Origin of the sequence: Lysinibacillus fusiformis (assembly GCF_003049525.1) — a bacterium.
In the GTDB taxonomy this organism is placed as follows: Bacteria; Bacillota; Bacilli; order Bacillales_A; family Planococcaceae; genus Lysinibacillus; species Lysinibacillus fusiformis.
The window spans coordinates 57,672-115,342 of sequence record NZ_PYWL01000007.1 but is presented as its reverse complement, the minus strand read 5'-3'; the positions used below and the strand labels follow the sequence as shown (position 1 = coordinate 115,342).

Below are 57,671 nucleotides of genomic sequence, written 5' to 3'. Positions count from 1 at the left end.
AGACCAATCATAATTAGCTGACTCGCCTCTGAACGGGTCATCTCATACATATTGATTCCATAGGGGACAGCCCACGAACTGATAAAGCCTACATATCCCCCAACGACCCCGAAATGGCAAAAAAATAAAGCCCAAGCTTGTCGATTTGAAAATATTCTCCGTAATAAAACAGATGTTTTTTCACGTTGCACTACCTCAGCTTCAACTATCGCTTTTGCCGAAAAGATACGTTTCGTATTTTTAACAAGTACAAAATAAAGAAGAACACCACATACACATAATAAGAGTCCCGTTGAAAAAAATGAAATTCTCCAACCAAATAAAAGAATCAAAGTAGCAAAGGGAACCGTCGCCAATAAGAAACCTAGACTCCCAGTCATCCCTGCAAAGCCAATTAAACGCACAAATTCCTTCTTCTGAAACCATTGTGCCAAAATAAGCACCATATTCACCCAAATGGTTGCATCCCCTACACCAGTAAGTATTCTAGAAAAAAATAGGACGAATTCATGTGTCCCTAAACTATAAAGAATCGTACCTAGTCCTGTTAGGATAGCACCCATAATAAGAAAAAAGTTTGGCCCAAATCGATCAGCTAAAACCCCCATCGGAATTTGTAAACTCGTATACACAAAAAACTGGATACTCGTCAATAGCCCAATCGTCGATGCCGTCACCCCAAAATCCCTCATCAATTGGTCTGTAATTAACCCCGGAGCAGTTCGTTGACTGGCCATTACCAAATACGTAAACAATACAGCAACAAACACAACCCATCTATACCTGTGATGTTGTTTGTCCAATAATCACTACTCCTATTAGTTTTTTCTTTATGTATATGAATTGCTGGATGGGAGAAAGACCTGTTTCTTGTCGTAGTGTATACGCTGATGTAAAGGATACAGAAAACGCACCCCTCTACTTTTGTCTCGACTGGGTGCGTTCATGCTCATCTATACTGCTGGCTGAGGCTGTGTTGTACTTACATGTACAGCAGGTTTACGACCTTTCCAAGGTATGGCTTCTTCTAATTGTCTACCGAGCTGTAATAATGTTAATTCATCTGCAAATTTACCTGTCATTTGTAGACCAATTGGTAAACCTGATTGACTTTCTGCCAAAGGCAATGATAATGAAGGCTGCCCTGTAGCATTAAATAAATTGGTAAATGGCGCATAGGTGAAAATTTGCTCCGTCCATTCAACTGCTGAAATGTTAGGATTATTCGCATTTAATTCGCCAATTTTAGCAGGCAGTGTGCCAATTGTTGGGCTCAATAAAATATCGTAGTCTTCAAAAAAGCCTGCTACTTGACGTGAAACAAGTGCATTGATATTAATGGCATCTAATAATTCGGATGCTTTTAAATTACCACCATATTCATAGCATTTCCAAATGGCCGCTTCAATATTATCCGGAGAAACTGCTTTACCTGCCCCCTCTGCCGCACCCTTAATCATTTTATAAATATTGGCTGTCCAAATATCAACCGTAGCCTTTGTAAATGTCGCTTGCTCATATTTCGGACGTGCTTCCACTACTTCATGCCCTAAGTCCTTTAAAACTTGGACTGTTTTATGAACAGCTTCTATACATTCTGGATCTACAAATGCGCCAGAATTCGTTTCAGTGGTCCATGCAATTTTTAAAGGGCGGACATTTTCATGAATTAATTGTCCGTACGGAGCATGGGTTACTTCTAATTTTGAATAGCTCCCTACATCTGGGCCAGCTACTTGATCCAGTAAAACCGCCGCATCACGAATCGTACGGGTCACAGCAAATTCAATGGCAATCCCATTTAAAGGCTCGCTATTGAAGGGGCCCGTAGGAACTCGTCCACGCGTCGGCTTTAATCCAACTAACCCACTACAGGATGCGGGAATACGAATGGAACCGCCACCATCATTCGCATGAGCAATTGGTACAATACCACTTGCCACAGCGGCTGCTGACCCTCCACTCGAACCACCAGGACTATGATCTAAATTCCAAGGATTCCGTGTAGCACCATAAATAACTGCTTCAGTCGCTGCATTATAACCAAACTCAGGCGTTGTCGTAGTCCCCGCTAAAATGAAGCCAGCTTTTCTAAAACGCGCCATTAGCTCACTATCAACAGGTATTACTGTATTTTCGCCTATACGGCTCCCCATACTATGCGGGACGCCCTCAGCATGTAAGACAAGCTCTTTAATTAAAAACGGAACACCTGCAAATGGGGCATTTTTATCCACCTTTTCAATGGCTTTGTCTGCTTGCTCCTCTAACACACTGACTACTGAATTAATAGATGGATTTACTTTTTTGATTCCCTCTAGCGCAAGATTTTTGAGCTCTTGTGGTGTTACCTCTTTTGATTTTACTAGTTCTGCTAAGCCTATTCCGTCATATGAAGCATACTCATGTAAATTCATATCATCACCTCATGTAGAATTAATCTTACAACCACAATGTACTGAATATTCTAAAATATTTATATTACCCAAAAGGATAATTGTTCTCAAAATAGAATATAAGTGCTTAATAGAGAAATGAGGTGTTTTCATGTTTTATGAAGCTGATGTAGAAAAAATTCTTAAGGCTAGTTATCATATTTCCAACTTGAATGTGAAACAAAGTAATGAGAGCTTTAAACATGAATTGTTACATACATTAAACCAACATCTCGGTTATCATCATATGTTATTTTGGGAAATGTCAAATAACGAATTAAAGACACCTGTACTTTTTAACATCGAGGTTCATACGATTAATGAATATTTACACCTATATAAAAATTTTGATCCACTACATCCTCAAAATATAGATACACAGCATGCCATTCAATTGCTCAATAACAATAAAGCCATGTGCCTTCAAAAACAATCACATTATAAAGACGTATTTTTAAGAGAGAACAGTTATGAAGATGAAATGGCATTGTACTTAAAAGTAGATGATAGACATGTTGCTGTTATCGGTTTTTTAAGAAAAATTGGCGAGAAATTATTTAATGAAAAAGATGTTTTAATGTTAGTTTATTTAAAAAGAAATATAGAAAATATGTACGCCTTACATTTACATTCACAGCCCTCTATCCTGTTTGAAATGACAGCACGAGAAAGAGAAGTGCTAAATTTTGTTTCCAAGGGTCTGAAAAATGTAGAAATTGCCCAGCAATTAATCGTCAGTGAAAATACAATTAAAAAACATCTCCAAAACCTCTATCGAAAATTTCAAGTAACGAATCGCACCCAGCTACTAGCTAAATGTTTGAACTATATGTACCATATTTAATGTCGAGTATATGGAACTCAAAAACACCCAAAGTCCTAAACCGTATGTAGAATTTTAATGGATGGTGAAAAATCTACTAAACTGGATGGTCTAAAAACTATGAAACGCTTTAATATAAGTCATGTGGGTAGCTGAACATCCCCACAGAGCTTTTTAGTAGGGAAACATATTTTGAAGCCGGAGATGATATACTTATGGACTATGCAAAATTAATAGACCACACCTTACTTTCACCTAATACGACAGAAAAAGAAATCATTCAATTATGCCAAGAAGCAAGACAATACGGCTTCGCATCTGTATGCGTGAATCCTACATGGGTAAGCTTATCTGCAGAACTATTACGTGAATCGGATGTGAATATATGCACAGTAATAGGATTTCCATTAGGTGCAAACACGACTGAAGTAAAAGTTTTTGAGACTTTAAATGCAATTGATAATGGGGCTACAGAAATCGATGTAGTATTAAATATTGCAGAATTAAAAAATAACAAAAACAATATGCTAGTGGAAAAAGAGATTGCAATGGTGGTAAACGCTGCAAAAGGAAAAGCGCTAGTCAAAGTGATTATAGAAGCCTGTCTATTAACGGATGAAGAAAAAATTCGTGCATGCGAATTATCCGTAAAAGCTGGTGCCGACTACCTTAAAACCTCCACAGGCTTTTCACTGCACGGCGCAACTGCTAAAGACGTTGCGATTATGAGACAAGCAGTCGGACCAAATGTTGGCGTAAAAGCATCCGGCGGTGTAAGTAACTTGGAAGATATTCAATTAATGATAGATGCGGGAGCCTCAAGAATAGGCACTAGCTCGGCTGTAAAAATTTTTAGTTAAAAAGTGAAAAAACCGTCCAAATGGGCGGTTTTTCATCACTTAGCTGACTCGTCTCATTTTCAGATGAACTCACCATTCATCTGACCTCTTTCATAAATTTTCTTAAGCCTTCAACGATTTCTTTTGCCTTAGTACGATATAAATAATGATCCCCATCAAATGTCACCACTTGCCCATAGACAGAATCTTTTATTTGCTTATGATGCTCGGGTACCCACCTGTCAGTGACTGGATGATCCGCTTGAATAAAGAATATAACAGGTAGATTTTTGGGAAATGACAAACTTTCAGCTGCTTTAAAATTTTCATACATCATTTCAGCCTCATTTAACTGAGTGGAATTATACATGTTCTTATGCTTAAGCATTCTCAATTGTTCCTTTGTTTTTTTATCATACGATAGGTCAGCATATGGGTCATCACCCAGCTTCACCTGCAATCGAGCTAAACCTGATTGTTTAAGAAACTTTATAGTTCTAATGATGGAAGAACCAATTTTTTTCTCACTGATTGATGGAACACTGCTATCAAGCCCAACAAATGCACTCACTTCATTTGGATAGGTATTCACATAATCCAGTCCATAAAGACCCGAAATTGAGTGACCCATTACAATATACTGTTCAATATGAAGCTGCTGTAATGCTTCATGCACTTCACTAACTATATTTTCGGTACTCCGTTCCTTGTCAGTCGAATCACTTAATCCATAACCAAAGGGCTCCACGACAACAACCTTGTAAAACGGAGAAAGTTCATCTACTAATGGCTGAAAATCAAGTCCCGGTGCCGCCGTTCCATAACCAGGTAAAAGCACGACCGTTTCCTCGCCCTCCCCCTGAATGAAAACATTCATATTTTTCCCATCTACTGTTACAGACTGACCATACGATTCTATTTTTCCTTGCTCCATTTTGTTGCAAACAATATTAATTACAAACACAATCAATAAAAAGAGTACTAGCGCTATCACTAAACCCGCTATGATTTTACCTATAATAGTTATCGTTTTTTTCATTCTATTTGCACGAGATTATAACTGCCAGTGCAGACCGCTTTAATAGCTCGTGCCACTCCTCCCTTTCATCACTAACTTCTTATCCGGCCACTTCCGCAAACCGTTTAGGATAGCTTACAAAATGAAGATGTCCTCCCTATGACAACAATATGAACGGAGTATGAACAAATTAAAAATGCTAGGGCGTGTGAAATCAATTAACGAGGAATAGATACCTGAAAAATAAACTCTACGATTAATTGAAAAAAACATAGGGAGATTTTAACCTCCCTATGTTTTCATTCATATTATTGATCTGCTTGTTCTTGCTTCTTTTTCAAATACTCTGCTCGTATTTTCTCAAGTTGCTGCTTTTTATCAAATTGGGCAGGCTTGTGTTTCTCATGATACTTCGCCACAGCCGCCTTACCTTTAGTATCCAATTGATATTTCCCCACTTTGGTTCACCTACTTTTCCTGTCTTAAAGAAAATCTATTCAACAAATATAATATACCTTATTTTGCTGATGTATACATTTTTACTTTATTGGTGTGCCGCCTAACCTTACATATATAACCTTCATTCGCAATAGCAAATGTATTCCCGCTACAGCCTATTTTCCTTAAAGATAAAACTAACCAGTGAGAATCATCTATATAGTATCGAACGCTTAACAATACTCTAGTTTGAATTAGAAAACGGCATTTCTTTCAACAGTATATTAATATGTAATCACATCATTTTCACACTAAAAATGTCAATCTATAAAAGATTGATGAATGAATAGTCATTTGCAGGACAATTAGCCTCATATAAAAAATAATTTCGATACCATTGAATTATGAAGATTACTGTCGAAATATACCTATATATAGTTGTGGGAGGAAGCAAATGATGAAGAAAAATTTACGGTTACGAAGCATCTCAGGGAAGTTAATGCTACTAATCACAATTATTATACTTGTAACAGTTGTGATTATCGGCTCAACAAGCTATTTTGTTGCTAAAGATCAGCTCTTAGAATCAGGTCAACGAGAACTCCAAAGCATTGTCAAAGGGGCCTATACTTCAATAGAATTGATTAATGAAGAAGTGGAAAGTGGCAAAATAACGCTAGAAGAAGGAAAAGAACAAGCGAGAATTATTCTAAATGGACCCGTAAATGAAATTGGAGAGTACGATTATCAAAAATCCAATTTTACTTACAAAGAAAATGGATATATATTAGCTTTTGACGAGGATTTAGTGTTACAACTCCATCCTTCTAAAATAGGTGGAGCTCCTGCCGATGACCTTAACAGAAGTAATCGCGAAATGATCATTGCAGGCGGCAAGTCCAAAAATGAATCAGATCGCTATGTCGTTTACTCTGATAAACAGCCAGATGGTTCTTTTAAAGATAAAACAGCCTATACTGAATATTTTGAGCCTTGGGGTTGGACTATTGGAATTGCTGTCTTTCAAGATGAATTTTATGAAGGGTTAAACATTTTACAATATATTATTTTTGGTGCAACAGTCGTACTTATTATTTTAAGCTCACTGGTGTTTTATTTAGGTATTCGGAAGAAATTAAATACTTTACAAGAAGTAGCTGAAGCCGCAACAAAAATTTCTAATGGTCATATAATGGTTACCCATCTACCTGAATCAAATGACGAAATTGGACAACTTGCGACCGCTTTTAATGAAATGTCACAGCAATTACGCACGCTCGTCGAAAAGACTAAAAATACAAGTGAACATTTATTGGATTCAGCGACTAACTTATCAGCCGTTTCAGAAGAAACATCTGCTAGTAGTGACGAAGTTGGTAGAGCAATTACTGAAATTGCTACTGGTACACAAGAACAAGCCAATGATTTGGACAACATAAACCAAACAGTAGAGCTATTATCAAATTCTATAGAAACTACGGAAAAACAAAGTAAAGTTATGTATGACATTACAAAACATGCAGAAAAAATATCATCCGAGGGAATTGAAATAGTACAACAATTACAAAAGTCCAATACTATTTCACTAGCAGCCTCACAAGAAGTCAGTGATGAAATTAAAAAATTAAATGATCAAATAAATCAAATCACACAGGTGATGGAAACCATTGAAACAATCGCAGAGCAGACCAATCTACTAGCTTTAAATGCGAGTATTGAAGCTGCAAGAGCAGGTGAGTATGGTAGAGGATTCTCAGTGGTTGCCGATGAAATAAGAAAACTAGCAGAACAATCGAAAATGGCCACCCACCAAGTACAAGGCGTGGTTTCATCCATTGTTTCAGAAACGACTAAAACAGTTGAAACTGTAGAAGGAACAATGGAAACTGCTAAAAAGTTAAATGATGATGTAGTCCTAACACAAGGTAAATTCAATCAGATGTCTGCTTCTGTAAAACAAATTGTAGAATCCATATTAGCCGTTAATAAAGAAATGGACGTGATGACATCTTATAATAAGTTGATGAGTGAAGGAATCGAAAGTGCATCCAGCGTATCAGAACAGACAGCCGCTTCCGTACAGGAAATTGCTTCTTCCATCGATGAGCACATTAAAGCAATTACTGATGTTGCTCATGCTGCCGAAAAACTAACGGAATTAAATCGTGAATTAAATTCTTTAATGGAGCGATATACAATATAAAAGCTAGCAAGCATTTGCATTATTGCCCTTGATGATTAGCATTAATTTTCTAAAAAAGAGAGAAAGACAACTTAACGTCTTTCCCTCTAGGGCATGAGGATTGGAGTTGAAATACCATATATGTATTTCACGATAGAAAGCGGCATTCTGGAAGTGAATTTTACACTGTTAGGAATTTACACTAACGCATTTTTATACTCTTTTATCATCCCTCTAATATTTCAACATCATCTTGTATCATACTTAATCAGTTTCGCTAATTATGTATTTGCAATTTCCATCAATAGCCTTTCAAAGTACCCTCTCCCTTTATTAATTACTTCGAATATACAAAAGTAGATTCCATTAAGTTGATTAGGACTTAATCTTTATCATGTATAACATTCCAAATGGTTGTAGTTTAAATCTATTTACTTATCAACAAAATCTAATTTGCCTTCAAACTATTTACATAATATGATAAGCATGGAAGGTGTTTCTCTTACACTATGCTTCTATAAGCAATGCATTATAGAATTGTCAGTTGCACTTATAATGCCAGCGACGATGTGTGCTGGAGGAGAAAACAAATCTTGGTTATATTTTAACGCATAATTCGGAGGTTATTGACAATGGAAAAGAATAACGTTTACAAAGTAATAATTGCAATTTTAACATCTATTATAGTGATGGGTATTATAGTTATAAGTTATCTCGTATCAAACGATATTTATCTTACAAAGACCAAACAAAAAAGTTTGAGCGCTGAAGGTGAAAATACAGAGGTTGTAGAAACCGAAGAGGTAGAAGCAGTTGAGGTGATCCACAAGCCCGATACTGATAAATCCTGTCTGTCACCTGAAAACGCAATAGCTTTAGACGAAATGTATTCGAATTACCTAGCTTTTAAACGTGTAGCACTTAATGAAGATGGATTACTAAATTTTGATAACGCAATTGGCGCTTACAACGGCATCACACAGAACTTAGCTACTTCGGTCCTTATGGCCCATACAACGCCTTATGACAAAGAGGTATACAAAGTGGTAAACGAATGGGCTGAGGATGCTTCTAACGTCTCAGATGACATGCTAGGATTCATTCAGGGCACAGTGGAGGTGAATGACTATAATTTAAATATCTTCAGAGCTTCGTTTGATGATCTCGATAACTTCTACGGAAATAAACAAAAGTGGGAGAATTGTCAATGATTCTGTAGGCCATGGAGAGAGTAACTTCATTATATGTCGGGATGGGGTCGGAGAATTATTCCCTGTTTACGGTGAAAAGTATGGTAACGCAGTAGCTGTATTGTAGGAAAGTAGCATGCTAACATCTGAGATCCACACTGGCAAACACAAGAGATACTTATTCTTTCAGCCGTTTCAACCATAACGTGCATAATCATATTTGTTGATGTCCATTACATACTTTTGAAATTTGATTAACTCAGTACAATTAATCATTGTTTCCTCCGATTGATTCCTTTAAGAAAACAATTAACAATAGCTTCATTCACTATCGGAAGGTCATTGTCTAGTGGATGAAGCTTTTTCACATATGCACCTTTAGCTGACATATCTTAGACAGCCTTAAACATTTAAAGTCATTAATACCCTACAACAGAAAAAGAAGCCGTTCTCGACATGGAAAACGACTTCAAGCCTGCTCAATTTATTGAATTTGATGCTAAAGAAAAGTGAATGGTTACCGCAATTATTATCACTCTTTTCAAAAGCCTTGATACATCTGTATTTTGAGCAACTAGATGGGGACGGGGGGAGTCGAACCAATGTCTCTTAAAAAGCTTTTAACCAATATCTATAAAGGTTTTTAGCACTTTTCCATAATTACTAAATGCCAAATTAAATGCCATTTCACTAAATTAGTGTTGCGGGGGCAAATTTTTTTCTGTGTAAATACTCTATTTTCATGCCATGGTCGGGAGCTAAAAGCTTATGGATGCTTTATTTGAGGAAATTCTTTATTGGCCTTTTTCTATTAGGATGTTGTTAAAATACAAAAACATAGTTAATCTATAATATTATGTGGCGCTATATTAACAGCAGAATAGCGAGTAGATTTATAAGACAGGATTTTGAAGTACTGGGAATAGCAATTATGTAAATAGTGAAAAGAAAGATTATATTCACTTATTAGTACTACGCCCACTAAGTTTGGAACAAAGAAAAATTATGTACTACCTAAAAGGAAGGTCATCAAACATTCATGTCAAAACTTAACTGCTTTAGCAAGTGGTCGTTTAAGAAAAAATTGTTCTATTTTGAAAAGAGGATAACAAATGAAACCTATTGTAAAAAGCGAAATAGTTGCTTTTGAAAAGAATTACAAAAAATCAAAAAAAGGAAGGGAGATTGAATTTCTTAAAGCTGGATATAAATTAGATCCTGAAAAGTTCCACAAATTATTTCTACACAGCGGAATTTCTATGGGACTAGATCAAACGAAATTAAAAGAATTATTAAGCGAGTTACATTCAAAAAAATATTTAGATACAGTTAAAGATCTTGAGTTTATTATCTATTTAAAAGAAAAGATGGATATCCATGATAATACGATCAGAAATATCTTTCTTGAATGCCAAAAGAAAATAGAAGTAGAAGATTTATTTAATTACCTAGAATATATTAAATATAAGATGATTAAAGAAGGATTAAGTCTAGATAATAAGGAATATCCAAAAAAAATATTGAATTCACAGCTTAATCATGTTTTGGATAGTTTTCCTGAAATTTTAAATACAATAAGAATAAATAATTTGAAATTATCGATGAAAGAACCAAGTGATGTTAAACAAGAGTCTAAAGAGATATTTGAAGCCGTAGGCTTTAAATCAATAATAAGGTCCTTTTTTCTTCAATTTTCAGCAGAGCATATTAAAGCTATTAAAGAAGAAAATTATAAATTACCTGGAGATACGACTTCCAGAACGGTATTTTTTACTGAGCAAAATTTAGCTTATTGGACGAAGTTAGAAAAATATAGAGATCTTAACTATTACTCTCAAAGTGAAAATAATATAGATACTAAAGAAAAAAAAAATTTAATGATAAAAAAACAATTTATGTCTTCATATGCTGATGGGAAAATTCTAAAATTTGACTTTGATAAAGGAAATGAGTGGATTTCTGAATACAATACTAGCTCTTCTTATAGTTTTCTAATTCAGATATACGGGGATAAAAGAAGAACCTTTAGACTTAATGAGAGTAGTGTAGAATACTTAATAGAAGATTTGTTAACAGTTTATTCGTCTATATATCAGTTAGCGAAAGAAACCGAGGAAAATTCATATTATTATCAAAATAAAAAAAGTTATATAAAAATATATGGTGAAAAAAAATTAGTAAGACATATAGGAGTAGAATTGGAAAAAATCGCTTTGTTACAACTCCTATCTTATGACTTAAATGATAAAGAGATTGGAACACATATAATAAACTATAAACCATTGATAAGAATTGGAAAAATATATTACATATTACCAAGTTGGATAATGTCTTTAACACCCGAAGCAGTTATAAATAAAATCTTATCCAGTGATAGCATTAAGCTTCAATCAGTTGATAAAACGAATAAAGGGCATTTCTTTGAAAATACTATAGAAACGTTCTTTAAAAATGAAAATATACAATTTAGTAAGCTGGATAGAGATGAAGATAATAATTTACCAGAAATTGATGGGATGTTTGTTATAGAAGATCACCTTTTCCTTTTTGATGCAAAAGCTAATATAAAGCCTGGGAATTTTATGGAGTCATACAATTATTTACAAGACGAATTATATACAGCATTTAAACAATTGGAATTAAGAACTGAAAAAATTTTATATAATAAAAAGGCCCAAAAACTTATTAAACAAAAAACTGGCATTGATGTTTCTAAAAAGATAATTGCTCCTTTTATTCTATTAAACCATAATGTTTTTAACGGTTATCAAGAATTTAAATTTACATTGGAAGATAAAAAATATCAGATTCCAATTATAGATTTTTATACACTCAAAGATATAATTAAATCAAAAAGTGTACCTATATGGAAATACAATGAATATGAGAATGCCTATTCTAAACTAGAAGGATATTTCAAAAACTTCGGTACGGAACTTTATTTCTATTTATTAAATCAAGTTTATATTGGTATATTAAATGAAGAAAAACCAACTTTTCAGTGCTTAGAAGACGGAATAATATACAAAGTAGTTAAACCTATTAAAGTTAAATAATATTTTGCCAATAGAATTAGACAATCTTCTGTTTCACTAAAAAGCTTTAATGGATCACATGGAATTAACTATTGATAGATACGTGTCAAGCGAGCTGTCCCATCATAAGAATAGCAAACCACCATTCCAATTTTCCGGAATGGTAGTTTCTTTATGGACGCCAAGATCCTCAAAAATATATGGTTACCTGCTATAGAGTATCAATTATTAAATTCCATGTTTGGAGACGATGGGAGTCGAGGCAGCTGTTTTAAAATATTATTGCATCTATTATTGCGGGACAAGTGAATTTTTTACTACGTTTTTGACTACGTAATATAAAAAATAACATTCTTGTAGCAGATTTAATTTTTATACCTCATCGGATTTTGAGTTTCCTTTATATTTTAAATATCTTCGTTTTAAAATACTCTTTGCAAAATTATTTGATTGATTACTATTAAAAGTAGCTTCAAATTTCTTAAATAAATCTTCATTCGTTAATTTTTTTCGATCTTTATTGGTCTTTTTTAACAAATATTTAGAATATAGTTTAGACATAATTTCACAATCCATCGAAGGGAGTATCAACCTGTTAAGTCTAAAATGTTGAGGTTCCTTATAATTTTTTAAAGCTCTATAATCATTTTTATTAACATAGAAAGGGAAATCTTCCTCATTTCCAAAAAATCCACTTCCTAATAATTCTCTACCTAAACCTATCCCTCTATCTGTATACGTCGCATTATAGTATAAAATTAAAAGTACTTCTTCAGACATTTGAGCCCTTAAAATACCTATGAATTGAGAATATTTTATATCATCTAAAGGTTCCGTGTTTAATATTTTTATTATTCTATGGGTATTTCTAAATAAATGCCCTAACTCTCCATAATATTTATTAAAAACACTATTGCAAGATATCACCATTTCTTTGTATGACACAGGAGCACTTAATACTCTTTTATCAAATTTATATTTGTACTCCATTTCAGAATAAAAGCTAGTGTGTTCCATTAAAATTTTAGTAAATGGATCCTTAAATACATTCTCTTTATTTTTTGGACTAAGTTCAACTTTATAATCCTCTATTGATTCATTTAAAGTAAACCAAAGTTTATGTACTTCTCTTCTTGGCCTTTTTTTTATAATATCAATATATTGCTTTCTAAACCCTGCAATTTGATTTAAATTTCCATTATCATACTTTGAAATATCTATAGATTCTAATTCTCTAATTAGAATTTCTCCATGTTCATCAAAATATTCATTGATAAATTTGGCGCCCCTATTCAACATAAAGGTATATTTAAAAAACTCTTCTTTAATATCATTTAAAACCTCGGAAAACAGTTTCTCGTCAACCTCTTTAAGAATGTCATTATTTAATTTAATCATATTCATAAATGTAGTTTCTGCTCTTGTATCTCTAGTAATTTCTGAGTTTTTTTTAGTAGTATTGGCAGTTAATATTAAAGAGGCTGTAGTAACAATAAGTGCCCCCAAAGGAACTACAGTTCTGTAATATTCATAGTCAGTACTAAAGTTGAAATCTGCAATAAAAAACCAACAAATCAATACCCCTATCAAAAATGACGCCAAAGAAGTTAACAATACCCAAATCTTTTTCTTATATAAATAAATTAGCAGAACTATTATTGCTAATATAAATACTCCTGTTACTACTTTCATATAATCTCCTTCAGCATAATAACCTTCATCTTACTATGACTCTTATAACTTTGAAAGTTATAAGAGTGTTTTCTTTGATTTAGTACTCATTTTACGTTCACTTTTACCTATACCTTAACTACGTTTGCTATTCTTACGTCATACCAACTAAATTAATATCTAAGTTTATACGTAAATTAAAAATATCCTCGTACTTAATACTACCAATATCCGTACTATATTCATTTTCTACGTTGCGTACAAATACTAAACGGCCAGCTAAATGACTTCGATCTCCAAAAGTACTAACAAGTTCAAACACCGGATTCAATGTTTTTTTAAAACCTCGATCATCTACTAGGATAGTAATTTCATCACTATAATCGTAAAAATCATAACCCTCTGCCTGTAACACTTTTTGTAGCTCCTGATCAAGTACTTCAGCTGTTTCATTACGTAACTGTAAGACTTCTGCTTGGATTTTCATAAATTCAATATTAAAATATAATAAATAAATTTGTAACATTGGACACCTCATCATTATTTTAATAGAGTTTCTTTAATTTTAAACTTTTTAGCAGCATTTCACTCAAAAAAGTAGTAAGATAGATTATAGCATATATATATGCAAGAACTTGTGTTCTTTTTATACATCAGTTCTTTAAGTAGGAGATGAAAAAAGTGATTTTTAAAAAAGGCGAATTATTTAACGGCCCAGGTGGTCTTAGTTTAGCAGCTAAGAACACAGTCGTTATCCATCCAGAAACACAAGAAGAATTCCGTATTGAACATACTTGGTCAAATGACTTCGATCAAAATGCTTGCCGCACATATGCACTTAATATCTGTGGTGATGAAAATGATCCTAGTGTTATTTGTGGCCCAGTAGAGAAATTAAAAATAAGTGAATTACCAGAAATCCAGTGCTTTGCATTTGGTTTTCCCTGCAATGATTACAGTCAAGTAGGTGAAAAAAAAGGATTAGGAGGCTCATTTGGACCTCTTTATAGCTACGGTGTAAAAGTTTTAAACACCCACAAACCAAAATTCTTTGTAGCTGAAAATGTTGGCGGCCTACAAAGTGCAAACGAAGGCCGTGCCTTTATTAAGATTTTAAAAGAGTTAGAAGCTCCCGGTGACGTTGAATATGTGGTAACACCCCACTTATATAAATTTGAAGAATATGGCGTTCCTCAAGCTCGCCACCGTATCATTATCGTAGGAATTCGTAAAGATCTTGCTGATGAAGGCATTGAATTTAAAGTACCTGCACCAACAACACCAAATTCAGCTGATTACAAAACTTGTAAAGAAGCGATCGAACATCCATCAATTCCTGAAAATGCACCAAATCATGATATGCCTCGCCATACAGCGAAAGTTCAAGAAATGTTAAGCTATATTCCTCCAGGTGAAAATGCTTGGTACTTTGGCATACCCGAAGAATTACAGTTAAATGTTAAAGGGGCACGTTTAAGCTCAATCTATAAACGCCTCGATCCAACACGTCCAGCTTATACCGTAACAGGTAGTGGTGGTGGTGGTACACATATGTATCATTGGGAAAAAGCACGCGCTTTAACAAACCGCGAACGTGCGCGCTTACAAACATTCCCTGACGATTTCATCTTCACAGGAAGCAAAGAAGCTGCACGTAAGCAAATAGGTATGGCCGTCCCACCAGCAGGCGCTCAAATTGTTTTTGAAGCGATTTTAAAATCATTTGCAAAAATCCCATATGAATTTGTGGAACCAACAAAGAAATTCCAATTAGAATTCCTCCAAAAAGAGAAAGCTAAAAAAGTAGCTAAAAATGATATTAATGCTGAAAAACAACAACTATTTTTCAATAATATCTAATCTTTAATGAAGAATATTGAATGAACATGTTCATCCTTGTAAATTGTAAAAGAAATTAAACAACGTAAGTGATAAACTGCTTCTGAATAAGTATAAATACTTTGGATATTATGGTTGGATTCCACTTATACACGAGTAAGTAATATTAAGCCTAAATCAGCTTGTAGCAAACAGGAGCGATTAGATCTACATAATGGTCTTAAAGCTTCCTGAAATTCAGATGCAATTTTTCAAAGGGACCAGATTCAATTGAAATTAAGTGTAATCGAATAAATGAAAAATTATTTAAACTATCATAGAATCAACATCTCAATAGATACTTTTTTTGCATATTATGTATTTCACTTGTAAAATTAGATTTGGAGGTGACGTTCTCATGTTTATTACTCAAAATTTCGAACAACATATTATTAAGGATATATATAATTCCGGATATAGAGACCTTAAAATTTTATCTGGTTATGTTAGCCCTATTCTAGTTACAAAAATATTAGATGAATTTCCTGAATTAAATTTAAAAATTTTTGTTGGAATGGTTTCTCAAGATGGAATTTCAGAGTTTACACATCTAGCATTCCAACACTTAGTAAGGAGATATGGTAATCGATTAGATGTATACTATCAAATCGCTAAGCCTGGACAACACGGCAATGTGTATTATTGGGAAAATCCATTGATTTTAGGATTAGATCAAAAAATATTTGTAGGTTCTGCAACTTTTACTTTAAATGGTTTCTACCATAGAAATGAGATACTGGTAGAGCATGATGGGAATGTAGAACACCTGTTTAATCATTTAAATTTGATCAATTGCACAAGCACAAACGTTTCTGACAAGGTTGTAATTCACCACGACAAAGAAAATGAATTAGAAGTTTCATTCGAAGATGAACATTTAGATTTTTTTAGATTAACTGAAAATGATGAGTTAGAAAGCTATTATGAATCTATTAATATTCCTCTAACAATTAGGGGAGGTGAAACACCACCTAAATCAGGAATTAACTGGGGACACAATGGTCGAAATGGTTTGAGACAACCAACACGTACAGGGAACGAAGCCTATCTATCTATTTCTAAGCAAGTACATCGTGAACGCCCTCATTTTCTTCCTCAAAGGCGTGAAAAATTGCTTGTTATAACCGACGATCGTGAAATGTTTGTATGTAAAGTCGCACAAGAAGAAAGAAAAGCTATTGAAACTTGCGATAACAATAGCATTTTAGGTTCCTATATTAGGAAAAGAATAGGTGTAACCTCGGGAGCCTTTGTAGAAACTAGGGATTTAATAAGATACGGTAGAGATTCTGTACGATTAACAAAAATTCATGAAGGACTGTATTTACTAGATTTCGCCGCAGACTTAACTTTATCTAATTGCGAAGACCATCTTTGGGATATTGATGATAGAGGTACTAAGATCCTACAAGAAAATGAGAACATGCAAATACTAATTGAATCAGTATTTGTAAGAATTCCTGATCTTAATATTGATGTGTATGGGGGATTAATTTGTACTTGGGATGAAAATTCAAATGAATATTTAACAGATTCAGACTTAATTATAATTAAAACATTGGGGACAGATGATGTCGTTTACGATGAAGCCGGTAGTTCACTGATTGTTGCAGTCTCTAACTATTGCTATTCAATAGGTAGTGAATCACATATGAATTATCTAGAATCTTTAGGCTGTGAAATAATCATTGAAAATTAATTTAACTCCCAATTAAAATAATACTATATCAAAAAACGGTTATATCTATTACATTTACAATAGATATAACCGTTTACTATATTGTCATTTAAATTAAATCACTCAAAACCTTGGCACATTCTTTTTTAAATCCTTCCCAACACTCTTCGGATTTTGCCCATTGTGTGACATTACGTTCTCCAGCTGATTCTCTTAAGTACTTAATAAAACGATTAGCAATTATATTGATTGGTTCTTCCCAATCCCCTAGTCCTTGCTGCCTTATCCATACATCTTCCAAATCAAGTTGTTCTCCATATAGATAATTAAACATTGCAACGGTATAATAAACAACATTTGCCCGATATCCTTTTAAGCCCAATTTCCCCACAATATCAGCTACATAATTGTTTACAATACAACGAGCAATTAATAATTTATAATAGTTTTGATCAATACTATTAATAAGAGGCATACCATCACTATCAGTATCGTATTTCCAATAAGCACTATTCAAAGCCATGAAACGTTTAAAAGCTTCTTCTCCCCCCTTACTTGAAATATGAGGGTATCCTTCCCAAGACATATAATATTTTGCTAATTCAACTTTAGTTAATACTTTTTCTTGGGGGTACATTTTTTTAAAATCATTTTGTTCTTTTCCTTTTTTACGACGCCCAATATCGACCATATACTGACCGCGAGCGCGTTCAAAATACCATTTTGCCTCGGATTTACGATTATGTTGGGCTGGAATCCACGTACTACGGGATAATTTTTCAATATCAGACATAAAGCGAGTATTCGCCAATAAATCTGATTTATTAATTTTATTTTGTGTATTAGCATATTCAGAGATTTTAGAGACTAACTCATCCTCTAAAGCATATTTATCTTGCTCTTCTTCTGCATCAACTTTGATAATCGTCAATTTAGCTTGTACATATACATCCGATAAGTCTTCACCATTCTTATAAGCTTGATGGATAGACGCCGTAGTTTGACCCCCATTAACAATTTGCCAACTCGTTAGATTCTTAATTTCATATAGATTAGAGTTACCGATTTTTTCTATAATACCATCTTTCGCAACACTTGAAATTCCATTATTATAGGCAATAAAGATACCTCTTTGATTAGGATTTTTCAAGGTATCACGAATACCTTTATTAGTTCCTCCACGAGCTTGTAGGAATGAACGTACATTACGTTCAACCAACTTCGGTCCCCACTCATCATAAAGCTGCGCTAACAATTTGGCAGGAATATACCCTAAATAACATTCCATTAAATAATTCTCATTTAATTCCTCGCCTGACGGTACTTTCAACATTTGTAACGTTCCATCATACACTTCCGTAAAGTTAATATCAAAATCGCGAATACCTTGCTCAGCCTCTGATAATCGATAAATACGATCCATGTCCCATACATGTATATTGACAGTCTCAACTCCAGGTATCTTCATCTCAATTGGCTTGTTAGATAAATAAAATGTATTTGTAATCACAAATATATTTACTTCATCTATTTCTTTTTTCTTTTCCAATATAGTTTTTGCCAAATCGTAATACTCTAAAGATCTATCTGAATTTTCCAATATAAATTGAGCATTTGTAAAAAAACGCTTTGCTTGCTTAGCTAATTCATCTATACCAGTTTTATTAATTTCCGGTAATATAAAGTCATCATAATCAATATCATATTCTGCTATATATAAATTCAACTCCGTATAGTCTTCGCTAAAAGCATAAGCATTAACCTTAATTTTCTGTTCACTTTTACGGCATTGTACTATATTAGGTTCATCAGATAATTCCATAAAGTGAAAAAACTCTTGCATAAATGGTACTTCACGCCCACCCATTTCTAAGTCTTTACTCTCTATTTTTTCAATAAATTCTTTATAAAACTCTAGTTTTTGTTTGCGTTCCTGCATTTAATCAACCTTCTTTATTTACACTATATAACTCATTACTACTAACTTTAAAGGATTCGCATAAACTTAAATTCAATGTATAAGAAACGTTCGTTACACCTGCTGGCAACATATTTGATGTTATACATGGAAAATTTTCTTTGACTGAATAGACCGCCTCACCATTTATCACGAAATGCTTATCATCATAAATAGTTTCTACAATACCCAATTCTATTAACATATTATTAAAATTCGTTAAACTAGCGCTATTTAGTTCATTTAGATTTTGTCTAATTTCCTCAATCAAGTCATTTATTGTTAATCCGTTCGTATCATTTTCTTCTATTTCTATAACATATAAATAGATAGTTCTAATCAATTCATTCAACTCTAATTGTTTTTCATTAGAAATTTTCACTTCGTTACTTCGTAATTTCAAAGAGTTTGTTTTTACCTCAATACCATAAGAACCCATCATGAAATCCAAGCGATTCCCCTTGGGTCCTTTCCAAGAATCAACAATTCGACTAACTGCTAATGGATACCTTTTTATCGCTTCATTAATATATGATAACTCTCCGAATAACCCTATTTGTTGTTCACGATTTAATTTAGCTTTCCGATCTTTCGTGAAAAATTGATTCCAACGATCTAAAATTCTATAAATTAAGTTAAATAAACTTATACCTTCATTCGTTTCCACATTTTCCACGAGATTTTGAAGTACTGCTTCGAAAATCCCTTCGCTATTTTCTACTTTTTGAGAAATAACTAGAAATCTTTTGTTCGAAAAAAAGCCTAATTGTTCAAAGTATTTCACTTCGATGCTCAGACCTTTCCATTTTGGAAAAGCCTCTACATCCTTGTCTTGCCATGTTTCTTGCGTAACATCAATAAACACCTGTTTTTCGGAAGTTTGCACATTAATTCCGATTAAAATATATGGGTCATTGTGACTAATAACTTGACTCTGATGTAATTGATGATTATACCCACTTTTCATGCTTTCAAGTAAATTATTAAAGGCATCATTTATGTTAATCATGATTTAACACCTACAGTTTTATTTTGAACATATCGTTTAATATGTCCTTGATTTGTTCGGTCTTCTGTTAATTGAGGGAAGGCCAATGCAATACCAATAGGCACTAAATTTTTGTTGAATGGTACATCTAAATCTTTAAATACTGGAACATCCGGATGTAATGGGTAAATAATTAATAACGGATTTGATTGATTACGTAGCATCTTATTATCTACGCCATCTTCTTTTTCTAAATCAATAACAGATTGGTTTGCTGATACAATCGCTCCAATGTCAACAACATCTGAAACTTTAGCACCTACACCTGTACCACGAATAGCAGCACCCTCAATCTGGATAACACCTAAATCTACTGGATATTTCCCAATCCCTTTTTCCTTATTCTTCACATTATTAATAGTACTTTTTGTAAAGTCCATTACTACAACATTAAACAACTTAAAATCGCCTTTTTTATTAACCGTTTTAATATGATTAGCTAGCTTCTTACTATCAACAACACGTGCATTATAAGCTGTTCGATACGTATTTAAATAATCTATTACAAGCTTACTTTTAACATCATAAACAACATGATGAACTGTCGAACCTCCCTTACTTTCGAATGGATTCTCTATTGCCTCTAGGAAATTCTTGGTAGATTCCATATTATCTCGATAAAATGCTTCATTTAGCTCGAAAGAACGTGTTTGCTGAATCGAACCATTATAGTAAGGCGAACTCTCTAAATTACGTCTCTTACTTGGACTTGTAATTGTCATGAAAGGATGTGATAACATACTAACCGCATACTGTTCTGGCGTTACTTTCCTTTTAGCCAACTTAGAGAATTCTTCTCGAAGCTCAATCATAACTTCCGCTAAATGATCAAAATAAGAAGCAATGGTATCGGTTGTATAAATACGACATAAATCCATGTATCCACCTCGATATCCAAACCATCTTCCCATCTGCATCAAGGTATCATACATAGAAGTAGAGCGGTAATAGTATGATACTGTTAACCCCTCTAATGTTAGACCACGAGATAATTTATCTCCTCCAATAGCAATAACATTTAGCCCATTCTTCTTGTATTTGTTATATTCTAAAGCATGTTCACTCTTCCCGTTAATCTCCATAACTTGTACTTTACCAGCTATGTTCTTCAATTCATCTAACACTTTTTCCCAGGGGAATATTTCGATTTTCTCTTTTTTAATTTCAGCATAACTTTCTTGAGTTTTTAAATAATCTTCTAAATACAATTTCTTCAATTGTTCTATATATTTGCTTTTTTTATTTATCGTAATATCCTCTTCCATCTCTTTGTAGAAAGCATTTATTACTTTTTGCATATTCGATTGTATACCAGTATATCTAGAAACATGAATTAACATTGAATTATGCTGCCCCTCATGTTTTCTTAAATTACGAATCGACGTTGAAAGTAAGAACGCTAAAATCGCTTCCTTCATAGTATTAGGTACTTTTACAAATAAATCTGTCTTATCCGACTTGTTAATTTCATCAAATAACTTAGCCTCATCATCGCGAATTTTACGTACTAATGGTGCCTTATTATCTTCCTCAAATCCTGTTGTATTAAAATATTCTTCTGGACCACAATAAGCCTTAGGTTTAGGCAAAGCTATAATAAAGTCTTTTGGATATAAGTCCGTTCCAAATTCATCATGATTTGCAGATGCATCAATTAATAGATTCGCAAATGGAGTTGCTGTATAAGCAACATAAGACTTTCTATTAAAGACATTTAATAAATCACGAATTAAACGGTTAATTGTTTTAGGTTTTTCACTTTTCTTTGGATTTGCTGTATCAATACTCGCTTGATCAGCTTCATCATCGATAACAAGAACAGGTACATCAGTTTGTCCAAGTTCAACACTTGCTTTTAGCTGTTCTACTAGCGCCTCTAATACATCGCCATTTTTCTTAGTTACAATTAAAATTGGCTTTTCAAGATTTCTCACACCAATAGCATTATTTAAAGAAATATCATTTGTAGCTGTTGTCCAAGTCTCGACTTGAATTCCACCCGCCTGGATACTTGCAACCCCTATTTTTTTCTTTGTATCAGGATCCAAAATTCCTACAACTTCTTCTTCTAATCTTACCTGTGTTTGGGCACGTAAATCATTATTCATACCAGCTAATACAATCACTACTTTATAACCGACATCATAAGCCTTATTAATTAAACCGGTAAAATTGGCTGTTTTCCCTGATTGAACATAGCCTAATACAAGCCCTCGCACATCAAAAGATTGGACTTTATTAGGGTCACCAATTAAACTTAAAATTTCATCTGTAGATGTATCAATTGACGTTACTGTATCATACTCCCATTTTTTGTGATTTAATAAATATTGTTTATAGCGATTCCAATAATAAGTATACATAGGAGGATTCGCAACATCGAACCATGCTTCTAATCCGGCTCTCTTAATAACTTCATTTTCCGAAACTGGCATTGCAATTTTATAACGCTGATGAACCATAGCACTAAATCGTTCCAATTCTTCAGAAGATAACCTTTCTTCGGGTTTAGTACTTTCAATTGCTTTTTCAAATGCTTTTTCTGTAGTATCAGTCATTGTTTTAAACAGTCCCATAAAACCATCAAAAATCCCTAATAAATTATCTATTTTCTCTTGATCCATTAATAATTCACTTCCTTTATTAGTATTTGTTTAATAGCTTTTACACTAGCTGCCTCAAAACCAGTAGTCATTGAAATAGCTTCAGCTAATCGATCTATAAACGGCGGGTTTGATGATTCTTTTGCAAATTCACCATATGAAATAATAAGCTTTTTAAGTGAATCATCAATAGCTTCATCTTCATTTTTAACCATCTGAGATGTATCTAGAAGATTATTAGGAGATCCTATTTCTATAGACTTCAAATAACTATTTAATAATTTTCGTGTAGAAGTATCTAGATTATTCAATATCTTTTCTAATATCGGATGTGTACGATTTAACATATATCTACTTCCATGTTCTGTATCTCGAATTACCCATGTATTTAAGGAGCCTTTGGTTCGTTCTCCCTGTTTGCCTATACTATCACGTTGAATCATAATATTTTGTGAAATTTGTCTATAATATTTTGCAATTTCACGTAGTTTATCCTTGATTTCATCTGGAACAGCTACAAAAGATTTTTTAATATCAATTTTCCAATCAATATCTGAATCGTTTCCAAATTCCACTTTAATTCGTACTAATTGTGATGCTACATCTTTAGGAAACAAGTTAAACCACTCACCAAAATTCACTAAGCGTTGTTCACGATAAATATAGAAGCCTTGTTGATCTCTCCAGCCCTTTGTACCGGCTGCTTTTTCATAATCTTGTTTATTAAAAGTAGACGGGTGAGGTAGAACAAAAGGCGTGACCCGAATTCGCTTACCATTATATCTAATTATTTGCGATTCTCCCTCGTAACGTCTTTCATTACCTTCTAAAAAAGGATTCCATGGATTCAATTTTTGATCATTAATTGTAATAACAAGTCCATTTTCAAGTAACACATGGTATACCATCTCTAAATATCGTTGAATTTTACGCACCTTGCTATTAAAACTTGCAAGTTTAATAACCTGTTTCTCCCCAAATCCACAAAAACGGTCTAATTCGTTAATAATAACAATTGTCCCTGAATTCCCTTTTAATTGCTGTTGAAAACCCTGCAGTTCCTCTGGAACTTGCATATGCAATTTCCAAGCATTCACTTCACTAACATAATCCAAATTCCAAGAACGTTGTGAAACTTTCCCTTTTTTCATTGTTAAAACACTTAGCACTTTCCCTAATGAGAAAGAAGCAGTTTTTAATCCCATTCCGTAACGTCCCAGCTCTTTTTCTTTACGAGCTAAACGAGGGTCCTTAGAACCAATAGTCATAGCATTTTGTAGATATGCTTCATCCATTCCACTTCCATTATCGCAAATCGATATAATGCCATTACCTCCATTATATTCAAAATTCAAACGAATCTCCGTTGCCCCTGCATCTAAGCTATTATCTATAAGATCCGCTATTGCAGTTTGTGGTCTATAACCAATATTACGCAATGACTGAATTAAGGAATTAGCCAGAGGTTGTGTCTCTATTGTACGCAATAAAACTCTCTCCCTCTTTCATTAATAATTTAAGAATAACAAATTGTCATATGTAACTACAACATTCTCCTTAATTCTGGAAAATATAAACCTTATCACTTCAATAATAAATATTAAATAAAACGTATAGTTTTAAAAAAGGAGAATGTATGATGCCCAATATTACCGAGGATGCTCGTGTCAGAATTGGAGTTTCGAAATTAAACATATATCAGGTTATCATTGAAAATACGCAACCTACAAAACCATTACTTAAGAGTTGTGGAATGGATTCTTGTTCAACTAACGAAGCCTCCTTTAGTTGAATAAGAAGCAAATTTGCATTTTTTAATAAACTAAATTTGGAATATATGCTAAAGTAATGTTATTAAAAATAATTTCTAGTCCAAACATCACCATTAATTATTACAATTTTAATAAGTTAGGAAGTTGTCGAATGAGGTTATCTGAGAGTTATTATTATTTTGAAAGCCCAACAGGACTTGCACTTCGTCAAAAGTATGTAAATTTCGAGTCTTTTGTGAACCAATTTTATCTAGAAAGATCTACAGATAAACATGTAAGAAATGTATTTTTATTCGATAAGAATTTTGCAGTAGGTATGATAAAATTCAGGAATAATACAGGGAAAATTGTTCCACCTATCGATTATGTATATTCAAGTAGTCAAATACATAGTATGAACGATAGAAAACTTTTTGGTGTAAAAATTCAAGAAACAAGAAAAAATTTATTGAGGTTAATGTCTTGTTTAGATAGTCGGTTCGTACTAAGTCCGAGAATTCATACTTCAGTATTTTCACCCTTAAGAGTTAATTCCGATAATGTGATAAATGGACCAGGTGCTTTTACTAGAATGTACGATACCGAATATAAAATATTAGAGGATTTTTCAAATGTTATTCAACGTTTGAATAATGATTATAATATTTTGTCTTTGAATGTCAATATCGAGGTAGAGATTTATACTCGATTAGAACCTTGTAAAAGTTGTAAAAGTGTTGCAGGAGAATTTATTCAAAAATATCCGAATAGTACTGTGAGATTCTATTTTGACAGACCATACTAGGGATTGCGAGGTGATTTTTATTGGATAATTTAGATAATGACCAAGCTATTAAGTATTACAGTGAAGAATTTATTCTAAATATAATTAATGACTACTTAGTAAATGCTTTTGAATTATATGACGGTGAATTAATTGAAGGGCTTTCTTTTACAATGCACAATGTAAAAGTTATTTATGATAACGGAAAATACCGTGCAATAACTTTATATGTTGTAATGTACTTGCTTGAAACTCTGGTTTTTGAAAAAATAAACTACCTTTATTCACTCGATGAAAAGGATTGGCTTTACTGGAAAGAGAAACTCTATATTCTATTTAAAGAGAATGAAATAAATACAGAAGAACTTGAAAGAGAAGTTATTAGAAGTATAAAAAACAATTTAAATGAAATAGTGAATTATATCTCGGAATTTAGAAATGATAATAATCTATTGTACTAACGGGGGCTTTAATTGAATAAATAGAAAGATGCATCCATCTCATACGAGGTGGTCTTTTTTTATTCATCCGGTGTCAAAACTTAAGACATTTGGAGACTATTTAAAAAAGTACCGCTTAGAAAATGATCTTAATATAAGCGAATTCCATAGATTAACGGGTGTATCACAACCCTATCTCTCATTATTAGAAGCTTCTGAAAAAGTTCCGTCAAAAAAAATTATTGAAAAATTATCTCATGGCATGGCGGAAAACCCATTGGTGCGTGCTGCCATAGAGGCAGAAATGTTAGAATTAGCAGGTTATAAACCCTTACCGAAAAAATCTAATCAACAAACTAAAGATTATTTAAAGGAAATAGAAGAAGGCCGTTTAATAAGAGGCTTTGAGGAAGAAATCAGGGAATTATCAATAGAATTATCAAATTTAAAATCTAAAATAAACCTTAATTATATTTTTGAAGAAAACCCTAATTTTCAATTAGATGGAACTTATTTAAATAAAAAAGAACTTATAGCATTAAAATACTTTTTATTAGGCTTACGTGCCATTCGAGAAGACACTTAGTTCCTAATCTCCTTATTTAACTTGCCCCGCAAGCGTCTATTAGGAGGAATATTCATGACAACTATTCATAGTTACAAAAAAAACGGTAAGAACTTTTATAAATTCCAAATATACATTGGTACTGATTCTCTAACTGGAAAGCGTATCAAAACGACTAGAAGTGGATTTAATACAAAAAAAGAAGCTCAACTCGCCTTATCTCGCTTACAGCTTGAGATAGATAGAGGTGACTTCCGTAAAAAATCCGTTAATACATTCACTGAAATTTACAGATTGTGGATTTATTAGTATAAAAATACAGTTCAGGAAAGTACATTTGTAAAAACAAAAGGTATTTTTAAAAATCATATTTTACCCGCGCTTGGTGAATACAAAATAGATAAGATTAATGTACAGGTATGTCAAAAACATGTGAATGAATGGTTTGAAAAGCTTCAAAAATACCGCATAGTTAAGTCCTATGCTTCAAAAGTATTTGACTACGCTGTAACGCTCGAGATTATTTCTGATAACTGTTTGAAGCGTGTAACAATGCCTAAAAATCTTGAGCAACCCATTGACGATGAAAAAATCAATTACTATACAAAAGAGCAATTGATTCACTTTCTAAAATGCCTAGAGAATGAGAAAAAACTTTAAAGCATTTACTTTATTCCGCTTACTAGCTTTCAGCGGAATGAGAAAAGGAGAGGCTCTTGCATTAACGTGGAACGATATAAACTTTAAAAATGCCGAAATCCGTATTAACAAAGCTTTGTTACGTGGTGAAGATAACCGTTTATATTTGAAAACGACAAAAAATAAGGCCTCTATTCGTACAATCAAAATGGATAGGATTACGATGGATATTTTACAAGAGTGGAAAAAGCAACAAAAGCAAGATTATTTAGTTCTCGGCTTTAATACACTGCAACCAAAACAGTTGGTGTTCAGCAATGAGAGCAATGAGTATCTACAACCTACAAAAACTCGTAAATGGATGCTACAAGTTCAAAAAAAGTATAACTTAGACGAGATTACAACCCATGGATTACGTCACACACATTGCAGTCTACTTTTTGAAGCTGAAGTAAGCATTAAAGAAGTACAAGAACGCATGGGACATAGTGACATTAAAACTACGATGAATATCTATACTCACGTTACAAAAAAAGCTAACGAGGCAGCAGCTGAAAGATTTGCAAATTACATGAATTGTTAACTCTGAAAAAATGCCATACTAAATGCCATTGAGTTAAACTAAATGCGATTATATAGTAGACAGCAAAAGAAAAAACCCTTGATATACAAGGGTTTTGACATTCATTGAAAGTCAATGAAATCGTATTATGGAGACGGCGGGTGTTCTATCTATAAAATCAGAAAACCTTGTAATATCAACGTTTACAAGGCTTTTCTGACAATCTGAAATTGCTCTTACAAAGGAATTAATAAGGTTTGCTAAAAATGCTTACGGAGACATACTTTATTAATTATATTTGATTTCTATTTCTTACTTTAGAGGCTGAGGGTAAATTATTTCTTGAATCTATAACTATTGTTTCAATTTTTTACCCCATCTTTTACCTTCTTTTAATTCTAATTCAATTAAGTGTTGAGTTTCAAGCATACTTAAAGCAAAGAGAGCAAATAATGAATACGACACTAATTCCTTATTCTATGGAAATTCTTTTATTTAGTCCAGGTTAAAATCAAATAAGCGTTTTCCATAAAGTTCTTCTTCATTTACTTCATATAATTTTTCAAATAATATACTAGGAAATTCTTCAGATTCATGCCATAAATACCTAGCTATAGCGTCATTGGGTGATGTTATGGAACTGTAGCTATCTACTATTTTAAAATCTCTTTTATTTACAATTAGCATCTTAATACGTCTAATTGGTTCATCAAGAGTATCCTTAAATTTCTCTTTATCCCTTAATAAACTTTCTTTGAATGTGATTAAATCAGCCTCCTTAAATATATCTGAATTTCTATGATTATCCTCTTCTAAAAAATCTATTAAAAAATCTAAATCTTTTCTGAAAGTCGTATCATTATTAATTAATAATACTTTATAACATATACTAGCATCATAATTATCTTCAGTTTGATCTTCAAAATCCATCGATGTATATAAAACTTTCCATATATTATCAGTATATAAATCATTAGGAATCTCATGTACATCATCTATATTATTTAGATAGAAACCTAAAACTTCGGCTTCGGTAGAATTAATAGCAACACTAGAATCTTTTACTTTCTCTTCAAAATAATAGGGGTTAAATTTATGCCCCCCTGATGCTCCAACTCTATTATAAATAGCTTGAATAATAAATTTATAGCCTGGATTAAAATTTGATTCAGTTAAAAATTTGTCGCACTCTTCTACTTGTAAGATAATAAACTTAACATATCCAAACTTAATATTATCCCAAACTTTCACAAATTTGATTTTCATTCTTCTAACCCCTCAAATAACTGTTGGTAATAAACGTGTATTGTCTCTATATATTGATATTTTATTTGTAAATTAGTAGAAAAATTATCTACAAATTTATAAGCCACTAATTCTCTTGTAGAAGCTTTTAATATTCTCCTTAATTCAAAAATTTTAATTCCTATTGCTTCTGCTAGTTTTACATCATTAATTTCTCCATGTTCCAATATTTCCCTAAGTATAGTCCTAGTCTCATTAGTAAAATAATGTCTAATCTTATTATATGTATGTAAATGAATATTTTTAACCGTTTTATTTTCTATACTTTTATAATCCTTTTCCTTTAGACAGTATTTTAATATTTCATAAACCTTAAATAAGAATTCTATTAAATTATTCATTACTACTTCAAATATTCTTTCATCAGAATTATTATCCATTAACCCTAAAGCACCTAATGACATATAGTATTCATTTGTTTTTCCATCGTACTCTTCGATACAGACAATTATTTTCCTTATTTTTTTGCTATATAAATCCCTTACTTCTATTGACATATCCTCAGAAATATATGTAATAAAATTCAACAATGACTCCATTGCTAAATTAGTTTCCCAACACGTTTTTTCATTAATCTCCTTAATATTAATTGAGTTTAAATACTTTTCAATCTTAAAAAATATATCCTTTAGATTATTTCCTACTAGATAGTCTATTGGGAAGTTCCTGTTAAAAATAGAAAGTTGAAAATCACTTCTTAATACTTCTAAATGTATTAAATTACCTAGCTCAATAATTCTTTGGCTATATTCATTGTTTTGAGAGAATTTATTAACTGGTATTTTTTCCTCCAATACAGCAATTACTTCATTTTTACTTTTTTCAATCCATCTTTTCAACATTTTTGATTCTAAAGAAATATTATCATTTAGATAATTATTCAATTTCACAAAATATTGATTTAGTATTGATTCAATTAGCTCTTTATTAATTCTCGGATTTTTACTTATAAATTCTTGTATTACTTTATCTTTCTCTGAATTACTAAATAGATTTTCCGTTCCATATCTCTTGAAGTTATAAGAATGGTTAGTAATAAATTCATCTAAAATTTGAACATCTTCTTTATGATTAAAGCAAGAATCAATCATTTGCTTCATTTCTACATCTATTTTATTTAAGTTTTCACTCGAAAGGTTTTCGTTCTTTTTTTCAATTTGGCTAGTTAACCAAGAGTGTAAAGTTGCAAATGAACTTAAGTTTGAAACAATTGATAATAAATCCATGACTCATCCCCCTAATTTTCATCTTCTATATCCGTATTTAAAGTAATTAATCTAGAGATCATTGTATTCTTTAGGTTGCACATCAAACCCTTCACTATGTAACTTCTCATAATATACATTGACATCCTATTGTATATCTACTAAACCATACTCAGCTTTTATAATATATGGTAAAGCCCCTTCACTTAATTTGTCTTCTATATACTTCCTAAGTTGAACTTCACTTCTATCAAATGGATTATCAGGTTCGATTTCTTTGTCAAAAATAATATCTACAAATGCCAAATAGTTAGTTTATTTATCATCAAAATATATAGCTCTTAGCTGGATATTTTTCACGTTAAGACTAGACCACTCTTGAAAATTATATGTCTTTTCATAAATTTTTGTTATATAAGCAACGCTTTTAAAATGGATACTTATTCTAGTAGATAAATATAAAAATGCTTTTTTAAAATTATGCTGTCCATAAAGATGAATGAATAGGTAGGATGTATTTTCCATCTAATATTTGCTGAATTTTAGGGGAAAAATTCTTCTATTAGAGAAAAATTAGAGCGTTTCATTAATCTTTCTTCCAACCGAACTTCGTCCCAATACTGAATTGTTAATTCTTGATTTCCCATTAATTCTTTATGTGCTGTTAGTGCTGTTGTGCAAACTAATAGATATCCTTTTGCTTTAATTCGTTCGCAATCCACAATTATCGAATTAGCTTCAACTTTTCCTACGCTCCTAACTGAATGAGCAAAATGTTTGCATTGAACAAGCCAAGTTCGTTCAAATTTTTCAAGATAGCCCATAGCTTTTTCAACAAGCATTAAATCTCTACCACCATCTGGTCCTTTACCAGTCCAATATACTTCAAATCACTCTCTAATAAGAATCATTCTAAATCTGTACCGTCATTTGACAACTCTTTAAAATCTAACATCTATTTACTCCACTCTATTTTATCCACTATATTACATATATGTTTTCCAGACTATTAATAATATATCAATAAGAAATTCGGCAATCAGAATGGTGACTGAGGATGTTTTTGTAACTCTATTATTAAAAGCCTTGTGTAAATCTGTAAAAATAATTTTATATCTTTTTCATGAAATATTTCTAATCCTACTTTTGATCCTACACCATACATATCAATAGCAAGTAATATTAACGTTCTCAAATAGATTCAAAGGTATTATTTACCTCGTTAATCAATATCAGTAATAGGAAAGGCTTTATTATAGCTTTTCTTTAATAATATTAATGCTATCATACTTCTTAAAACATGTTGACCGACCGCAAATAACTTTTGTGGAATATCGTTTTCTTCCGTATTGCCATGAGAGAGTGAATTTCTTACACGACATAGCTCTTTTATATTCGATATTTGTTCATCTGGAAATACTCTGAATTCTTGTAATACTTTTAAGATTATTCTTGTATCGGTCATTAGCTTGTTCGTCATTACACTTTCAAAAGCGTTAAATAACTCCCTGTGTTTTTCCCCATAGACTTCATTTAACGTCTCATTAAGAAACTTTATGAAGTATTTCCTAAAATCATTTATTATATCCTGTTTAATATTTTTGTACTCTTCCCTTACTAATACTTCAAGTCCTCGATACAAACTTAATAAAGCATCTTCATATAGCTCAACATCCATTGCATCTAGACTACGAACAAAATAGTTTATTGCAGCATAATATTTCTTTCTTAATTTCTCTTCATTATCCCTTTCCTTTTTCTTATCAGACTTTACAACATTATCTAGGCTAGACATACATTTATGGATTTTATTAATATTCTCCGAGCTTTTTAATGGAGTTGGTGGAATCTTTTTAACTGCTACTAATGGTCGCCTAAAGTGGTTCGGATATTCATCTATTAATTTAAATCCAAAAAGAAAGTTTACCAGCTTGTTTGCCCTTTCAATATTTCCTATTGCTCTTCTACGAACTATATCTTTAACTGTTAAATCACCATCATATACATAACTATCTACAGTTAAATATGTACCAAATTCGTCCAATTTGTAATTATAATAGTAACATTCATTAATCCAAAAACCACTTCCTCTTCTCATTTTCAATTTCAACTTACCAAAATAATTTGGATTAGTAAGAGTTAATTCACAAGTAATCTTATACATATGTTTCCCTCATTGCTTAATTATTTTTGAAGTTTAACTTTTTACTCCCCTGCAATCGCTATTTTTATCTATAACGTCCAACATACTAACTTTAAAAATACGCTATTTATATCTCATGTATTTAACAACAGCTTGTTACTGTCTTGCTCCCATTGAATTAAAAAGTCAAGGTAAGGTGATTTATTTGATAGAATGGCAATATTATTCTTACTTCTCGTAATAGCAACATAGAACTGTGCTATTACCGCATCCGACATTTTGTGACTTCCCTTTATTATATGGTTTTCCATTTCTTTAGTGGGAAGTATTAAAACATTATCAAAGCTTAACCCTTTTGATTTGCCAAAAGTTATTGATTCAAAGTCTATTTCTCCGTTCATATTAGATATAAACTTGTTAAGCGAACTAATATTATAATAAAGTACTGTTGGCATAAAATGTTCTATATACTTAGATACGTTGTCCATACTTACCAAGTATGTACCTACATCTTCATTGGTAACTTTCTTTACTGATTGCATGTTAAGGTTACTATATAATGTATTTGCTAAATCGCAAACTATTTGTGGACAGCGATGACACTTATCTAAGCTTTCAAGATTGTGATGCCCTAATACCTCGGTAAAGAAATTAAAGATGTTTATCCCTCTGTATCTGTTTAGGAAAGTACCTGAATTTGTTGAATAAGTTGCTTGTCTATGATCTCCAACGACTACAAGATTTAAGTTAGACCTATAAATAGCCTCGATTATTTTTAGATCATACCCTCCCATATCTTGAACTTCATCTATAAGAATAGTGGTATATATTTTTTCAAGCCTATCAATGATTGCTCCCCTAGAAGCTTCTAATACTAAATGACAAAACTGAGCCAACCTTTGATAATAGAGTCTTCCTTGAAAATCGTAGTAATACCTCCAATTGGTAGCTTTTATACCTTTTAAGCGTGGAATTTCTCCTAGAGAACAAAAATTAAGTCCTTCTATTTCCGGTCCTCCCACAAGCTTTCTATACGGCTTAGCGCATTCATTCAGTAAAAAGTCCGTCCATGTCTTACATTTTATGTTTGTAGGTATGATTCCTACTGAGTCCATGAGATCCCTCTTCATAGAGTTTAGATTGGCATTCGTATATGTGAGGTACAGTACTTTACCTTCTTTATAATTCAATACTGCTTCTCCTATTAATAATGTAGTCTTACCTGTCCCAGCTGCAGCTTTAATAATTCTTTTATTGGATGGCATTATTTATATACTCCGGATAAATTAATTGTATTTCGCTGTTTAAAAATACTTTAAACGCCCAATCAGTTTTGTTTTTCAATATAAATTCTAACAACTCATCTTCAGACTTATCATGTTTACCTAGTATTGTTTTTAATTTTTCGTAATTACCAGCATCACATTTTAACACCTGTGGTTCTAAGGTATTTAGTTCATTATTTGTGCTAAAACACAATTTAATTGTCCCACCCATGTAGTCCCTATATTTGTTGATAATATTCTTTTCATAATCATAATCGTTATCTGTAACTACTACAGTATTTATATTTAGTAACTTCGCTATATCTAAAAATCTTTTGAATGATAGTCCGTTGACTGATATAACATCTATCCCGTCATCTAAAGGAAGCTTATTATATTTTTGATGATAGGCTTTTTGAATGGTTAAATCATCTGCTGGTCCTTCGACTAATATTACCTTCTTAGATAAAATAAATCTTAAAGTGTCATAGTTAGGTAGTTTTTGAAAATAATATCTTGTATCCTTTGGCAATTGACTTAGCTTCCCACTTCTATTTTCACCAAGTAGAATAACATTTTCCATCGCCATTTTATTTAATACATATGAGCTATGAGTGGTAATTAGTAATTGTTGATCAGAACACTCGGATATAATTTTATCTAATAAAATTCTCATATTTGAAAATGAAAGATGGCTTTCAGGTTCTTCAATTAATATTAAATTTCTTTTAGGCTTTCTGTTTCCAATAGATAGTGTAGTCTTTATAACATTTTGTTCCCCTTTACCAATATAATCGAAGGGGATATTGTCTAAGAAAGCAGCAATTGCTGATTCCCAAGTAGCCTTTTGAGTCACATCTAACGATATTGATAAATTCCTATTGTCGTCTAACATGAGATTCTTCTTATCGTTTAATACTTCATTTATAGATACTATATTAGGATCTTCTCCAAACTTTTCCTTATAGCTTCGATAAAGAACTGCTAGATTAGCTTTTTGTTTTTCATCTAAGACATCTGAGATAATCTTCATAATATACTTTTGAGAACTGGCAGCTAAACTGGTAGTAGTTGAGTCGATTAGGTGCGATTTTATCGGAATTGATCTCGTAGTAATTGCTGCCCCCGCAAAACTTTTCCATTCAACCATATAGTACTCAGTAGGGATATGTATAAAATTTTCATTTTCAATATACTGCTGATATTCTTCCCGATAATGCTCATTAAATTTAATAGAAAACACAAACCCCGGCACATTAATATTTTCGCTATTTTCTATCCCCATTAATTCATTGAGATCAGAATCTTCTGACTCCGAGAAGTAGATTTCTATCTTGGTTTCGGGGGGAGTTTTCTTATTATCAACTTTTACTTCTTCGATAAACTGGTTAACAATTTTTCTATTAAAAATATAGGGAGATAATTCATAAAAGATTGGTTTTCCATTTACTATCCCTGTCAATGCTAAATGTATTATTTCTAATAACGTTGATTTACCAGCCCCATTATTCCCAATCATTATAGAAAAGTTATTATCAAAATCTAAAGAAAACTCTTCAAACTTCTTGTAATTATAAATTTTGAGTTTTTTTAATAACATTAATTTTCTTCCCCCAATTCATTTCAATAAGTTCAGTTTGTTTTTCCAATAATTTTAATATTATTTTCATTTCTGGCACAGTATCCAATTATAGAAATATTGATCTATATTAGATACAGAAAATGTATTCTTAAATGTCTCATAACCTGTAGGAAGATACTTTTCAAGCGAATATAGCCCTTGAATTTTTAAAACAGAAAAACCTGCAACTTCAATCATGCTTATCAAATCAGACAGTGTGTAAAATTCAAATTCATCTTTAAAACTCCCATTCATTCTCATATCCTTATATCGTTTAAGTGCTAGGTTAGGGGATTTTGATTGTTCATAAACCTCTGCGAACCTACCAGACGGGGTTCTCACTACAAGAGAAAGTAAACCATCTGTTTGAAGCCATGAGTATATTTTAAGAAGTTGTTCAACAGGATTTGGTATATACCCTAAGACATTATGACAGGTAATAAAAGAATAATTGTTTAGAAAGGTATCGGGCGTTAAATCAACCATATCTAACACTTTATACTTAATGGGGAGGTTATCAGCATTAATCCTACAATCATCTATGTTATCTCTATTCTTATCTATTCCAATAACAGCATTCTCATAAAAATTATTATATAAGATCCTAGTTAGCCAGCCCTTACCGCAGCCAATATCTAGAATACTTCCTCCTTCGAGTTTAAGTGGTAAAGAACTTTTTAGTAGTATTTCTAGTTCATCGTAAAAGGGATCTAAGTTCAAACCCAGCACTCCAATTCATATTTTTATTAATGTAATTTAACCTCATCATAGTATTAACTTGGTCCGATTTAAAATTCGATACAGGAAAACTTTCTATTCATGCAGCATATTCATATTCTAAATATAACAACGGAAAAAATGTTGGAGTTACTAAAGGAAAACTGAGTCGCATTATTCCTTTAGATCCTGTAACTCTGAATATGTTAAAAAAATGGAAAGAATTACAGATTGAACATTTGATACATTTAGGACATCAATGTAAATCAGATAATGAACAAATTATTTTCAATAATACTGTTAATAACTATTTAAAAGGAAATTATCCAAATGAATATTTAAAAGATGCCCTCGTCAAAGCTGACATTAAAAATATAACAATACACGGACTTCGTCATACTCATATAACACATTTTCGTGAAGCAGGTGCAGACCCTTTTGGAGTTCGGGATCGCGTAGGACATGTAATTAAGTCTGATATAAACGAAAGAGTATATACTCATGCAACAGAAAAAGTAAAACAAATTACTCTACAAGATTTACTAAATTACTATAAAACTTATGATGTTTATTAAATTAGGAGAAAACAAAAAATGAGGTATTTATTGTCCTTAGAGAAAGCAGCAACAATATGTATTGTATTAAAACGAACAGTGCATGAGTAGTATATTAATGGATCAATTATTGGACAAAAATCAATGAAGCTTGGGTATAGACAGCAACCAGCAAACACCACTTCAAAATATAAGGATTTCAATATAGACGGTTTAGTAACAGCAGTAAAAAACTTCAATCAACGGTATGTTGTTCCTCGAACTTATTTTGATCATGACAACTATTTTGTTTGGAAAGCTTTTTACACTAATGAAGATAAAATGGATTATTATCACAATGTCAGCTGTTGATGTTTATAACAAACTTTTCCAAGGAATTTTTCTTGGAAAAGTAATTGAAGTACAAATTCTTATGTTACATGAAAACCTCACTAAGGAATTCACTTCATTACCTTTAAACAAAGTTAATTTTTCTCTTTCAGAAATTATGAATATAGAGGACACAATTTATTATACGAATGTTATCAATTCGAAAAAACCATATATTATCGTTTCTTACTATAAAAAGAATGGAAGAATCGTCATGCTTGATAAATTGAAAGAAGAATTCTTAATTAATGCTCTTAATATATATTTTAATAAGAGAGCATTTTACAGATATTCTGATATTGAAAAAGTGTATTAGAGCGGATAAATTAAGTATCACCGATGCAATACAGCATAAACATGATAAAGAAATAATGAGAATCTTATTTGGATTGTAACATTCTGCTTGAAAAATCATGAAAAGTTATTACTGATAGTCAAAAGCATCAAGTAACAGTAATAATCTTGGTGTGATAAGCCAGACATAGACAGGCACATTTATTTGGTTGATTGATGGTTTAAACTTTCCCAAACCGTCGTTTGATAACATTTTATAAAAGGTTGTTATTCAATAATGTGGCCCAATTGTTCAACAATTAGTTAAACAACACTCTTCAACTAAGCTGCCCCGTTAGCCATCCATGAAACGCAAAAAAATAAGCTTTCCACCACAGAAAATGAAAGGTGATTAAGTTCTTTCATGGGAGTTGAATAAGAAAAAGATGGGATTCTGTAGAATCCCATCTTGAAGTAAAGCACCCCGTTAGCACAATAAGCAATGCTTCCTTCAGCTTATCTAACTCTTCATTACTTAACGTGACACCATTTACCCATCTTCTCATAATTTGGCGCCTAACGGATATCATATTTCGGTTCACGTCCGTTACAACTGATTAGATTGAGTTCTTTTGTCCATCCCTTTGAAGACTCGGACAATATGCCATTTTTTCGGTTACTCATAATTGAATTCTGCCATTAATCCACCCTATCCTTTCTATTTTAGATTTATTAAATTTTTCCACCTACTCCCTTAAACTTATCAACGAAGGCAGAAATTTTCTGAAAAACGCCCTGCTTTTTTGTTAAATATTGAGGATTAAGAGGACTCATTTTAGGAAGAATTTCATTAAGTTCCGTTCCGTTTTCACTAGCGTATTCTCTTTTTAATGAATTCAAAATATATCTTTTTGCAGCATCTTCATTAAGTTTTTCAGTGTTAATCAACTCTTCTGCTTCACGTTTTTGCTCAATTTGGGCAAATGAGAAGAAGGCATCAATAATACTTGCTTTATCTTGAATACCGTCTAAATCAGCTTGGTTGATAAAATCAACTACTAAGCTTTCTTTTGCACGGTTTCCTACGCTAGATCGAATTAAACGACGAATCTCTTCAACCAATGTTGCTTTATCTTTTACTTTCTTGTTTTGTTCAAAAATAAGTTCAAGAATGTAATCTAAATTAATCTCTTGGGATTTTAAAAGATCTACTTCAAAGACAACATCATCCCAATCAATAGAAACACTTTCCTTTTCTTTTCCATTTCTTTCATGGCGGAGCCAATCACGAATATCATTATATGAAGAACGATAATCTTGAATAGCTCTTTCTTCTAACACCTGAATCTCTTGCATAGCAGTAATATCTTCATCAGTAACATAGTGAGCAGATTTGAAATCTTCTAAAGCTTTAGGATCAGTAATATCTATTGCTTGCAAAGCTTTTAAACCTGAAAATTCATCATAGTTCTGAAGGATATTTTCAATACGCAAATATTCACCAAAGAGTTTCGCAAACTCTTTTTTTTCCTTTTCAGTAACAATATTATCAACATTAGGAAAACGTTCCTTTAATTCATTTACTACATCTACATATCCACGACGGCCTTCACCAGTTGCCACATCAGTGAATCCTCCCATATACTCCGTGTAGCTTTTCTCCAGCACCACATTTTTAGTGTTTTTATCTCCAAAAAGAGTAATGGCGTCTATGGTTGCTTGTTCTAAATCTCTAAAAGTAATAATATTTCCAAAGGTTTTGGTGGAATCATAAATACGATTTGTTCTCGAAAAAGCTTGCATTAAACCATGATACCTAAGATTTTTATCAACAAATAAAGTATTTAATGTAGGTGCGTCAAAACCAGTTAAAAACATTCCTACAACAATCAACAAATCAATCTCTTTGTTTTTTACTCGTTTAGCAAGGTCACGATAATAATTTTGAAATTCCTTACTTTCTACACCATAATTGGTTTTAAACATGGCATTATAGTCTTTAATGGCTAAACTTAAAAACTCTTTTGCACTACTATCCATTGCTGAAGGTTCAAAAGTTTCATCAAGAATTTCACCTATAGCAGTTTGCTCTTCATTAGCAGCAAAAGAGAAGATTGTCGCAATCTTAAGGGGTTTACTGCTTCCCTGTTGTAAGTTATTTAATGATTCATAGTAGAGTTTAGCTGCTTCAACACCGCTCACAGCAAACATGGCATTAAATCCTTTTCCATTCGGATTTAACCGATGGGTTTTTATTCTAAAATTATTCAGAATATATTGAGATATTTCTTTAATCCGTTCAGGATGTAGTAATGCTTCTTTATTTTCTGCTGCCGATAACTTTTTCTCGTCCTGCTCTTTTTCAATCGTTTTGAACTTGGGACGTACATCGTTATAATCTACTTTGAACTTTAAAACTTTTTCATCTCTAATGGCATCCGTAATTACATAAGAGTGTAACTCTCGACCAAAGACAGAAGCAGTTGTTTCATAACCTAACGCATTTTCTTGGAAAATAGGCGTACCTGTAAATCCAAATTGATAGAACTTCTTAAACTTTTTATTGATATTCTTTTGAGCTTCACCAAATTGGGAACGGTGGGCTTCATCAAAAATAAATACCACTTGCTTATTATATATAGGCAACTCTGTTTCGCTTTTAATTAAGTTATTGAGTTTTTGAATCGTCGTCACAATAATTTTATTATCATCTTTTTCAATGTTACGCTTTAATCCTGCGGTACTTTCTGAACCATTAACACTATCAGGGGAAAAACGCTGATATTCTTTCATCGTCTGAAAATCTAGGTCTTTCCTATCTACAACAAAAAATACTTTATCTACAAAATCCAGGTCAGTAGCCAAACGAGCTGCTTTAAAACTCGTAAGCGTTTTCCCCGAACCTGTTGTATGCCAAATATATCCACCACTTTCGGTGGTACTCCAATTTCCGGCTAGGTATGAACTTCCAATTTTCCATAAAATTCTCTCAACGGCAGCTATTTGATACGGGCGCATAATCAGCAGGTTATCGCCCACATCAAAAACGGAATATTTTAGTAGTACATTCAATAAAGTGTTTTTCTGAAAAAATGTAGCCGTGAAATCTTTTAAATCTTTTATCAGAGTATTATCCGATTTTGCCCAGTTCATAGTAAAATCAAAACTGTTTTTATCACGTTTAGTTGTATTAGCAAAATAACGGCAATCTGTTCCATTAGAAATCACGAAAATCTGTAAATATTTAAACAGAGAGTTTTCTGAATTAAAGCTCTCTTTACTATATCGATGAACCTGATTAAAGGCTTCACGAATGGCAATTCCACGCTTTTTAAGCTCTACTTGTACTAAAGGTATGCCATTGACTAAAATGGTAACATCATATCTATTGGCTTGCGTTCCTTTTTGTTCAAATTGGGAAATTACTTGCACTTTATTGTTGGCAATATTCTTTTTGTCTACTAGGTAGATGTTTTGAATACGCCCATCATCAAAAACAAAGTCATAAATATAATCGTTATGAATTTTACGGGTTTTATCAATTTGGTTATCACTGGGTTTATCTAAAAACTGCTCACAAAATCTAATCCATTCAGCTTCTGAAAATTGCACATTATTAAGGTTTTGCAGTTGCACACGAACATTAGCAAGCATTTTTTCAGGAGTAGTTAAGCTTGGTAGATGTTCATAACCTTGATTAACTAAATCTTGAATCAGTTCTCGTTCTATATCAGCTTCTGTTTGATAGCCTGCTCCTTGTTGATCTATCTTGGTATATTTATCTAAAACTATAAAGTTGTTTGATTCTGTGATGGGTTTGAAATTGCTCATTAATTTCCCTACTCCCCTACTTCAATTTCATTTCTTTCATCTTATTTAAAATGAAATTTTTCCTTAAGTCCTTTTAGTAAATAATTCAAAACACGCTTATCATCATCTGATAATTCAGCTATTTCATCTCCTGAATGCTTAGAATGACTCGAAATATTAACGATTCTTGTAATATAAGGTTCAGGATTTCCCTCTGTAATTTCAACTAAAAGTTCCCCCCAGTTGTCATAACCCAAAAATGTCGATGTTTTCTCCAAAATATTCCTAAGGTAATTAAAATGATACTTTTTTAATTGATCTGTTCTAATAGCCGTCTCTATTTCAGTTATTAAGGAAAGGTGATAGGAGAAAGGTGAATCATACCTTTGGGAAACTAATTCATGTTCTCCATCTCCCCTTTTTTTAAGAAAATATTTTTTAAATTTATCTTTCTTAAACTCATTATGCAATACATTATAAAATAAAGGATTATGTGTGGTTATAATAAATTTAAGGTCTGACTGACTTGTCTTAATCAATTTTGCCAAATTTACCGCTAATTCAATCAAACGATTGTCATCCAATGAACTTACTGGGTCATCTATAAATACATATTCCAAATGATCAAATTGATCTGTTTCTCTATCACTTGGTTCAGCTGCATTTAATACATCAATAACTTGTTCAAGTAGAGAATAAAAAACACACCATACAAAGTTACTCTCTTCACCTTTTGAAATTTTAATGTTATATGAAATCTCATCATTACCACGTTCATATGAAAAAGTTATTTCTGTAAAAGCCCCTACTGTCACATTATTCCCATTCTTATCTTTAATAGAATATTCTTCATTAAAATGTGGAGTTAATTTTTCATCGGTATAGTGTTGAAAATTAGAAATAATATTCCTGTCTTGTCCCTGTATTTCTAAAATCCAGTTTGTAAAAGTATTAGGATGGATTTTAAGTTTTGGTTCAGTATCATTTTCTAAGTCGTTATCCCAATAAAACAAATCTTCCGTAAAAGCATTATAATAAAGATATTTTTTACCCACTACTTCCGATAACTCTAACTCCGTATCCTCATCTGATTTCGTTGGTACTAACGATTTGAATTCCCGTGAAAGCCTAGTTTTCCCCGTCCCATTAAAAGCATAAATCAACTGAACTTTTACATCAGATTCACTCGCATCTTTAGCTTTAGTTTTATATTTGGCGTCTTTCAACGTTTGTGCAATATCAGTTAATGAAACACCCATATTATGCCTCTACCTCCTCATTTGGAAAGCTAAGAAGTATATTACTGTAATATTTATATTGTTTTTGACGCAATTCTATTTCACGAAGTAAGCCCTCGGTATTAGAGGATATCAAGGCATCGAATTTATCGAGGATTGATACTATACGCTTTTTTTGTAAAGGCAAAGGATTGGGAACCATGATGCTATTCAATTTTTTTTGATTTAATTTGGGTTGAGCCGCCCCAGATATATAGGGAGTTAAATCGATATGATTTAAATAAAATTCTACAAATCTTCGTTCTTCATAAGTCTTAAATTTAAGTACATGAGCATGATTATTAACCCACATTTTACCATTAGCGCTGAATGCAATTGGTGTATTTCTAGCAAGTAAATTTGCCCCATCTTCCGAAACAAGTAAAAAATCACCTTCAAAAATATAATCTTTTACATAATCAACAATACCAGATGCACCATAATACGGAATATCTCCAAACTCTCTTACACTACTAGTAATCGGTTTACGCATTGAGTCAAGATTCTCGGCAAGCTCCCCCAACGCTTTCCATTCAATTTCACCCTCTTCAAAAGTAAACAACTTATCACGATAATACTCATATTGCTTTTTCCTTGCTGTAAGTTCTGCAGTAAGCTCTTCTGTAAGCACTGTGAAGGCGTCCAAAATACGGACTATTTCTTCTTGTACTTTAAGGGGGGGAATGGGGATTGGGATTTCGTACAAAATAGCTTGAGTTAGGCTAGGTCTGCCAGAACCTGTATCAAACTTCATTAAATCAATAGTTTTCATGTAATAGTAGAAAAATTTAGGTATAAGTTGATTAATGTCAATTTCTGTGTAATAAATCGTATCAACATTCCATATGGGCTCTTCAACATAAAATATATTTGTAATCGAACCTTTTCTTGGAATTAGAACAGTAGGTTTATTATATGCAAATTTATCTACATAAGCCATAACTCCGCCCGAACCATAAACAGGTATATTACCAACACTCAGTTTTTTCCAATCTTTACCATTATTTATATTTACAACTTCCCGTAAGGCCTTCCACTCAACCTCCCCCCCCTTAAGGAGTTTCTCCATAAAGTTCGGCTTAATCATGATTCAATCACCTCAATAATGTTATCAATTTCAGCACGTAGTTGGTCTATTTTCGCTACAGTCGTTTTTATTTCTGCATTCAGTTCATTTATATCGATGACTTCCCTTATGTCTTTTGCTTCCACATAGTAGCTCACAGATAGGTTGTAATCTTTTTGAACGATTACATCATATTCAACAGAATTTGCAACAAAATCAACATCTTTTTTGTTTTCAAATATTTCCATTATTCGCTCGATATGTTCATCTGTAAGTATGTTATTATTCGTTTCTTTTTTATAGAAATCAACTCCACTTGCATCAATAAATTGAGTTTTATTATCGGTTTTATGTTTAGAAAGAACCAAGATATTAACCGCTATTGAAGTCCCATAAAAAAGGTTAGGTGCTAATGAAATAACTGTTTCAACAAAGTTATTATCAATCAGATACTTTCTAATTTTTTGCTCTGCACCACCTCGGTAAAAAATGCCAGGGAAACAAACGATAGCAGCACGACCTTTACTTGAAAGGTAACTTAGCGTATGTAGTACAAAGGCAAAATCAGCTTTAGATTTTGGGGCTAATACACCTGCAGGAGCAAATCTTTCATCATTAATAAGTGTCGGGTCATCACTACCAATCCAATTTACGGAATAAGGTGGATTAGATACAATAGCATCAAAAGGTTTTTCATCACCAAATTGAGGGTCTAATAACGTATTTCCTAAAGCAATATTAAACTTATCGTAGTTTATATTATGTAAAAACATATTCATACGAGCAAGATTATAAGTTGTATGGTTAATCTCCTGTCCATAAAAACCATCTTCGATAATATGATCATCAAACTGTTTTTTTGCTTGTAATAGCAATGAACCTGAACCGGCTGCAGGGTCATAAATCTTATTAATGGTTGTTTGCTTGTGGATTGCTAATTGAGCAATAAGCTTAGATATGCTCTGCGGTGTGAAGAATTCTCCTCCAGATTTACCAGCATTTGCAGCATAATTAGATATTAAAAACTCATAGGCATCACCAAAAAGGTCAATTTGACTATCTTCAAAACCACCAAAATTAAGCCCTTCAACGCCTTTAATGACAGCAGCTAAACGACTGTTTTTATCTTTCACTGTATTTCCCAATCTATTGCTTGTCGTGTCAAAATCGGCAAATAATCCTTTAATATCTAGTTCAGATGGATAACCATTTGCTGAACTTTCAATAGCAGAAAATATAGCAGCTAAATCAGTATTCAAACGTTCATTTGTGTTGGCGGTTTTCGCAATATTAGCAAACAGCTGACTTGGATATATGAAATAACCTTTTGTTTTAATAGCATCCTCTTTGATTTCTTTAGTTATAATATCATCAGGAAGGTCTGCATAAATGACGCTTTCGTCTCCCGCTTCAATATAACTAGAAAAGTTCTCGCTTATGAAACGATAAAAAAGCGTTCCTAAAACATATTGTTTAAAATCCCATCCATCTACTGAGCCACGGACATCATTGGCTATTTTCCAGATTTGAGATTGTAGTTCGGCACGTTGTGTTGTACTTGACATTTGTATTCCTCCAATTTTTTCTTCTATACATTGTTTATAGAAGCACTTCTAAATAGGTTTGAAGTTTTCCTTCCACCTTTAGTTTCTTGCCATATTCACACAGCAATGCAATGTTCTTGTCTTTTCTTCTAAAGTAGCGTTTAAAGCCATCTGTGATGATCTGTTTATCTGTTTTATTATGCTTTCGCAAGATATCGCATAATGTCCTTTCCATGCTATAAGCTCTCACTGTATTCCCTTTAGGTGTTTTTACTTCTACAACTCCAAGATCATACAATTCCATTATGACACGATTGCAATTCACATTTTCGCTTTTTACAGTTGAAGTATTGTAATTATGAGGAAAGGTCATTTGAAATTTTGCTGGCGTCCTGTCGGTTAAATCAAATAAATAAAGTGCAGTAGCCCCAGAAAAAATCCCACGTTTATAACGAACTTGAAGATTATACATTTCATCTTCCAATGATCCAACCAGTTGATATACGCCTCTACCTGTCCGTTCTAACAAACCTGTATCCATCATATATTTGAGATTACCACGTGAAATTCCTGCTTTTGTTACTTCGGCAGCAGTTATGACACCATTATTATTTTTGATCATTTCCATAATGAACTCAGTCCTTGCCATAACACACCTTCTCTCAAAAATAAAAATACTCTACGCATATAATTATGCCCCACTTATGCGTAGAAGTCAAAATACATTTACTAAATTTTCCTGTTCAAAACTTTATAAGCAAAACATAGTTTTGCGCTTTTTGTTTTGATAATATCTCAATTCAGCGAAAGAAGATAGATCAATAGTTAGTTGCAAACATAGGCATTTCATCTAACTAATCAATATCACTTTAAAATAAAAAATCCCATACCCTTAGGTACCTGGAGTATGAACAATATATTATTGCTAATTCTTGTCTTTTTTAGTTTTTGCATGATTTTCTCTATATCTAAAGAAAATCCTTAAAACCAAGATTGCCTAAATCCACACATTCACCGTCGTGTGTCCTTTCTTATATTTATCTTTAATTCCTGTTATCCCAGTCGCATAAAGCGCTTGCTTATTCTTCTTAATTAAAGCTAAACAGCAGCTACTTTCTATAAAAATCCCTTTCGGACTCCCATCAGACATTAGGCTTTCTGTACAGTAATAATAAAATCCTGCTAAGCCCCACTTCTCAATCCCTTAATATTCTCTATTTTTATTTTTGAATTTGCTCTTTCATCATCCATGAAGCGCAAAATAAGCTCTTCACCACAAAACATGAAAGATGATTAAGTTGTATGGGAGTTTAAGTACACTCCTTCTCAATATTCATAGTAATATTAACATAAATATCCAACAGGAAATCATCTCTTGACTAAGAATCTAGAAGGGAGATGATTTTAATCAATTTCAATCTTAATTTAAAGGCTACATTGGGATTTAGGTTAGAAGAAATCATTCTTAATATCCTGGATAAAATATAGTGACAGATGAATTGAAGTAATGGATGGATTTGCTTTAAAAAGAAGTGGTACAATACCGTTCAATCCTTATTACCCCTTAGGATGGAGATCGATATATTGGGCATCCATCAGTCAATAGGGAAAGATACGCATAAACATAAATTTTAAACGCAGAAGAGCCTCAAACTCTTTTGTGCTTTTTATTGTCTTATTTGCTAAAGCTGCCCCTATCACATAAACTAAAACTGTAGTACTAGTTACTACAATCCTCTTTGTCTCCGTAAGTACAAGGAGTGATGTTACATTGGTTTCAATTAAAAGCTACAAACTAAAAAACAATGAAGTTCGTTTCAAATTCAATGTATATATCGGTGTAGACCCTTTAACAGGAAAAGAAAAGACTACTACTCGGAGCGGATTTAAAACGAAAAAAGAAGCGAAAGAAGCTTTAGCCAAACTTCGACAAGAAGTTCGTGATGGCACTTTTCATAAAGTTGCGATGGAAACGTATCAAGATGTATATGAGTTGTGGATGGAGCAGTACGAAAATTCGGTAGAAGATAGTACTTTATTAAAGACGAAACGTATCTTTCAAAATCACATTTTGCCTAGCTTTGGCGAATATCGTATTGCAAAAATAGATGCTACTATTTGTCAGAAACATGTGAATCAGTGGGCAAAGAAGCTTAAACGTTTTAGCATGGTGAAAAACTATACTGCGTTAGTTATCAAATACGCTATTCGTCATGGAATTATCGATAAGAACCCATTCGAATTAGTAGAAATGCCTATTATTAAAAATAACATTTCATTGGAAGACGATGATGATGAATTCGAAAACTTCTATTCACGGGAGCAACTTGTACAATTTTTACAATGTTTGCAGCAAGATCCAAACCTAAAAAAGCATGCTGTATTTCGATTATTAGCTTTTTCTGGAATGCGTAAAGGTGAAGTGTTTGCGTTAAAATGGAAGGATATCGACTTCGATACTTTGGAGATTCGCATTACAAAGGCTGTGAAACGTGGTGAGAAAGGCTTGTATCTAGGTGCAACTAAAAATGGTAAGCCTCGTACAATTAAATTGGATCAAGAAACAGTGGACCTGTTAAAGTTATGGCGTTCAGAACAAGACAGCTTTTTTGCAGAAAAGAAAATCAATACAAAAACTAAACAGCAGTTAGTGTTCTCCAACATATATAACGTGTTGCAAGATCCAAATAAAACTTTTCAATGGCTTTTAGATTTCATTAAAAAGCATCAATTGGAACCTATTACAACACATGGTCTTCGTCATACGCATTGTTCCTTACTATTTGAAGCTGGCGCATCGATTAAAGAAGTGCAATATCGACTTGGCCATAACGATGTCAAAACTACATTGGAAATCTATGCACACGTCACACAAAAAGCAAAAGCAGGTACAATTGATAAATTCACTAACTTCCTTAAAAACGAAAACGATGATTTTCTAACAAAGGATTAACAAAGGTTAATAAGGTTTTTAATAAGGTTTTTAATAAGGATTCACTCCAATTCAGTACAACTCAAAGGCATTAAAAAAGTGCCATAAACGTTGACTTAACAACATTTATGACACTCAGTGAAATTCAGTGAATCTCATGGTATGGAGACGGCGGGAGTCGAACCCGCGTCCAAAGACTCCAATACTTCAGCTTCTACGCGTGTAGTTTGCCTATTTACGATTCGCGTAACATTATGCCGACAAACAGGCGTCCTGTACGCTAACCTGGAAATCTCTTGCCGATGACTCAGGTGGCACCATCGACCGTATCCCACTAAAGTTGGGCCCCACGTTCTCTACATGGGCGATAGAGAGGCAGAGCGCTTACGAGCTTACGCTGCGAAAGCTAAGTTTTGTTGTTTGCCAGTTATTATATAACTGTCGTTGATGACGGAGCCGAGCCCTCCGACGCGCGACTAAAGCTTGAACCATCCCTGTCGAATCCGTAACGTCCCCTTGATATATGAATCGAAGCGGTTGAGCCTCGTTCAAACAAAGAGCTAGAATTGCTTCTAGTACGGTGGGAGCTTAAAAGTACGCTTCCATGAAATCTGGCAATCAGTAATTCATATTATAAAACATAATGAGCGATAGTTCAAGTGTACCGCTCTAGTAGGAAACATGGGCTTGGACTTAGAGGCTATCCATCGCTTTCTCTGTTCTATTCCACCATACTTTAACTTCTATCCGTCACTTTCACGATTCTATCCATCACTTCCCCAATCCTATCCACTACTCCAGCTCACCCCGCCCCCCGCAACTCCCCCAACCAAAACAAAAAGCTCACCAACAACTAGGTGAGCTTTCTGATAATCTATTAATATTGGTTATTGGATTTGAAGGTGCGTTCCATTTCGCGTTTGGCTTCTTTTTTGCGCATGTCGTTGCGTTTATCGTAGTCTTTTTTCCCTTTGCCGACGCCGATTAAGAGCTTGGCATAGCCGTCCTTGATGTACATTTTCAATGGGACGATTGTGTAGCCGTCACGTTTGACGGCACCGACTAGCTCGCCGATTTGCTTTTTATGGAGAAGCAATTTGCGGGCGCGTAGTGGGTCGTGGTTGAAACGGTTCCCTTGATCGAACGGGCTGACATGCATATTGCTAATCCATGCTTCGCCATTGGTAATGCGGACGTAGGAGTCTTTTAGCTGGGCCTTGCCTGCACGAATGGATTTGATTTCTGTACCGGTTAGGACCATGCCTGCTTCGATTGTCTCTTCAATAAAGTAATCATGTCCAGCTTTTTTGTTTTGTGCTAATACTTTTCCTGAACCTTTTGCCATTTGATTCACCCTCTACTTAAAGGTTGAGCTTGAGCGAAAGTATCCGTACTTAGGACACTTTCGCTCATGCTTATTTACGTTTTGATTTTTTCTTTTTGTTTTTCTTTGCAATGCCTTCATAGAATTTTTGCTTTTGTTTCACGCGTTTTTTAGGACCTGGGCTGCTAGAGTCATCTTTGCGACGTCCACGTGGATCACGGTCACCTTCACGGCGTTCACCGCGTTTAGTATCTCGACTTCCGCTTTCCTCTTCTTGGCGACTGCTTCTACGGCTGCCACCACGCCCGCCTTTTTCGTCATCGCTACGTGTGCTTCTGCGACTGCGTTCACCTTTATTGTCGTTATAATTTTTACGTGCGTGAATAACAGTCGGCGCGGCTTTGCGTGTTCGTCCATATGAAGTTACCATTCCAACGATTTCAAAGTCAATGGATGACTCCTCAATAATGACATTGGCAACACGGACTGTTACTTCATCACCAATACGGAATTGACGATTTGTACGTTCACCGATCATGATCATTTGACGATCATCGAAACGGTAGTAATCATCTGTCATATTACTAATATGGACAAGTCCTTCAATCGTGTTTGGCAACTCCACGAAAATACCGAAGTTGGTAATGGATGATACGATTCCTTCGAATTCTTCGCCAATTTTATCAGACATATATTGTGCCTTTTTCAAAGCATCTGTATCACGTTCTGCATCAACCGCACGGCGTTCACGCTCGGATGTGTGGTCAGCAATTTCATCCATTGCCATTCCCCACTGTGCAACCGTTTCTCGAGAAGTATCCTTATTAATTAAATACGTACGGATTAATCGGTGTACGATTAAGTCCGGATAACGGCGAATTGGTGATGTGAAGTGTGTATAGAAATCAGTTGATAGGCCAAAGTGACCTAGGCTTTCTGGGTAATATTTCGCCTGTTGCATCGAGCGTAGCAGCATCGTTGAAATAACAGGCTCCTCTGGCATACCTTCAATGGCTTTCAGAACATCCTGTAATGCTTTAGGATGCACAGTATTGCCTGTACCTTTAATTAAAATCCCGAAGTTCGTAACAAATTCAAAGAATCGTTGAAGCTTTTCTGGCTTTGGATCTTCGTGAATACGGTATATGAACGGTACATTCATCCAGTGGAAGTGCTCCGCTACTGTTTCATTAGCAGCTAGCATGAAATCTTCAATTAGCTTCTCCGCTACTGTACGTTCACGTATCTCAATATCAACTGGCCAACCTTCCTCATTCACGATGACTTTAGATTCTTTAAAGTCAAAGTCAATGGCACCTCGAGATTCACGTTTACGACGTAAAATGCCAGATAGCTCTGCCATATTTTTAAACATCGGAACAAGTGGCTCGTAGCGTTTGATTAACGCTTCATCTTGCTCCTCTAAAATTTTGTAGACATCCTTATACGTCATACGTTCAGTTGTTTTAATAACACTTTGGAAAATTTCATGTGAAATAACATTCCCACTCGCATCAATAATCATTTCACAGGATAGTGTTAAACGGTCAACCTGTGGATTTAATGAACAAATACCGTTTGAAAGTCGATGCGGAATCATTGGGATCACACGATCTGTTAAATAAACACTTGTTGCACGGTCATAGGCTTCAAGATCGATGACAGAGCCTTGCGTTACATAATAACTAACGTCTGCAATATGTACGCCAAGCTTATAAGTACCATCTACATTTTTTATGACGGTTACTGCGTCATCCAAGTCCTTTGCGTCAGCCCCATCGATGGTTACAATCGTTTCATGACGTAAATCACGACGACCTACTAAATCAGCCTCTGTAATATCATCTGGCACACGTTGTGCAGCAGCGATGACTTCGTCTGGGAATTCAGGTGGAATATCGTGCTTATATAAAATGGATAAAATATCCACGCCTGGATCATTTTTATGCCCTAAAATTTTTGTAATATAGCCTGTAGCCGATTTTAAATCTTCAGGCCATGTGGCTACTTCGACCACAACCTTATGGCCATCAACAGCGCCTAATGTATCTCCTTTTGCAATAAAGATATCCATTGGCAGCTTTTTATCGTCTAAGACAACAAAGCCAAAGCCACGATTAGCTTGGAATGTGCCGACAAAGCTTGTTTGACCACGTTCAACGACCTTAGTTACAGTCCCTTCACGGCGATCACCAAATGATTCTTTTAACACACGAATAAGAACGATATCTCCATTTATAGCCCCATTAATTTCATGCGGTGGAATGAACACATCATCCATGCCCTCAACATCAGGCGCTACAAAGCCGAAACCCTTCGCGTGACCGATAAATTTACCTCTTAGTAAATTCATACGTTCTGGTAGGCCATAACGATTGGAGCGAGAACGAACAACTAAGCCCTGTCCTTCCATACGGACTAATGTTTTGACAAGCTCCTTAAATTCTTCCGCATCCTCAAAGCCAAATTCATCCTCTATTTCACCGACAGTTAATGGTTTGTAATCATCTTGGCCGAAAAAAACGAGTAACCGACTTTGTAGTGTATCTTTTTGGTCTTTCATACATATTCCCTCCTTCATGAGAAAATCCTATTTATAATTTTATTGTGCCCAATTTAGGCTTTCTAAAAAGCGATAAATATCTTCATGTAATTGATCTTTTTCTTGATCTAACGTAATAACATGTTTTGAGTTTTCATACCACTTCATATGCTTATCAAGTGACTCAGTTTGATTATATATAATGTTGGCAGATTCTGTCTCTATTACCTCATCATTTGTAGCTTGAACGACAAAAATAGGGGCATAAATCATGTCGATTTCTTGACGAGTACGCGTAATAAATTCACGTAACTCTTGGAGAGACGGCATGCCTTTTTCAGCAATGAGTGCTACTTCTGTTTCGATTTGTTCCTCCTGTTTACCTTGGAACTTTTTATAGTCTTTAGCATATTTCAAAACACCCTCAAACATGACGTCTGTTGTACGCATAGTCATAGGTGCACACATCGTAACAATTCCTTTAACAGGGTTGTTTAAGGCTACATTTAATGCCATTACACCGCCTAATGAAAGGCCAGCAACAGCAATTTCTTCATAGCCAGCATCCTGTAACTGTTTATAGGCGGCCACGACATCTTGCCACCAGTCTGCTGGACCTGTTGTGATAAGTTCCTCAGGTTCCACACCGTGACCTTTATAGTGAGGTGCTAAAGTAGTATACCCTTTTTTCTCTAAAAATCTACCAAGCATGCGAACGTCTGCCGAGCTACCTGTAAAGCCATGTAGTAATAAAACGGCACGTGGTCCTGCTTGAAAGAAAAATGGCTGTGATAAAGATTTATTCATGGTAAGCACTCCTTCATCCTAAAACGCTCATATATACTATACCCATTATAGCCCTCTCGATGATGCCTCGAGCATAACATTAGGCTATAACATTACATTTCAATTTTTACTCCATCGAGAAAATTTTCCATTTGGTTATGATAAAAGAAAACGCCCAACCAATGTGGTTAGGCGATAGATCTTCAACTATTAGATTTTTGTAATAGCGATTGCTAAAATAAAGAATAGTATAGCTAACACAATTGTTGCACGGTGAAGGATTAAATCCATACCACGCGCTTTTTGCTTTCCAAATAGTTGCTCAGCTCCACCCGAGATGGCACCTGATAAGCCTGCACTTTTACTAGATTGAAGTAATACCACCACGATCAACGCTAATGATACGATAACTAATGAAACTAATACTACTGTATGCATTCACTGCACCTCCCGAACTTTGAAACATCACAACAGACTATATTATAACAAAAAAAGGTTGCCATGACAAACTTAGCTTTCTGTTTAGTAGGAATTTTTCCTCTTCACGTACATCTATTTGTCGGATTATCCGACTATTTGTGGATAACACCTCCTCTAATTTTAGATTATAATGGAAAAAATTATATTTTATTGGAGGATTTATGTATTGAACAAAAAAATAGCACTGCTTTTATTATGCTGCACCATTCCCTTTTTTACAGCATGCTCAAAGGCAATCGACATCCTACTACAAGATGAAGAGGATGTCACAATGACAACAACATTAACAGAAGAACCAAATGAAACAAATACTGATATAAAAATACCAGAAAGCAAAGCATTATCTGCCTCATTTTCACCTACCGATTTATTTTCAACCACTTTATTTAAGGATGATCCCGCTTTACTACAATTTGCAAAAAAAGTGGAGAAGCAGGTTGCTCAATTTGAAGAGCACTTTGAGGTTTCTTATACAGGGAAGCTGGATTTTGAGGATTTTGAAGTACAGCTCAATGATTTAAATAACCTGATTACCTTCGTTGACCCTTATACAGCTGGTTATTTCTTATATTATGAATGGAGCGCTTGGGAAACCGATAATGGTTATTCAGTAGAATTGTCCATACAATATTTAACTGATGCGAAGAAAGAAAAAAAGGTAGACCAATATGTGGAGACGTTCGCGAATCAATATATTACCAAAGACATGACAGACTTTGATCGTGCGAAAGTCATTAATGATTATGTTGTACAGCTAGCCACATATACGGAACAGGGCTCTACTGAAGGTCAATCCGTTTTCGAATTAATTAATGAAGAAACTGCTGTATGTCAGGCTTATGCTTTACTTACTTACCGTCTATTAGTAGCATCTAATCTCGATGCGAAATACGTCTATGGCTATAGTGAAGATCAGCTACATGCCTGGAATTTAGTCCAGGTTAATGGCAATTGGTATCATCTCGATACAACTTGGAATGACGTTGCACCTACCGAGCCCTTTACAATTTCCTACGAATACTTTTTGGTCAATGATGAAAAACTAAGTCAAGATCATTTATGGGCCAATGAAAACTATTTTGCCGCAACTAGTAATGCTTATGATTTTATGCATGATATGTGGTATGCCAATACAGTAGATAATGTGATCTATTATAACAGCATGAGCGATAGTACAGTTTATTCCTATGACTTAACGACAAATGAACATAAACAAATTTCTGCAACTGCCTGCTATTATTTAGTGACTGACCAACAATCTATTTATTGTAGTGACTATGATAATGCTGGCTATTTAACAAAAATAAATGTCCAGGACGGTTCCGAGGAGGTATTATTCGAAGACGAGGTACTGAACTTGAACATCCAAGATGGTATTTTGTATTACGAAACACTTGACGGCTCCATGCATCAACAAAATTTGTAACCTACATAGAATCTGTGTGCGGATTTCACACAGATTCTATCTCCCTCTGCTTCAGTTGGCCAACCACACCGCTTTCCCTTCACATTTACAGTATTACCATATTTTATTAACAATTTTTTAACGGTGGCTTTACACCCTTCCTTTACACTTACAGTTGATCATTCATCTAAAGGAGGAAAATCATGAAATACGCAAAAAAATGGGCTTCATTATTTTTAGCAAGTGCAGTGACTTTATCCGCAGTTAGTATTCCACAGCAAGATGTACAAGCAGCTAAAGTAAAAAAACCGACAAATGTCATCATGCTAGTGATGGATGGAAGCAGTAATAATGCTGTAACACTTTCCCGTTGGTATAAAGGGGAAAGCTTAGCAATGGATGAAATTTTATCGGGTGCAATGCGCACTTACTCTGCTGAATCAGCCATTACTGACTCTGCCCCTGCCGCTACTGCATTAGCGACGGGACATAAATCGAATGATAAATATATAGGGGTGCTCCCATCGGAGATTACTTCACCTGGATTAGCGCAAATAGATAAGAAGGATGCCTTTAGACCCGTAGCCAATGTATTAGAAGGTGCTAAACAGCAGGGGAAAGCGACTGGCTTGATCTCTACCTCTGAAATTCAACATGCAACGCCTGCCGGTTTCTCAGCACATGCTAACAATAGGAGCCAATATGGAGATATTGCGGAACAACAGGTTTATCAAAATATTGACATTGTCTTAGGTGGCGGTTTAGAATCGCTGACACCAGGTACGTCTAAAAATGCCCGCAAGGACGGCGAGGATTTAATGAAGGTATTGAAGGATAATCAATATGATTTAGTGCATACTCGTGATGAGTTATTAAATAGTCCATCTTCAAAAATTTGGGGAAGCTTTGCACCAAGTGCCTTGGCGTATGATTTAGATCGTGCCAAAACTAGGAAATCAGAGCCTACACTTGCTGAAATGACGAATAAAGCAATTAACACGCTTAAAAAGGATAAGGATGGCTTCTTCCTTTTTGTTGAAGGTAGTAAGGTAGACTGGGCTGCACATGCCAATGACACCATCGGTATAATAAGCGATATTTTGTCGTTTGATGATGCCGTAAAAGAAGCCGTTGATTTCGCAAAGGAAGATGGGAATACATTAGTCATCGCAGTTACAGACCATGGAAATAGCGGAATTACGATGGGGAACGCCAATACTACTAGTACCTATTCAAGCATTCCTGTTTCAGCTTATATTGATCCATTAAAAAAGGCTTCCATGACCGTTGAAGGGGCTTTAAGCCAACTAAAAGAAGACCGTTCCAATATTGTGGAGGTAGCTGCTCTGTATGGATTAGATCCATTAACGAAGGACGAGCTTTCTACATTAAAATCTGCGAAAGATGTCGGTAGCGAAATGGTAAAAATGCTTGCAAACCGTGCGAACATTGGTTATACGACGGGTGGTCATACGGGAGAAGATGTCTTTCTTTATTCATTTGGTCCTTCTAAATTAACTGGACTCGTTGAAAACACGGATTTAGCTCATTCAATGGCGCAATTTATGGGCTTCGACCTAAAGTCTTTAACAGATGATTTGTATGTGCCAGCTACAAAGGCATTTACAGAGAAAGGCTTTACAACAAAAATAGATCTATCCGATAAAGAAAACCCAACCTTCGTTGCTCAAAAGGCAGATGTGACGGTGAAAATTCCTGTTAACAAAAACGCAATGATTTATGAACACACTTCAAAAAATACAACAAAAACCCACACATTCAATACCATTAATGTTTACAATGGTTCTGAATTTTATGTTTCTAAAAAAGTTATAGAGGCCGTGAAATAAAAATAAGGGCACGAACATAAGTTGAGATTATTCCCTTATGTTCGTGCCCTTTTTACATAAAAATAGCCATCCAACAGTTTGTAATTCTTGTACATTCCCCCAGAACCTTAAATTTACCTTAAATTAATCTTATGATTTAATGAATTCACCTTAATCCAGCAACATTTTTCTCCACATTCCGTCAAATCAGTGTTAAAAACATAAGGTAAGGATTTTTAACTAGTAAATTAGTATTTTTTGAAAGTTTAATCCTATACTTTTTTTCATTGGAGGTGGACAAATGGAATCCATCAAAAATAATGAGTATCTACGCTTTATCGGATTCACGTTATTTTATTTGATCGTTTTGGTGCTGTTGTTTCTTATACATGGCTTTCATGATATGAACGCTGGACCATTTATATATACGGAATTTTAAATAAAGGAGTTTTACTGATGTTAAGTATTTTAGCAGCTATCGAACGTGTGGCCATCCAACAGCCACAAAAAACTGCTTATCAAACCCACAATGCCTCCTTAACATATGGTGAGCTTTGGCATTATTCGGATTGTATAGCCGATTATATCATGGCACATCATTTGCAGAGACAGCAGCCCATTGTCGTTTATGGACATATGTCCCCTTTACAGATTGCTGCCTTTTTGGGCGCAGTAAAGGCGGGACACCCATATGTACCCGTTGACTCGTCAACACCGTCTGAAAGATTACAGTTAATTTTGGAGGCATCGAAAGCTTGTCTAGTATTCACGACAGAACCATTACAGATGCTAACAAACATACCTGTAGTAGCAGTGAGTGAAGTGTTAGACTCATCCTCCCTCCAAGACAGTCCAGCAGCAACAAGCTGGGTGCAGCAGGAGGACATTCATTATATCATTTACACTTCTGGCTCAACTGGGCAGCCAAAGGGCGTCCAAATAACTGCCAATAATTTAGCTCATTTCGTTACTTGGATGCAGGATAATTTTCCCATACAGGAATCAGGCGTATTTTTAAATCAAGCTCCCTATTCTTTTGACTTATCCGTCATGGATCTCTATCCAGCTCTTGTAGGAGGGCATACACTTTATGCAATTACACAACAAGAAATCGCCAACCCGCGAGCTTTATTTGACTCATTAGCGTTGTCCAACACTCGTGTTTGGACGTCTACCCCTTCCTTTGCCAAGATGTGCTTAATGAACAAGGAATGGGAGCAAAGGCTCATGCCTGCATTAGATACCTTTTTATTCTGCGGTGAGGTTTTACCAATACCTGTCATTAAAGAGCTCATGCAACGTTTTCCACAGGCCACTATTTATAATTTATACGGACCTACGGAAACGACTGTCGCTGTATCCTATGTAAAAGTAACTGAAGCATTAATAGAACAATTTGAGCAATTACCGATTGCTCCTATTTCTGAGGGAAACGTTTCTTTATTAGATGATGGAGAAATTGTTATTTCGGGGCCAACTGTCAGTGCAGGCTATTTAGGAGCACCCGAGTTAACAGCTAAAGCCTTTCCAACCATAGCTGGTCATCGCATCTATCAAACAGGAGATATGGGCTATGAGCAAGATGGGTATTTGTTCTTTTTAGGTCGCAAGGATTTCCAAGTAAAATTACATGGTTATCGCTTAGAGATCGAGGAGATTGAGAAACAAATTAGTAACCTGCCACCTGT

Annotated in this window: 45 protein-coding genes, 1 other RNA gene and 2 pseudogenes (2 of these 48 cut by a window edge); 20 read left to right on the top strand and 28 right to left on the bottom strand. The window is 33.8% G+C overall.

Going from position 1 to position 57,671, the window contains the following annotated elements; all coding sequences use genetic code 11:
- Together C9J29_RS16175 and C9J29_RS16170 are read right to left on the bottom strand one after the other, a co-directional pair.
- A protein-coding gene (locus tag C9J29_RS16175) for an MFS transporter (protein WP_107922449.1) crosses the window boundary here: on the bottom strand, positions 1–803 show its 5' portion. Its footprint begins 457 nt before the window's first position; only the first 803 of its 1,260 coding nucleotides appear in the window; the start codon lies at positions 801–803; its stop codon lies off the left edge, out of view.
- 150 nt (positions 804–953) lie between these two features.
- Complete coding sequence (locus tag C9J29_RS16170) at positions 954–2,417, bottom strand: amidase (protein ID WP_107922448.1); 1,464 nt, start codon at positions 2,415–2,417, stop codon at positions 954–956.
- A gap of 130 nt (positions 2,418–2,547) precedes the next feature.
- Here C9J29_RS16170 and C9J29_RS16165 point away from each other — a divergent pair, with 130 nt between their 5' ends.
- Positions 2,548–3,279, top strand: coding sequence for a response regulator transcription factor (locus tag C9J29_RS16165; protein ID WP_107922447.1), 732 nt, complete (start codon positions 2,548–2,550; stop codon positions 3,277–3,279).
- A gap of 194 nt (positions 3,280–3,473) precedes the next feature.
- A complete protein-coding gene (gene deoC / locus C9J29_RS16160; protein ID WP_107922446.1) occupies positions 3,474–4,118 on the top strand; it encodes a deoxyribose-phosphate aldolase in 645 nt (214 codons plus the stop codon).
- Between the two features lie 76 nt (positions 4,119–4,194).
- On the opposite strand, the gene C9J29_RS16155 is transcribed toward deoC, so the two are convergent.
- Both C9J29_RS16155 and C9J29_RS24365 read right to left on the bottom strand, forming a co-directional pair.
- Entirely contained in the window at positions 4,195–5,136 is a 942-nt protein-coding gene (locus tag C9J29_RS16155; protein ID WP_107922445.1) for an alpha/beta fold hydrolase, read from the bottom strand.
- 287 nt (positions 5,137–5,423) lie between these two features.
- Entirely contained in the window at positions 5,424–5,573 is a 150-nt protein-coding gene (locus C9J29_RS24365) for a hypothetical protein (protein ID WP_025116598.1), read from the bottom strand.
- Positions 5,574–6,007: 434 nt separating this feature from the next.
- Here C9J29_RS24365 and C9J29_RS16150 point away from each other — a divergent pair, with 434 nt between their 5' ends.
- The 3 genes from C9J29_RS16150 (at position 6,008) to C9J29_RS16140 (ending at position 11,981) form a co-directional block, all read left to right on the top strand.
- On the top strand, positions 6,008–7,756 hold the full coding sequence (locus C9J29_RS16150; RefSeq protein WP_107922444.1) for a methyl-accepting chemotaxis protein: 1,749 nt from the start codon (positions 6,008–6,010) through the stop codon (positions 7,754–7,756).
- A 611-nt stretch (positions 7,757–8,367) separates the two neighbouring features.
- Entirely contained in the window at positions 8,368–8,946 is a 579-nt protein-coding gene (locus C9J29_RS16145) for a hypothetical protein (RefSeq protein WP_107922443.1), read from the top strand.
- Positions 8,947–10,037: 1,091 nt separating this feature from the next.
- Entirely contained in the window at positions 10,038–11,981 is a 1,944-nt protein-coding gene (locus C9J29_RS16140) for a hypothetical protein (protein WP_107922442.1), read from the top strand.
- Between the two features lie 351 nt (positions 11,982–12,332).
- On the opposite strand, the gene C9J29_RS16135 is transcribed toward C9J29_RS16140, so the two are convergent.
- Both C9J29_RS16135 and C9J29_RS16130 read right to left on the bottom strand, forming a co-directional pair.
- Entirely contained in the window at positions 12,333–13,652 is a 1,320-nt protein-coding gene (locus C9J29_RS16135) for a putative phage abortive infection protein (RefSeq protein WP_107922441.1), read from the bottom strand.
- A 133-nt stretch (positions 13,653–13,785) separates the two neighbouring features.
- Positions 13,786–14,157 carry a hypothetical protein gene (locus tag C9J29_RS16130; RefSeq protein WP_107922440.1) on the bottom strand — a complete coding sequence of 124 codons (372 nt, stop codon included), beginning with the start codon at positions 14,155–14,157 and terminating at the stop codon, positions 13,786–13,788.
- Between the two features lie 155 nt (positions 14,158–14,312).
- On the opposite strand from C9J29_RS16130, the gene C9J29_RS16125 reads away from it, so the two are divergent.
- On the top strand, positions 14,313–15,491 hold the full coding sequence (locus tag C9J29_RS16125) for a DNA cytosine methyltransferase (RefSeq protein ID WP_107922439.1): 1,179 nt from the start codon (positions 14,313–14,315) through the stop codon (positions 15,489–15,491).
- Positions 15,492–15,867: 376 nt separating this feature from the next.
- Complete coding sequence (locus C9J29_RS16120) at positions 15,868–17,208, top strand: restriction endonuclease PLD domain-containing protein (protein ID WP_164908737.1); 1,341 nt, start codon at positions 15,868–15,870, stop codon at positions 17,206–17,208.
- 88 nt (positions 17,209–17,296) lie between these two features.
- On the opposite strand, the gene C9J29_RS16115 is transcribed toward C9J29_RS16120, so the two are convergent.
- The 4 genes from C9J29_RS16115 to C9J29_RS16100 are packed head-to-tail and all read right to left on the bottom strand — an operon-like array spanning position 17,297 to position 24,282.
- Complete coding sequence (locus C9J29_RS16115; protein WP_107922437.1) at positions 17,297–19,126, bottom strand: AIPR family protein; 1,830 nt, start codon at positions 19,124–19,126, stop codon at positions 17,297–17,299.
- A gap of 4 nt (positions 19,127–19,130) precedes the next feature.
- The gene (locus C9J29_RS16110) at positions 19,131–20,153 is read right to left on the bottom strand and encodes a PD-(D/E)XK motif protein (RefSeq protein ID WP_107922436.1); all 1,023 of its coding nucleotides are present in this window, start codon (positions 20,151–20,153) and stop codon (positions 19,131–19,133) included.
- Positions 20,150–22,816, bottom strand: a complete 2,667-nt coding sequence (locus C9J29_RS16105) for a Z1 domain-containing protein (protein ID WP_107922435.1) — start codon at positions 22,814–22,816, stop codon at positions 20,150–20,152. The genes C9J29_RS16110 and C9J29_RS16105 overlap by 4 nt, the downstream gene beginning before the upstream one ends.
- A complete protein-coding gene (locus C9J29_RS16100; RefSeq protein ID WP_107922434.1) occupies positions 22,816–24,282 on the bottom strand; it encodes an ATP-binding protein in 1,467 nt (488 codons plus the stop codon). Before C9J29_RS16100 ends, C9J29_RS16105 begins: the two co-directional genes overlap by 1 nt.
- A 436-nt stretch (positions 24,283–24,718) precedes the next feature.
- Between C9J29_RS16100 and C9J29_RS16095 the strand changes: the two genes are divergently transcribed.
- From C9J29_RS16095 to C9J29_RS24740, 6 genes are read left to right on the top strand one after another with little or no spacing between them, the layout of a single operon-like run.
- Entirely contained in the window at positions 24,719–25,351 is a 633-nt protein-coding gene (locus C9J29_RS16095) for a deaminase domain-containing protein (protein ID WP_164908738.1), read from the top strand.
- Between the two features lie 20 nt (positions 25,352–25,371).
- Positions 25,372–25,791, top strand: coding sequence for a hypothetical protein (locus C9J29_RS16090; RefSeq protein WP_107922432.1), 420 nt, complete (start codon positions 25,372–25,374; stop codon positions 25,789–25,791).
- Positions 25,792–25,819: 28 nt separating this feature from the next.
- Positions 25,820–26,356 (top strand): helix-turn-helix domain-containing protein, encoded by a 537-nt coding sequence (locus tag C9J29_RS16085; protein ID WP_107922431.1) that lies wholly within the window; start codon positions 25,820–25,822, stop codon positions 26,354–26,356.
- A gap of 54 nt (positions 26,357–26,410) precedes the next feature.
- Positions 26,411–26,644 carry an Arm DNA-binding domain-containing protein gene (locus C9J29_RS24755; RefSeq protein ID WP_237068859.1) on the top strand — a complete coding sequence of 78 codons (234 nt, stop codon included), beginning with the start codon at positions 26,411–26,413 and terminating at the stop codon, positions 26,642–26,644.
- Between the two features lie 45 nt (positions 26,645–26,689).
- The gene (locus C9J29_RS24745) at positions 26,690–26,995 is read left to right on the top strand and encodes a tyrosine-type recombinase/integrase (RefSeq protein ID WP_307723782.1); all 306 of its coding nucleotides are present in this window, start codon (positions 26,690–26,692) and stop codon (positions 26,993–26,995) included.
- On the top strand, positions 26,979–27,557 hold the full coding sequence (locus tag C9J29_RS24740; protein WP_237068857.1) for a site-specific integrase: 579 nt from the start codon (positions 26,979–26,981) through the stop codon (positions 27,555–27,557). Before C9J29_RS24745 ends, C9J29_RS24740 begins: the two co-directional genes overlap by 17 nt.
- Before the next feature lie 474 nt (positions 27,558–28,031).
- Here the strand turns inward: C9J29_RS24740 and C9J29_RS16075 are convergent, their stop codons facing one another.
- The 7 genes and pseudogenes from C9J29_RS16075 to C9J29_RS16045 all read right to left on the bottom strand — a co-directional run bounded on the left by C9J29_RS16075 (position 28,032) and on the right by C9J29_RS16045 (position 35,795).
- On the bottom strand, positions 28,032–28,802 hold the full coding sequence (locus tag C9J29_RS16075) for a hypothetical protein (RefSeq protein ID WP_107922430.1): 771 nt from the start codon (positions 28,800–28,802) through the stop codon (positions 28,032–28,034).
- The gene (locus C9J29_RS16070; protein WP_107922429.1) at positions 28,799–30,067 is read right to left on the bottom strand and encodes a hypothetical protein; all 1,269 of its coding nucleotides are present in this window, start codon (positions 30,065–30,067) and stop codon (positions 28,799–28,801) included. Before C9J29_RS16070 ends, C9J29_RS16075 begins: the two co-directional genes overlap by 4 nt.
- 521 nt (positions 30,068–30,588) lie before the next feature.
- Positions 30,589–30,921 (bottom strand): annotated as a pseudogene (locus C9J29_RS16065) (restriction endonuclease); the annotation flags it as partial.
- A 347-nt stretch (positions 30,922–31,268) separates the two neighbouring features.
- Entirely contained in the window at positions 31,269–32,210 is a 942-nt protein-coding gene (locus C9J29_RS16060; RefSeq protein ID WP_107922427.1) for a hypothetical protein, read from the bottom strand.
- Between the two features lie 113 nt (positions 32,211–32,323).
- Complete coding sequence (locus tag C9J29_RS16055) at positions 32,324–33,454, bottom strand: UvrD-helicase domain-containing protein (protein WP_237068856.1); 1,131 nt, start codon at positions 33,452–33,454, stop codon at positions 32,324–32,326.
- The gene (locus C9J29_RS16050) at positions 33,441–35,054 is read right to left on the bottom strand and encodes an ATP-dependent nuclease (protein ID WP_107922425.1); all 1,614 of its coding nucleotides are present in this window, start codon (positions 35,052–35,054) and stop codon (positions 33,441–33,443) included. The genes C9J29_RS16055 and C9J29_RS16050 overlap by 14 nt, the downstream gene beginning before the upstream one ends.
- A 66-nt stretch (positions 35,055–35,120) precedes the next feature.
- Complete coding sequence (locus tag C9J29_RS16045; RefSeq protein ID WP_164908739.1) at positions 35,121–35,795, bottom strand: class I SAM-dependent methyltransferase; 675 nt, start codon at positions 35,793–35,795, stop codon at positions 35,121–35,123.
- Between the two features lie 44 nt (positions 35,796–35,839).
- Here C9J29_RS16045 and C9J29_RS16040 point away from each other — a divergent pair, with 44 nt between their 5' ends.
- The gene (locus C9J29_RS16040) at positions 35,840–36,367 is read left to right on the top strand and encodes a tyrosine-type recombinase/integrase (protein ID WP_107922423.1); all 528 of its coding nucleotides are present in this window, start codon (positions 35,840–35,842) and stop codon (positions 36,365–36,367) included.
- A 316-nt stretch (positions 36,368–36,683) separates the two neighbouring features.
- Positions 36,684–37,031 (top strand): hypothetical protein, encoded by a 348-nt coding sequence (locus C9J29_RS16035; RefSeq protein WP_141390425.1) that lies wholly within the window; start codon positions 36,684–36,686, stop codon positions 37,029–37,031.
- 379 nt (positions 37,032–37,410) lie between these two features.
- Here C9J29_RS16035 and C9J29_RS16030 read toward each other — a convergent pair.
- From C9J29_RS16030 to C9J29_RS16005, 6 genes and pseudogenes are all read right to left on the bottom strand, one after another.
- Positions 37,411–37,672: pseudogene (locus C9J29_RS16030) on the bottom strand (YdbC family protein).
- 48 nt (positions 37,673–37,720) lie between these two features.
- The gene (locus C9J29_RS16025) at positions 37,721–40,819 is read right to left on the bottom strand and encodes an HsdR family type I site-specific deoxyribonuclease (protein ID WP_107922421.1); all 3,099 of its coding nucleotides are present in this window, start codon (positions 40,817–40,819) and stop codon (positions 37,721–37,723) included.
- Positions 40,820–40,860: 41 nt separating this feature from the next.
- On the bottom strand, positions 40,861–42,057 hold the full coding sequence (locus C9J29_RS16020) for an AAA family ATPase (RefSeq protein ID WP_107922420.1): 1,197 nt from the start codon (positions 42,055–42,057) through the stop codon (positions 40,861–40,863).
- A gap of 1 nt (position 42,058) precedes the next feature.
- The gene (locus C9J29_RS16015) at positions 42,059–43,162 is read right to left on the bottom strand and encodes a restriction endonuclease subunit S (protein WP_107922419.1); all 1,104 of its coding nucleotides are present in this window, start codon (positions 43,160–43,162) and stop codon (positions 42,059–42,061) included.
- Positions 43,159–44,706 (bottom strand): type I restriction-modification system subunit M, encoded by a 1,548-nt coding sequence (locus tag C9J29_RS16010; protein WP_107922418.1) that lies wholly within the window; start codon positions 44,704–44,706, stop codon positions 43,159–43,161. Before C9J29_RS16010 ends, C9J29_RS16015 begins: the two co-directional genes overlap by 4 nt.
- Before the next feature lie 34 nt (positions 44,707–44,740).
- A complete protein-coding gene (locus C9J29_RS16005; protein ID WP_237068855.1) occupies positions 44,741–45,313 on the bottom strand; it encodes a type IV toxin-antitoxin system AbiEi family antitoxin domain-containing protein in 573 nt (190 codons plus the stop codon).
- Between the two features lie 1,143 nt (positions 45,314–46,456).
- On the opposite strand from C9J29_RS16005, the gene C9J29_RS16000 reads away from it, so the two are divergent.
- A complete protein-coding gene (locus C9J29_RS16000) occupies positions 46,457–47,638 on the top strand; it encodes a site-specific integrase (protein WP_107922416.1) in 1,182 nt (393 codons plus the stop codon).
- Between the two features lie 139 nt (positions 47,639–47,777).
- Here C9J29_RS16000 and ssrA read toward each other — a convergent pair.
- The 5 genes from ssrA to secG all read right to left on the bottom strand — a co-directional run bounded on the left by ssrA (position 47,778) and on the right by secG (position 52,707).
- Positions 47,778–48,133: a transfer-messenger RNA gene (gene ssrA, locus C9J29_RS15995) on the bottom strand.
- Positions 48,134–48,494: 361 nt separating this feature from the next.
- Positions 48,495–48,962, bottom strand: coding sequence for an SsrA-binding protein SmpB (gene smpB / locus C9J29_RS15990; protein WP_008181258.1), 468 nt, complete (start codon positions 48,960–48,962; stop codon positions 48,495–48,497).
- 70 nt (positions 48,963–49,032) lie between these two features.
- The gene (gene rnr, locus C9J29_RS15985; protein ID WP_096364832.1) at positions 49,033–51,504 is read right to left on the bottom strand and encodes a ribonuclease R; all 2,472 of its coding nucleotides are present in this window, start codon (positions 51,502–51,504) and stop codon (positions 49,033–49,035) included.
- A 39-nt stretch (positions 51,505–51,543) separates the two neighbouring features.
- On the bottom strand, positions 51,544–52,290 hold the full coding sequence (locus tag C9J29_RS15980) for an alpha/beta hydrolase (RefSeq protein WP_036120159.1): 747 nt from the start codon (positions 52,288–52,290) through the stop codon (positions 51,544–51,546).
- 189 nt (positions 52,291–52,479) lie between these two features.
- On the bottom strand, positions 52,480–52,707 hold the full coding sequence (gene secG, locus C9J29_RS15975) for a preprotein translocase subunit SecG (RefSeq protein WP_008173196.1): 228 nt from the start codon (positions 52,705–52,707) through the stop codon (positions 52,480–52,482).
- Positions 52,708–52,915: 208 nt separating this feature from the next.
- Between secG and C9J29_RS15970 the strand changes: the two genes are divergently transcribed.
- The 4 genes from C9J29_RS15970 to dltA all read left to right on the top strand — a co-directional run.
- A complete protein-coding gene (locus tag C9J29_RS15970) occupies positions 52,916–54,175 on the top strand; it encodes a transglutaminase domain-containing protein (protein WP_090003058.1) in 1,260 nt (419 codons plus the stop codon).
- 182 nt (positions 54,176–54,357) lie between these two features.
- Positions 54,358–56,004 carry an alkaline phosphatase gene (locus C9J29_RS15965; RefSeq protein WP_107922415.1) on the top strand — a complete coding sequence of 549 codons (1,647 nt, stop codon included), beginning with the start codon at positions 54,358–54,360 and terminating at the stop codon, positions 56,002–56,004.
- A 280-nt stretch (positions 56,005–56,284) separates the two neighbouring features.
- Positions 56,285–56,422: a teichoic acid D-Ala incorporation-associated protein DltX gene (locus C9J29_RS15960; RefSeq protein WP_025116578.1), complete on the top strand. Its 138-nt coding sequence runs from the start codon at positions 56,285–56,287 to the stop codon at positions 56,420–56,422.
- A gap of 17 nt (positions 56,423–56,439) precedes the next feature.
- Positions 56,440–57,671, top strand: partial view of a D-alanine--poly(phosphoribitol) ligase subunit DltA gene (dltA, locus tag C9J29_RS15955; protein ID WP_089986243.1) — the 5' portion only. It continues 244 nt past the right edge of the window; the window shows 1,232 of its 1,476 coding nt (coding positions 1–1,232); it begins with the start codon at positions 56,440–56,442; the stop codon falls past the right edge of the window.

Excerpts from the sequence above, each read along its gene's own strand:
- C9J29_RS16020 (WP_107922420.1), bottom strand. The coding sequence starts at position 42,057 with ATGGGTGTTTCATTAACTGATATTGCACAAACGTTGAAAGACGCCAAA.
- C9J29_RS16150 (WP_107922444.1), top strand. The coding sequence starts at position 6,008 with ATGATGAAGAAAAATTTACGGTTACGAAGCATCTCAGGGAAGTTAATG.
- C9J29_RS16005 (WP_237068855.1), bottom strand. The coding sequence starts at position 45,313 with ATGGAAATGATCAAAAATAATAATGGTGTCATAACTGCTGCCGAAGTA.
- C9J29_RS16115 (WP_107922437.1), bottom strand. The coding sequence starts at position 19,126 with ATGCAGGAACGCAAACAAAAACTAGAGTTTTATAAAGAATTTATTGAA.
- C9J29_RS16140 (WP_107922442.1), top strand. The coding sequence starts at position 10,038 with ATGAAACCTATTGTAAAAAGCGAAATAGTTGCTTTTGAAAAGAATTAC.
- C9J29_RS16060 (WP_107922427.1), bottom strand. The coding sequence starts at position 32,210 with ATGTATAAGATTACTTGTGAATTAACTCTTACTAATCCAAATTATTTT.
- C9J29_RS16155 (WP_107922445.1), bottom strand. The coding sequence starts at position 5,136 with ATGAAAAAAACGATAACTATTATAGGTAAAATCATAGCGGGTTTAGTG.
- C9J29_RS16015 (WP_107922419.1), bottom strand. The coding sequence starts at position 43,162 with ATGATTAAGCCGAACTTTATGGAGAAACTCCTTAAGGGGGGGGAGGTT.
- C9J29_RS16050 (WP_107922425.1), bottom strand. The coding sequence starts at position 35,054 with ATGTTATTAAAAAAACTCAAAATTTATAATTACAAGAAGTTTGAAGAG.
- C9J29_RS16055 (WP_237068856.1), bottom strand. The coding sequence starts at position 33,454 with ATGCCATCCAATAAAAGAATTATTAAAGCTGCAGCTGGGACAGGTAAG.
- C9J29_RS16085 (WP_107922431.1), top strand. The coding sequence starts at position 25,820 with ATGCATCCATCTCATACGAGGTGGTCTTTTTTTATTCATCCGGTGTCA.
- C9J29_RS16010 (WP_107922418.1), bottom strand. The coding sequence starts at position 44,706 with ATGTCAAGTACAACACAACGTGCCGAACTACAATCTCAAATCTGGAAA.
- C9J29_RS15980 (WP_036120159.1), bottom strand. The coding sequence starts at position 52,290 with ATGAATAAATCTTTATCACAGCCATTTTTCTTTCAAGCAGGACCACGT.
- C9J29_RS15960 (WP_025116578.1), top strand. The coding sequence starts at position 56,285 with ATGGAATCCATCAAAAATAATGAGTATCTACGCTTTATCGGATTCACG.
- C9J29_RS16135 (WP_107922441.1), bottom strand. The coding sequence starts at position 13,652 with ATGAAAGTAGTAACAGGAGTATTTATATTAGCAATAATAGTTCTGCTA.
- C9J29_RS16025 (WP_107922421.1), bottom strand. The coding sequence starts at position 40,819 with ATGAGCAATTTCAAACCCATCACAGAATCAAACAACTTTATAGTTTTA.
- C9J29_RS16075 (WP_107922430.1), bottom strand. The coding sequence starts at position 28,802 with ATGAAAATCAAATTTGTGAAAGTTTGGGATAATATTAAGTTTGGATAT.
- C9J29_RS24740 (WP_237068857.1), top strand. The coding sequence starts at position 26,979 with ATGAGAAAAAACTTTAAAGCATTTACTTTATTCCGCTTACTAGCTTTC.
- C9J29_RS16105 (WP_107922435.1), bottom strand. The coding sequence starts at position 22,816 with ATGGATCAAGAGAAAATAGATAATTTATTAGGGATTTTTGATGGTTTT.
- C9J29_RS16035 (WP_141390425.1), top strand. The coding sequence starts at position 36,684 with ATGTCAGCTGTTGATGTTTATAACAAACTTTTCCAAGGAATTTTTCTT.
- C9J29_RS16120 (WP_164908737.1), top strand. The coding sequence starts at position 15,868 with ATGTTTATTACTCAAAATTTCGAACAACATATTATTAAGGATATATAT.
- C9J29_RS16070 (WP_107922429.1), bottom strand. The coding sequence starts at position 30,067 with ATGGATTTATTATCAATTGTTTCAAACTTAAGTTCATTTGCAACTTTA.
- C9J29_RS16110 (WP_107922436.1), bottom strand. The coding sequence starts at position 20,153 with ATGATTAACATAAATGATGCCTTTAATAATTTACTTGAAAGCATGAAA.
- smpB (WP_008181258.1), bottom strand. The coding sequence starts at position 48,962 with ATGGCAAAAGGTTCAGGAAAAGTATTAGCACAAAACAAAAAAGCTGGA.
- secG (WP_008173196.1), bottom strand. The coding sequence starts at position 52,707 with ATGCATACAGTAGTATTAGTTTCATTAGTTATCGTATCATTAGCGTTG.
- C9J29_RS15965 (WP_107922415.1), top strand. The coding sequence starts at position 54,358 with ATGAAATACGCAAAAAAATGGGCTTCATTATTTTTAGCAAGTGCAGTG.
- C9J29_RS16145 (WP_107922443.1), top strand. The coding sequence starts at position 8,368 with ATGGAAAAGAATAACGTTTACAAAGTAATAATTGCAATTTTAACATCT.
- C9J29_RS16170 (WP_107922448.1), bottom strand. The coding sequence starts at position 2,417 with ATGAATTTACATGAGTATGCTTCATATGACGGAATAGGCTTAGCAGAA.
- C9J29_RS16130 (WP_107922440.1), bottom strand. The coding sequence starts at position 14,157 with ATGTTACAAATTTATTTATTATATTTTAATATTGAATTTATGAAAATC.
- rnr (WP_096364832.1), bottom strand. The coding sequence starts at position 51,504 with ATGAAAGACCAAAAAGATACACTACAAAGTCGGTTACTCGTTTTTTTC.
- deoC (WP_107922446.1), top strand. The coding sequence starts at position 3,474 with ATGGACTATGCAAAATTAATAGACCACACCTTACTTTCACCTAATACG.
- C9J29_RS16095 (WP_164908738.1), top strand. The coding sequence starts at position 24,719 with ATGAGGTTATCTGAGAGTTATTATTATTTTGAAAGCCCAACAGGACTT.
- C9J29_RS16165 (WP_107922447.1), top strand. The coding sequence starts at position 2,548 with ATGTTTTATGAAGCTGATGTAGAAAAAATTCTTAAGGCTAGTTATCAT.
- C9J29_RS24755 (WP_237068859.1), top strand. The coding sequence starts at position 26,411 with ATGACAACTATTCATAGTTACAAAAAAAACGGTAAGAACTTTTATAAA.